60 protein-coding genes and 1 tRNA gene (1 of these 61 running past the window's edge) are annotated in these 54700 nt (G+C 70.0%); 23 read left to right on the top strand and 38 right to left on the bottom strand.

Annotated features, from left to right (window positions below; all coding sequences use genetic code 11):
- Positions 1 to 494: the 3' portion of a response regulator transcription factor gene (locus KIK05_RS37870; RefSeq protein WP_214415685.1), read on the top strand. It extends 154 nt beyond the left edge of the window; 494 of the gene's 648 nt are visible here — the last part of the coding sequence; its start codon lies off the left edge, out of view; its stop codon occupies positions 492 to 494.
- Positions 495 to 563: 69 nt separating this feature from the next.
- On the opposite strand, the gene KIK05_RS37865 is transcribed toward KIK05_RS37870, so the two are convergent.
- From KIK05_RS37865 to KIK05_RS37850, 4 genes are all read right to left on the bottom strand, one after another.
- Positions 564 to 1466, bottom strand: coding sequence for a M23 family metallopeptidase (locus KIK05_RS37865; protein WP_214415684.1), 903 nt, complete (start codon positions 1464 to 1466; stop codon positions 564 to 566).
- Between the two features lie 304 nt (positions 1467 to 1770).
- A complete protein-coding gene (locus KIK05_RS37860) occupies positions 1771 to 3309 on the bottom strand; it encodes a serine/threonine protein kinase (RefSeq protein WP_214415683.1) in 1539 nt (512 codons plus the stop codon).
- 231 nt (positions 3310 to 3540) lie between these two features.
- Positions 3541 to 4185, bottom strand: coding sequence for a TetR/AcrR family transcriptional regulator (locus KIK05_RS37855; RefSeq protein WP_214415682.1), 645 nt, complete (start codon positions 4183 to 4185; stop codon positions 3541 to 3543).
- 79 nt (positions 4186 to 4264) lie between these two features.
- Entirely contained in the window at positions 4265 to 4867 is a 603-nt protein-coding gene (locus tag KIK05_RS37850; protein ID WP_214415681.1) for a hypothetical protein, read from the bottom strand.
- On the opposite strand from KIK05_RS37850, the gene KIK05_RS37845 reads away from it, so the two are divergent.
- Positions 4852 to 5814, top strand: coding sequence for a DUF72 domain-containing protein (locus tag KIK05_RS37845; protein WP_504740205.1), 963 nt, complete (start codon positions 4852 to 4854; stop codon positions 5812 to 5814). The two genes, KIK05_RS37850 and KIK05_RS37845, sit on opposite strands and share 16 nt — an antisense overlap.
- On the opposite strand, the gene KIK05_RS37840 is transcribed toward KIK05_RS37845, so the two are convergent.
- A complete protein-coding gene (locus KIK05_RS37840; protein ID WP_214415679.1) occupies positions 5815 to 6171 on the bottom strand; it encodes a VOC family protein in 357 nt (118 codons plus the stop codon).
- A gap of 122 nt (positions 6172 to 6293) precedes the next feature.
- Here KIK05_RS37840 and KIK05_RS37835 point away from each other — a divergent pair, with 122 nt between their 5' ends.
- From KIK05_RS37835 to KIK05_RS37820, 4 genes are all read left to right on the top strand, one after another.
- Positions 6294 to 7097: a helix-turn-helix domain-containing protein gene (locus KIK05_RS37835; RefSeq protein WP_214415678.1), complete on the top strand. Its 804-nt coding sequence runs from the start codon at positions 6294 to 6296 to the stop codon at positions 7095 to 7097.
- An 11-nt stretch (positions 7098 to 7108) separates the two neighbouring features.
- The gene (locus tag KIK05_RS37830) at positions 7109 to 7723 is read left to right on the top strand and encodes a cadmium resistance transporter (RefSeq protein ID WP_214415677.1); all 615 of its coding nucleotides are present in this window, start codon (positions 7109 to 7111) and stop codon (positions 7721 to 7723) included.
- 34 nt (positions 7724 to 7757) lie between these two features.
- Positions 7758 to 8309: an AAA family ATPase gene (locus tag KIK05_RS37825; RefSeq protein ID WP_214415676.1), complete on the top strand. Its 552-nt coding sequence runs from the start codon at positions 7758 to 7760 to the stop codon at positions 8307 to 8309.
- Between the two features lie 129 nt (positions 8310 to 8438).
- Entirely contained in the window at positions 8439 to 9239 is an 801-nt protein-coding gene (locus KIK05_RS37820) for an inositol monophosphatase family protein (protein ID WP_214415675.1), read from the top strand.
- A gap of 105 nt (positions 9240 to 9344) precedes the next feature.
- Here KIK05_RS37820 and KIK05_RS37815 read toward each other — a convergent pair whose 3' ends face one another.
- Entirely contained in the window at positions 9345 to 9953 is a 609-nt protein-coding gene (locus KIK05_RS37815) for an ArsR/SmtB family transcription factor (protein ID WP_214415674.1), read from the bottom strand.
- A 169-nt stretch (positions 9954 to 10122) separates the two neighbouring features.
- Here KIK05_RS37815 and KIK05_RS37810 point away from each other — a divergent pair, with 169 nt between their 5' ends.
- Positions 10123 to 10539, top strand: a complete 417-nt coding sequence (locus KIK05_RS37810) for a hypothetical protein (protein ID WP_214415673.1) — start codon at positions 10123 to 10125, stop codon at positions 10537 to 10539.
- Between the two features lie 128 nt (positions 10540 to 10667).
- On the opposite strand, the gene KIK05_RS37805 is transcribed toward KIK05_RS37810, so the two are convergent.
- A complete protein-coding gene (locus KIK05_RS37805) occupies positions 10668 to 11078 on the bottom strand; it encodes a hypothetical protein (RefSeq protein WP_214415672.1) in 411 nt (136 codons plus the stop codon).
- Between the two features lie 508 nt (positions 11079 to 11586).
- On the opposite strand from KIK05_RS37805, the gene lpdA reads away from it, so the two are divergent.
- The 5 genes from lpdA to KIK05_RS37780 all read left to right on the top strand — a co-directional run bounded on the left by lpdA (position 11587) and on the right by KIK05_RS37780 (position 15434).
- Positions 11587 to 12987: a dihydrolipoyl dehydrogenase gene (lpdA, locus tag KIK05_RS37800; protein ID WP_214415671.1), complete on the top strand. Its 1401-nt coding sequence runs from the start codon at positions 11587 to 11589 to the stop codon at positions 12985 to 12987.
- Between the two features lie 216 nt (positions 12988 to 13203).
- Positions 13204 to 13704 (top strand): RICIN domain-containing protein, encoded by a 501-nt coding sequence (locus KIK05_RS37795; RefSeq protein ID WP_214415670.1) that lies wholly within the window; start codon positions 13204 to 13206, stop codon positions 13702 to 13704.
- Entirely contained in the window at positions 13692 to 14216 is a 525-nt protein-coding gene (locus tag KIK05_RS37790; RefSeq protein WP_214415669.1) for an RICIN domain-containing protein, read from the top strand. Before KIK05_RS37795 ends, KIK05_RS37790 begins: the two co-directional genes overlap by 13 nt.
- A 163-nt stretch (positions 14217 to 14379) precedes the next feature.
- Complete coding sequence (locus KIK05_RS37785) at positions 14380 to 14982, top strand: PadR family transcriptional regulator (RefSeq protein ID WP_214415668.1); 603 nt, start codon at positions 14380 to 14382, stop codon at positions 14980 to 14982.
- On the top strand, positions 14979 to 15434 hold the full coding sequence (locus tag KIK05_RS37780) for a hypothetical protein (RefSeq protein WP_214415667.1): 456 nt from the start codon (positions 14979 to 14981) through the stop codon (positions 15432 to 15434). Before KIK05_RS37785 ends, KIK05_RS37780 begins: the two co-directional genes overlap by 4 nt.
- Positions 15435 to 15438: 4 nt before the next feature.
- Here KIK05_RS37780 and KIK05_RS37775 read toward each other — a convergent pair whose 3' ends face one another.
- The 3 genes from KIK05_RS37775 to KIK05_RS37765 form a co-directional block, all read right to left on the bottom strand.
- A complete protein-coding gene (locus KIK05_RS37775) occupies positions 15439 to 16740 on the bottom strand; it encodes an AI-2E family transporter (RefSeq protein ID WP_214415666.1) in 1302 nt (433 codons plus the stop codon).
- Positions 16741 to 16834: 94 nt separating this feature from the next.
- Positions 16835 to 17908, bottom strand: coding sequence for an Rv3169 family protein (locus KIK05_RS37770; RefSeq protein WP_214415665.1), 1074 nt, complete (start codon positions 17906 to 17908; stop codon positions 16835 to 16837).
- Positions 17909 to 18050: 142 nt separating this feature from the next.
- A complete protein-coding gene (locus KIK05_RS37765) occupies positions 18051 to 18554 on the bottom strand; it encodes a DUF5324 family protein (protein ID WP_214415664.1) in 504 nt (167 codons plus the stop codon).
- 165 nt (positions 18555 to 18719) lie between these two features.
- Here KIK05_RS37765 and KIK05_RS37760 point away from each other — a divergent pair, with 165 nt between their 5' ends.
- On the top strand, positions 18720 to 19253 hold the full coding sequence (locus tag KIK05_RS37760) for a peptidylprolyl isomerase (RefSeq protein ID WP_214415663.1): 534 nt from the start codon (positions 18720 to 18722) through the stop codon (positions 19251 to 19253).
- Between the two features lie 213 nt (positions 19254 to 19466).
- Complete coding sequence (locus tag KIK05_RS37755; RefSeq protein WP_214415662.1) at positions 19467 to 20348, top strand: rhomboid family intramembrane serine protease; 882 nt, start codon at positions 19467 to 19469, stop codon at positions 20346 to 20348.
- A gap of 65 nt (positions 20349 to 20413) precedes the next feature.
- Here the strand turns inward: KIK05_RS37755 and KIK05_RS37750 are convergent, their stop codons facing one another.
- Positions 20414 to 20659 (bottom strand): cell division protein CrgA, encoded by a 246-nt coding sequence (locus KIK05_RS37750; protein WP_214415661.1) that lies wholly within the window; start codon positions 20657 to 20659, stop codon positions 20414 to 20416.
- A 354-nt stretch (positions 20660 to 21013) separates the two neighbouring features.
- Here KIK05_RS37750 and KIK05_RS37745 point away from each other — a divergent pair, with 354 nt between their 5' ends.
- Genes KIK05_RS37745 through KIK05_RS37735 form a run of 3 tightly spaced genes read left to right on the top strand, consistent with a single transcriptional unit; the run spans position 21014 to position 22397 of the window.
- Entirely contained in the window at positions 21014 to 21631 is a 618-nt protein-coding gene (locus tag KIK05_RS37745; RefSeq protein WP_214415660.1) for a class E sortase, read from the top strand.
- 38 nt (positions 21632 to 21669) lie between these two features.
- Positions 21670 to 21828 carry a hypothetical protein gene (locus KIK05_RS37740; protein WP_214415659.1) on the top strand — a complete coding sequence of 53 codons (159 nt, stop codon included), beginning with the start codon at positions 21670 to 21672 and terminating at the stop codon, positions 21826 to 21828.
- Positions 21825 to 22397, top strand: a complete 573-nt coding sequence (locus KIK05_RS37735; protein WP_214415658.1) for an anthranilate synthase component II — start codon at positions 21825 to 21827, stop codon at positions 22395 to 22397. The genes KIK05_RS37740 and KIK05_RS37735 overlap by 4 nt, the downstream gene beginning before the upstream one ends.
- A 163-nt stretch (positions 22398 to 22560) precedes the next feature.
- On the opposite strand, the gene pknB is transcribed toward KIK05_RS37735, so the two are convergent.
- The 7 genes from pknB to KIK05_RS37700 form a co-directional block, all read right to left on the bottom strand.
- A complete protein-coding gene (gene pknB, locus KIK05_RS37730; protein WP_214415657.1) occupies positions 22561 to 24429 on the bottom strand; it encodes a Stk1 family PASTA domain-containing Ser/Thr kinase in 1869 nt (622 codons plus the stop codon).
- Positions 24430 to 24511: 82 nt separating this feature from the next.
- Complete coding sequence (locus KIK05_RS37725) at positions 24512 to 25981, bottom strand: serine/threonine-protein kinase (RefSeq protein ID WP_308250283.1); 1470 nt, start codon at positions 25979 to 25981, stop codon at positions 24512 to 24514.
- Complete coding sequence (locus KIK05_RS37720) at positions 25978 to 27435, bottom strand: peptidoglycan D,D-transpeptidase FtsI family protein (protein ID WP_214415656.1); 1458 nt, start codon at positions 27433 to 27435, stop codon at positions 25978 to 25980. The genes KIK05_RS37725 and KIK05_RS37720 overlap by 4 nt, the downstream gene beginning before the upstream one ends.
- Positions 27432 to 28775 (bottom strand): FtsW/RodA/SpoVE family cell cycle protein, encoded by a 1344-nt coding sequence (locus tag KIK05_RS37715; protein ID WP_214415705.1) that lies wholly within the window; start codon positions 28773 to 28775, stop codon positions 27432 to 27434. The genes KIK05_RS37720 and KIK05_RS37715 overlap by 4 nt, the downstream gene beginning before the upstream one ends.
- A 33-nt stretch (positions 28776 to 28808) precedes the next feature.
- Positions 28809 to 30155: a Stp1/IreP family PP2C-type Ser/Thr phosphatase gene (locus tag KIK05_RS37710; RefSeq protein WP_214415655.1), complete on the bottom strand. Its 1347-nt coding sequence runs from the start codon at positions 30153 to 30155 to the stop codon at positions 28809 to 28811.
- Positions 30152 to 30619: an FHA domain-containing protein FhaB/FipA gene (locus KIK05_RS37705; protein WP_214415654.1), complete on the bottom strand. Its 468-nt coding sequence runs from the start codon at positions 30617 to 30619 to the stop codon at positions 30152 to 30154. Before KIK05_RS37705 ends, KIK05_RS37710 begins: the two co-directional genes overlap by 4 nt.
- A gap of 17 nt (positions 30620 to 30636) precedes the next feature.
- The gene (locus KIK05_RS37700) at positions 30637 to 31377 is read right to left on the bottom strand and encodes an FHA domain-containing protein (protein ID WP_214415653.1); all 741 of its coding nucleotides are present in this window, start codon (positions 31375 to 31377) and stop codon (positions 30637 to 30639) included.
- 93 nt (positions 31378 to 31470) lie between these two features.
- On the opposite strand from KIK05_RS37700, the gene KIK05_RS37695 reads away from it, so the two are divergent.
- Both KIK05_RS37695 and KIK05_RS37690 read left to right on the top strand, forming a co-directional pair.
- Positions 31471 to 31553, top strand: a tRNA-Leu gene (locus tag KIK05_RS37695).
- A gap of 674 nt (positions 31554 to 32227) precedes the next feature.
- Positions 32228 to 33373, top strand: coding sequence for an MFS transporter (locus tag KIK05_RS37690; RefSeq protein ID WP_214415652.1), 1146 nt, complete (start codon positions 32228 to 32230; stop codon positions 33371 to 33373).
- A 105-nt stretch (positions 33374 to 33478) separates the two neighbouring features.
- On the opposite strand, the gene KIK05_RS37685 is transcribed toward KIK05_RS37690, so the two are convergent.
- Both KIK05_RS37685 and KIK05_RS37680 read right to left on the bottom strand, forming a co-directional pair.
- Entirely contained in the window at positions 33479 to 34549 is a 1071-nt protein-coding gene (locus tag KIK05_RS37685; RefSeq protein WP_214415651.1) for a hemolysin family protein, read from the bottom strand.
- Positions 34546 to 35922, bottom strand: a complete 1377-nt coding sequence (locus KIK05_RS37680) for a hemolysin family protein (protein WP_214415650.1) — start codon at positions 35920 to 35922, stop codon at positions 34546 to 34548. Before KIK05_RS37680 ends, KIK05_RS37685 begins: the two co-directional genes overlap by 4 nt.
- Before the next feature lie 281 nt (positions 35923 to 36203).
- Here KIK05_RS37680 and KIK05_RS37675 point away from each other — a divergent pair, with 281 nt between their 5' ends.
- From KIK05_RS37675 to KIK05_RS37665, 3 genes are all read left to right on the top strand, one after another.
- Positions 36204 to 37595: an LCP family protein gene (locus KIK05_RS37675; protein ID WP_250564098.1), complete on the top strand. Its 1392-nt coding sequence runs from the start codon at positions 36204 to 36206 to the stop codon at positions 37593 to 37595.
- A 47-nt stretch (positions 37596 to 37642) separates the two neighbouring features.
- Positions 37643 to 38521, top strand: coding sequence for an Fpg/Nei family DNA glycosylase (locus KIK05_RS37670; protein WP_214415649.1), 879 nt, complete (start codon positions 37643 to 37645; stop codon positions 38519 to 38521).
- An 88-nt stretch (positions 38522 to 38609) separates the two neighbouring features.
- Positions 38610 to 38942, top strand: a complete 333-nt coding sequence (locus KIK05_RS37665) for a rhodanese-like domain-containing protein (RefSeq protein WP_214415648.1) — start codon at positions 38610 to 38612, stop codon at positions 38940 to 38942.
- Here KIK05_RS37665 and KIK05_RS37660 read toward each other — a convergent pair.
- From KIK05_RS37660 to KIK05_RS37575, 18 genes are all read right to left on the bottom strand, one after another.
- The gene (locus KIK05_RS37660; RefSeq protein WP_214415647.1) at positions 38939 to 39838 is read right to left on the bottom strand and encodes an aminoglycoside phosphotransferase family protein; all 900 of its coding nucleotides are present in this window, start codon (positions 39836 to 39838) and stop codon (positions 38939 to 38941) included. The genes KIK05_RS37665 and KIK05_RS37660 overlap by 4 nt on opposite strands.
- A 414-nt stretch (positions 39839 to 40252) precedes the next feature.
- On the bottom strand, positions 40253 to 41536 hold the full coding sequence (locus tag KIK05_RS37655; RefSeq protein ID WP_214415646.1) for a tyrosine-type recombinase/integrase: 1284 nt from the start codon (positions 41534 to 41536) through the stop codon (positions 40253 to 40255).
- A 158-nt stretch (positions 41537 to 41694) separates the two neighbouring features.
- Complete coding sequence (locus tag KIK05_RS37650; RefSeq protein WP_214415645.1) at positions 41695 to 43530, bottom strand: AICE element replication initiation protein; 1836 nt, start codon at positions 43528 to 43530, stop codon at positions 41695 to 41697.
- Entirely contained in the window at positions 43527 to 44420 is an 894-nt protein-coding gene (locus KIK05_RS37645) for a bifunctional DNA primase/polymerase (RefSeq protein WP_214415644.1), read from the bottom strand. The genes KIK05_RS37650 and KIK05_RS37645 overlap by 4 nt, the downstream gene beginning before the upstream one ends.
- A gap of 134 nt (positions 44421 to 44554) precedes the next feature.
- Entirely contained in the window at positions 44555 to 46000 is a 1446-nt protein-coding gene (locus KIK05_RS37640) for a hypothetical protein (RefSeq protein ID WP_214415643.1), read from the bottom strand.
- The gene (locus tag KIK05_RS37635) at positions 45997 to 46887 is read right to left on the bottom strand and encodes a hypothetical protein (protein WP_214415642.1); all 891 of its coding nucleotides are present in this window, start codon (positions 46885 to 46887) and stop codon (positions 45997 to 45999) included. Before KIK05_RS37635 ends, KIK05_RS37640 begins: the two co-directional genes overlap by 4 nt.
- A 17-nt stretch (positions 46888 to 46904) precedes the next feature.
- Positions 46905 to 47336, bottom strand: coding sequence for a hypothetical protein (locus KIK05_RS37630; RefSeq protein ID WP_214415641.1), 432 nt, complete (start codon positions 47334 to 47336; stop codon positions 46905 to 46907).
- A gap of 8 nt (positions 47337 to 47344) precedes the next feature.
- Positions 47345 to 47749 carry a hypothetical protein gene (locus KIK05_RS37625; protein ID WP_214415640.1) on the bottom strand — a complete coding sequence of 135 codons (405 nt, stop codon included), beginning with the start codon at positions 47747 to 47749 and terminating at the stop codon, positions 47345 to 47347.
- Positions 47750 to 47913: 164 nt separating this feature from the next.
- Positions 47914 to 49275: a hypothetical protein gene (locus tag KIK05_RS37620; RefSeq protein WP_214415639.1), complete on the bottom strand. Its 1362-nt coding sequence runs from the start codon at positions 49273 to 49275 to the stop codon at positions 47914 to 47916.
- Positions 49276 to 49402: 127 nt separating this feature from the next.
- Positions 49403 to 49657 carry a hypothetical protein gene (locus tag KIK05_RS37615; protein WP_214415638.1) on the bottom strand — a complete coding sequence of 85 codons (255 nt, stop codon included), beginning with the start codon at positions 49655 to 49657 and terminating at the stop codon, positions 49403 to 49405.
- Complete coding sequence (locus KIK05_RS37610; protein WP_214415637.1) at positions 49654 to 50115, bottom strand: hypothetical protein; 462 nt, start codon at positions 50113 to 50115, stop codon at positions 49654 to 49656. Before KIK05_RS37610 ends, KIK05_RS37615 begins: the two co-directional genes overlap by 4 nt.
- A 120-nt stretch (positions 50116 to 50235) precedes the next feature.
- Positions 50236 to 51336 (bottom strand): coiled-coil domain-containing protein, encoded by a 1101-nt coding sequence (locus KIK05_RS37605; protein WP_214415636.1) that lies wholly within the window; start codon positions 51334 to 51336, stop codon positions 50236 to 50238.
- Entirely contained in the window at positions 51333 to 51830 is a 498-nt protein-coding gene (locus KIK05_RS37600) for a hypothetical protein (protein WP_214415635.1), read from the bottom strand. Before KIK05_RS37600 ends, KIK05_RS37605 begins: the two co-directional genes overlap by 4 nt.
- A complete protein-coding gene (locus tag KIK05_RS37595) occupies positions 51830 to 52543 on the bottom strand; it encodes a hypothetical protein (RefSeq protein WP_214415634.1) in 714 nt (237 codons plus the stop codon). The genes KIK05_RS37600 and KIK05_RS37595 overlap by 1 nt, the downstream gene beginning before the upstream one ends.
- Positions 52540 to 53241 carry a hypothetical protein gene (locus KIK05_RS37590; RefSeq protein ID WP_214415633.1) on the bottom strand — a complete coding sequence of 234 codons (702 nt, stop codon included), beginning with the start codon at positions 53239 to 53241 and terminating at the stop codon, positions 52540 to 52542. The genes KIK05_RS37595 and KIK05_RS37590 overlap by 4 nt, the downstream gene beginning before the upstream one ends.
- On the bottom strand, positions 53238 to 53462 hold the full coding sequence (locus tag KIK05_RS37585; protein WP_214415632.1) for a helix-turn-helix domain-containing protein: 225 nt from the start codon (positions 53460 to 53462) through the stop codon (positions 53238 to 53240). The genes KIK05_RS37590 and KIK05_RS37585 overlap by 4 nt, the downstream gene beginning before the upstream one ends.
- Positions 53463 to 53619: 157 nt before the next feature.
- Positions 53620 to 53757, bottom strand: a complete 138-nt coding sequence (locus KIK05_RS37580) for a hypothetical protein (RefSeq protein ID WP_214415631.1) — start codon at positions 53755 to 53757, stop codon at positions 53620 to 53622.
- Positions 53758 to 53902: 145 nt separating this feature from the next.
- A complete protein-coding gene (locus KIK05_RS37575) occupies positions 53903 to 54064 on the bottom strand; it encodes a hypothetical protein (RefSeq protein ID WP_214415630.1) in 162 nt (53 codons plus the stop codon).
- A 259-nt stretch (positions 54065 to 54323) separates the two neighbouring features.
- On the opposite strand from KIK05_RS37575, the gene KIK05_RS37570 reads away from it, so the two are divergent.
- A complete protein-coding gene (locus tag KIK05_RS37570; RefSeq protein ID WP_214415629.1) occupies positions 54324 to 54692 on the top strand; it encodes a GntR family transcriptional regulator in 369 nt (122 codons plus the stop codon).
- The last annotated feature ends 8 nt before the right edge of the window (positions 54693 to 54700 follow it).

Genomic DNA, 54700 nt, shown 5'->3' with positions numbered 1-54700 from the left:
ACGTTCGCATGCCGCCGACCCAGGCGGACGAGGGCCTGCGGGCGGCTCTCGCCGCCCGTGGTGAAGTGCCCGGGCTGCCGGTCCTGATCCTTTCTCAGCACGTCGAACAGCTCTATGCCCGCGAACTCCTCGCCGACGGCACCGGTGGCATCGGCTACCTCCTCAAGGAGAGCGTCTTCGACGCCGATCAGTTCATCGATGCCCTGGAGCGTGTCGCCGGGGGCGGGACCGCCATGGATCCGGCCGTCATCGCCAAACTGCTGTCCAGCGGGTCCTCGACGCGACGGCTCGGACGGCTGACCGAACGCGAACACTCCGTGCTCAACCTCATGGCCGAAGGGCTGTCCAATCAGGCCATCGGTCAGCGGCTCTTCCTCAGCGAAAGCGCAATCAGCAAGTACACCACCTCTATTTTCGGCAAGCTCGGCATCACCGATGACGACAACAGCAACCGCCGCGTCCTCGCCGTCCTCACTTTCCTGAACAACCCCTGACGTGTGCGTGCTCGCCCGCGAACGGCGCCTGCCGGCTTCCGTCCGCGGGCGAGCGCGACAGGAGAGTGCTCAGCCGCAGTGCTCGAAGGGGCTGGTGTACGAGCTGCTGCCGACCGAGCCGCCCCACCTGACGCATTGCTTGGCCGCGTCACGCCTGACAGGGCCCGCGTAGTAGTCGTAGCTGCCCGAATCGGTCGTCCTGGTTTCGCCTTGCGGCTCCAGGAACGCCGACATCGACGTCGACGAGCCGAGGTTCGTCGTCTTCAGCGTCGCGACGCAGTTGTAGCCGTTGCCCGAGTTGTAGAGAAGGTAGGTGGTGCCACCGGTGAGAGCGGCCGAGTCGATGACCGAGTAGCCGCTGCCGCAGACCTCTTCAGGGGTGTAGGGGTTGCCGCCGCAGGTGTTGGTGCTCGTGATGGCCTTCTTCTGGCCCAAGGACACGGTCACGCCCTCCACGGTCGGGCTGGTGTCCACCGCACCGGTGGAGGTCCGCTGCTCGTAGTGCAGGTGCGGGGCGGTGGATCCGCCTGTCGAGCCGACGGTTCCGATCTGGGTGCCCTGGCTGACGCTCATCGAGCCGCCGGCCGCTTTGACCATGGTCGAGAGGTGGGCGTAGCGCGTCCTGGTGCCGTCACTGTGACGGACCTCCACCCACTTGCCGTAGCTCGTGCTTCCCGCGTCGTTGAAGTACGCGGTGCCCGCGGCGGTGGCGCGCACGGTCTCACCGTTGATGTCGTCGCCCCCGTAGTCCTGCCAGTCGATGGCGCCGGACGGGCTGTGGCCGGGGGACCAGTTGTTGGCGTAGAAGGTCTTCCCGCAGTTGAACGGGCTCTTGTGGGTGACGGCCAGGACGGAGCTGCCGCCCTGGGCCGAGGCGGACTGGGGAAGCAGTGCTCCCGCGAGAGCGACCAGCAGGACGGGGATCGCGGATCTGAGGGCATTCGGCCAGGTCGGGCTGCCAGTTGCGGGCATGGTCACCTCTCTGAACAGGTGCTGTGGGGGGTACGGCCCGGCTATTGATGTCGATGAGGCCCCGTGGCGAACCGGCCGGCGGCTTCGATGGGAGGGAAGGGGGCTCCGTCAGGGGCGTTCGACATCTCACCGCCTACGTCGACGGACGGGTCGATCATGAACATAACTCCGAAAGTTGTCTTCATCAATTGCTGATGACGTGAAATTTTGCGGCTTTCGGACTTCGGCGTCGGGACCGAATCCATGACGACCCGGCCCCGCGGACGCGGCATGCGGCGCCGGTCCCCGACGGCGGCGGGAACGTTCAGGACGACTTACAGGTGGTGCCTTCCGCCCGGACATTCGGGTAGTCGGGGTAAGCCCACTGGCAGACGCTTGTCATGCTGACCGGCTCCCCGCCGGGGCCGAAACACCAGTAGTTGCCCGGGCCGCCCGCGCTGCCGGCGTATCCCCGGTCCTGGCAGTAGCGGTTCACGTCGCTCAAGGACACGGTCCCGAGCACCTTCGGGCCTGAATGAGACTGCTTCGGTCCACTCGGTCGTGGCTGCTGTTGTTCGTCGGACGGCGGTGGCGTCCCTCTGTCCGAGGGCGATTTCTCTACGTTCGTGGGCGAGGGCGGCTTCCTGGTCGCCGACGGCTTCGTGGTCGTCGGGTTCGGCGCATGTTCCGAGGGACGCGGGTTGTGCCGTTCCGTGCCGGCCGTCGGATCCTTCCCCGGCCGGGCGGACGGTGACTCGGTCCGGCTCGCCTTCACGCCGGTGGGGCTGGACGATGCCGAGGTGCCGCCGTACGGCGGGCTGGACGATGCGGAGGCGCCGCCGGGAGGCGGGCTGGAACCGGGGACCCCTGATGCGTCGAAGTGCTCCTCTCCCGGACCGGAGGGGAGGGCGAAGTAGGCGATGCCCAGGGCCGCGATCAGGGCCAGGGCCACGGCGCCGACCAGGACGACGTGCCGGAGCCTGCCCTTCTCGGCCGGCGCCCGGCCTTCTCCATCTCCCCGATCGGCCCCGTCGCCGGGCTCGCCGCCGGTATGCCAGGCCGGACCGGGGAGGCCGCGTAAGCGATCGACGACCTCGGCGGCGGTGGGCCGCAGGGCCGGGTCCTTCTCCAGGCAGGCGCGGACGATGACGCCGAGCCGCCCGTCCAGCCCGTGCAGGTTCGGCTGGTCGTGGAGGATCGACCGGATGACCGCGGGTATCGTTTCGCCGCTGAAGGCCCTCTTCCCGGTGGCGGCGTAGACCATGGTCGCCCCCCAGGCGAACAGGTCGGCGGGAGGCCCGAGCTCGTCACCCGCGATCTGCTCGGGCGCCATGTACCCGGGGCTGCCCACGGCCTGGCTGGTGACGATCGACGTGCTGAGGTCGAGTGCCCGGGCGATCCCGAAGTCGATGACCACTGGGCCGTCCGGGCCGAGCAGGACGTTGCCCGGCTTGAAGTCCCGGTGGACCACGTCCGCCTGGTGGATCGCGGCCAGCGCCGTCGCGGTGTTCAGCGCCAGCCGTTCAAGAGCCGCCCCGTTGCGCGGGCCCGTGTCGCGCACCGACTCCTGCAGGGACGGCCCGTCCACGAATTCGCTGACTATGTAGGGTTGTTCGTTCACGAACCCGCTGTCGAGCACCTTCGCCGTACAGAACAGGGCCACCCGTTTGGCGATCTCGACCTCGCTGAGAAAGCGGGCCCGGGCTTTCATGTCCATGATCAGGTGCGGGTGGAGCAGCTTTATCGCCACTCGCTGCCCCGAAGCCGTGCAACCCACGTAAACCGTGCCCTGACCGCCGACTCCGAGGCGGCCCTCAAGACGGTACGGCCCCACCGCCTGTACATCCGAGGGCAGCAGAGCCATCCACTCGGGCACATCTCCTCCAGCGTCGAATGGGCGAGGTCCTGTCCACGGCCACCCTCTGCGCCCTGGCGGCGGCTCCGCGGCGAGTCGGCGAGTCGGCGGGAACCGGGATACCGGGGGTCAGCGCACAACAGCGGTTGACCAGTCATACCCCGCCTTTGACAGGTTCGCGGTCAGATAGCAGATAGACAGTATCGTCTTTCTGGAGCGGTTAACAGGCCGTCGGCCGACTCACCGGGGCCCGGTGCCCGCGCCGAAGGCGCCGGAGTTCCAGAGGGTTCGGACATGGGCGACCAGCTGGGGGGCCACGGCGCGCAGGCCTTCACGGTCGTTCTCCGCGACCGGGACCGTGACGAGAGCGCTGGTGGCGGCCACGAGCATGCGACAGGTCAGCCGGCCCTGGTCGTCGGTGACGCCCAGGGCGTCGGCGTAGAAGGAGGCCATGAACGCGTGCAGCTCGCGTCGGCGCGCGACGGCCTGCGGGCCCGCGGCGTACACCTCGACCAGGTAGATGCGGGTGTGCGGCCACTCCGCCTCGAGCGCTTCCAGGTACACGGTTATGGCCCGCTTGTAGCGTTCCATCGGATCGTCGCCGGTGCCGGAGGTCTTGATCGCCCCCGTGACCCGTTCGAAGAGCAGCTCGCACGCATCCTCGAAGGCGGCCATGAAGCAGTCGAGTTTGGAGTCGAACAACCGGTAGAAGCTCAGGCGGGAAACGCCGGCATGTTTGAGGACGTCCTCGACGGATGTCGCGACGTACCCTTTCTCCGCCATGACCTCGGCCATCGCCCGGCAGAGGCGCTCGCGCTGCAACCGCTCCACCTCTTCGGGCGGCAACGCGTTCCGCCCTCGGGGCAACCGGTGCGACCTCGACATTCACTCACTTTAGGACAGCCGGGCGGGTTCCGGCGGCGACCGCCGCCGGCCCGTCCCGTTGACTGGAACGGCTCCGCCGTCAGTTCCAGGTGGCGTGCTTGAGCACGCCCGAGAGCCCGTAGGTGTTCCATACGTCCACCACGAGGATCTTGGAGGTGGGCAGGAACCATTCCCGCTGGGTCCACTTCGACGTCGTACGGCCGCTGCCGTTCGTCACGCACCTGTTCGGCCAGGTCGTGTACTGCGCCTTGTGCCCGGAGCCGACCTGGCGCAGGCCGCGGAAGCTCGCCTTCTCGCCCGGGTACCAGCTGAGCTTGGAATTGAACGGGCAGGGCATCACGCCGCTGAAGGGATGGAACTGGTACTTGCCCGTGTAGGTGATCGAGCCGCCCCCGACGGGCACGTTCGTGTACGCCTTCGGACCGAAGATCCAGAACCCTTCGCAGTTCGGCGCGAAGGGCTCCGGCTTCTTGCAGGACGCTCCGGTCGCCACCACGAGACCGTCTCCGTGCCGGTACACCCGCCAGTCGGCGGGGATGTGGAAATTCATCCCACGGAAGGACAGGGTCCTGGCCCGCGAAGTGGACGAGTCCGAGGAAGCCGACGCGGCCGACGCCGAGACGGGAACGGCGAGCACGGCTCCGGCCGCCAGGACGGCGAGGACGGATGATCGCTTTTTCATGGCGAGGAGGCTACGTACCCCTGCTTGCAGTCCGCCGGCCGTTCACTTGCGGTGCCGGGCCGGCGCCGCACGCCGGTTTCGGTAGCGTCAGGGGCATGCGGCTTCATGTGGGATGTGCGATGTGGACGCACGCTTCGTGGCAGGGGCGGTTCGTGCCCGCGTCGCTTGCTCCCGGGGAGCGGCTGCGGGCGTACGCGAGCTGGTGTGACGCGGTCGAGGGGAACACCACGTTCTACGCGACGCCGGCGAGGAGCACGGTGGAGTCGTGGGCGCGGCAGACCGGGCCCGGTTTCCGCTTCGTGGTCAAGCTGCCCAAGACGATCACCCACGAACGCCGGCTCACCGGCGCCGACGAGGAGCTCCGGTCGTTCCTGGAGGTGATCGAGCCGCTCGGCCCGCGGGCGCACGCTCTGTGGGTCCAGTTGCCCGGGTCGTTCGGGCCGAACGACCTCGGCGCCCTGGCGGCCTTTCTCCGCAGGCTCCCCCCTTCGCACAGGTACGCCGTGGAGGTCCGCCACCGCGCGTTCTTCGAGGACGGGCGAGCCGAGCGGCTTCTCGAGAGGGTCCTCGCCGACGCCGGCGCCGAGTGGGTGCCGTTCGACACCACCGCGTTCTTCCAGAGCCCGCCGACCAGCGACGCCGAGCGCGACGCGTGGGCGAAGAAGCCGCGCGTGCCGCGCCGGTCGGCGGCGCTCACCGACCGTCCGATCGTTCGCTACCTGGGCCGGGACGACACCGAGCGCACGGTCGAGGGGTGGCGGCACTGGGTCGGCACGGTCGCCGAGTGGCTGCGCGAAGGCCGCTCGCCGACCGTGTTCGTCCACACCCCCGACAACGCCGACGCGCCGATGCTCGCCCGTCGCTTCCACGACGAGGTACGGGCGCGCGTGCCCGAGGTCGAGCCGCTGCCCGAGCCCGTCCCGGTCGAGCCGCTGACCCTCTTCTGATCAGCCGGCCGAGAGGCAGAACAGGTGCCCTTCGGGGTCGGCGAAGACCGTCCACTGCCCTTCGCCGGGCTGGAATTCCGGCCTGGTCGCCCCCAGGGCCAGCAACTCCTTCGTCGCCGTCTCCACGTCGGCGACCTTGAAGTCGATGTGGGCGTGCTTGGCCGCGTCGGGCCAGCCCGGACCCCGGTAGCCGTCGACCCGCTGGAAGGCGAGCTGGATGGGGCCTTCGCCGAGGTAGGCGTAGTCCTCGTCGCTGTGGGTGATCTCCCAGCCGGTGACCTTCTGGTAGAACTCGGCCAGCGCCTTGGGGGCGGCGCAGTCGATGATGAAAGCGGTCGGTTCCGCGAGGGCGGCCATTGGTGACTCCTTAATGTCGTGGCTTGCCGCCAGCATCCCGCCGCGGGCGCGATGGGTCTTGAAGATCCTTGCGGCACCCGGCCCGCGCGGTTCTGTCGTACCCGGTGGGTAGTGTCCGCGGCGTGTTGTCCGCCGTGCCCCTCGCCGTCCGGCCCGAGTTCACCGTGTCCGCGGTGACCTGCGCTGGTGAGCGCGCCCCGTGGTCCGCGCCCGACCTGCGAGCCGACCACCGCCTGGTGCTGGTGCGACGCGGCAGGTTCCGGCGGTGGGCCGACGGCGTGGCCGCCGACCTCGATCCGACGGTGGCCTATCTGGGGTCGCCGGGCGAGGAGGAACGGTTCGCGCATCCCGCGGGCGGCGACGTCTGCACCTCGCTGAGCCTGGCGCCCGGGCTCTGCGAAGGCCCGGCGGGCGGGGTGACGATCTACGTCGACGCGCGCGTCGACCTGGCCCATCGGCGGCTGCTGATGGCGGCCCGCGGCGGCGACGTCGACTACGCGCTCAGCGAGGAACTGCTGGGGCTCCTCGTCCTGGCCACCGGACGGACGGCCGGACGTCCTCGGCCCGCCGACCGGGCGCTCGTCGCGGCGGCGCGTGAGGCCGTCCAGGTGGATCACCCGGAGGCGGCGGCGCTCTTCTCGCTGGCCCGGCTGCTCGACGTCTCGCCCTACCGGCTGAGCCGCGTCTTCAGCCAGGAGATGGGCGTGTCGCTGACCCGCTACCGCAACCGGGTGCGGGTCGGACGGGTGATGCAGCGGCTAGAGGACGGCGAATCCGCCCTCGCCGTCCTGGCCGCCGACCTCGGTTTCGCCGACCAGGCCCACCTGACCCGTACCGTTCGCGACCATCTGGGACACACCCCCGCCGCGCTCCGCCGGCTGCTCGCCGCCGGTCGTCCGGCTGACGCCTCCCCGCGCGATCGGTAGGTTCGGCGGATATGGACGGGATCGCGGGAACCGTCGCGGCGGCGGCGGGCATGTTCGCCGGCACGAACGTCGACGACATGATCGTGCTCACCGTGCTCTTCCTGTCGGGACGCGCCACCGGGGAGCCGAAGGCGTGGCAGGTCTGGGCCGGTCAGTACGCGGGGATCGCCGCGCTGGTGGCGGTGTCGGTGGTGGCGGCCCTCGGCCTGACCGTCGTGCCCGACGACTGGATCGGCCTGCTGGGGCTGATCCCGTTCGCGCTCGGGGTGCGCGGCCTGGTCTCGGCCGTCAGGGCCCGCGGCCGGGGTGATGAGGATTCCTCGCCGGCCGTCGCCTCCGGCGTGCTCGCGGTCGCCGGGATCACGGTCGCCAACGGCGCGGACAACATCTCCGTCTACACGCCGGTCTTCCGCTCGATCGGCCCCGGGGCCACGGCCGTGACCGTCGCCGTGTTCGCCCTCGGGGTGGCGCTGTGGTGTCTCGCGGCGTCCTGGCTGGGTTCCCACAAGAGGGTCATCGAGATCGTCGAACGGTACGGCCGGTGGATCGTGCCCGTGGTCTTCATGGTGATCGGCGCGCTCATCGTCGTCGAGTCCGGCGTCATCGCCAAGATCGTCCAACTCTGACGACCGGTGCCGTCGGTCGCGAGATGATCCCTTCATGCACGAGTTCGCCGACCGCCCGAAAGCCGTGGTGCTGATCACGGGCATCTCCGCCGCGGGGAAGTCCACGGTCGCCCAGGCGCTCGCCGAGCGGCTGCGGCGCTCGGTCCACGTCCGGGGCGACCTGTTCCGCCGCATGATCGTGAACGGTGGCGTGGGCATGACGCCGGAGCTGGAGGACGAGGCGCTCCGGCAGTTGCGCCTGCGCTACAAGCTGGCCGCCTCGACGGCCGACGCCTACTTCGAGGCCGGTTTCACGGCTGTGGTGCAGGACGTCGTCATCGGTCCTGAGCTGAAGACGTTCGTCTCCTTTGTCCGCAGCAGGCCCCTGATCGTGGTCGTTCTCGCGCCGGACGCCGCGACGGTCGCCGGGCGCGATCTCGGGCGGTCGAAGACCGGCTACCGGGACTGGACCGTCGAACAGCTCGATCAGGGGATGCGCGAGGGGACGCCCCGCATCGGGCTGTGGCTCGACACCTCAGGCCAGACCCCCGCCGAGACCGTACAGGAGATCCTCGCCCGCGCCTGGGACGAGGGCGTGGTGGACTGACGGGCCGCGCGGTGCGAGGTCGGCCTTGCCGGGAGAACTCTACGATGGGATACCCGACAACCGCCCCAAAGAGGATCAAACGGGCACTGGTCCAGGTCCTCGCCGCCCCCGGGAGTGAAGCAGACCAGCATGACCGACGACTCCCGAGCACTTCTGCCCATCGCGTTGCAGGCCGTCGCCGTCGCCCGCGAACTGATCACCACACGCCTGCCCGGCGTCGTCACCGCCAAGGGCGACCGCGACATGGCCACCGAAGTCGACTACGCGGTCGAACGGGCGGTTCGCGATCACCTGGACCGGGAGACCCCGGCCGTCGGCTTCCTCGGTGAGGAGGAGGGCACGAGCCGGCAGGGCCGCGACGGCCTGCAGTGGGTGCTCGACCCCGTGGACGGCACGGTGAACTTCCTCCACGGCATGCCGCTGTGCGGGGTGTCGCTCGGCCTGGTACGCGGCGAGGTCCCCGTCCTCGGCGTCATCGACCTGCCGTTCCTCGGCTCGCTCTACGCGGCGGCCGAGGGCCACGGGGCCACGCTGAACGACGAGCCGATCAAGTGCAGCGGTGCCGGCGCCCTGGAGGACGCGGTCGTGGCCATCGGCGACTACGCCGTGGGCGACGGCGCCGGGGAGAAGAACCGCGACCGCCTGGCCATCACCGGCCTGCTCGCCGCGCGGGCGCAGCGGGTGCGCATGTTCGGTTCCGCGGCCATCGACCTGGTCTGGGTGGCCGAAGGGAAGATCGACGCCTGCGTCATGCTCGCCAACAAGCCCTGGGACACCGCCGCCGGGGTGGTGATCGCACGGGAGGCCGGTGCCCTCGTCGCCGACGCCGACGGCACGCCGCACACCACTGGATCGCAGGCGACCATAGCCGCCGCCCCCGGTGTCATGGACGACATCATGGCGCTCGTCGGCGAGGCGACGCGCCGGTGAAGATCGGCGGTCTGAGGGCGCGTCCCCACGCGGACACGCCCCGAGGGACGTCCTGAACGACGCCGGCCGTCCGGGCGCTGCCGGACGGCCGGGGCCGCGCCCTCGTCAGGCCTCCGCGCCCCCCGCGGGCGCGTCGGGCTTCACGCTGGGGTGGACGGCGACGACGATGCGATGGTCACGCCCGCCTTCGGCCTTCTCGTCGTGATACTTGCCGACCAGGGCCGTGACGGCGTTGGCGAGCTCCTCGGCGAAGGCCGCGCGGTCGGCGGCCGAGGCGAACCGGATCTCGCCGTCGATGGCGAAGGTCGCGACCCGCTTGCGGGCCTTGGCGGCTCCGGTGATCAGGGCGCCCACGTCGCGTACGAGCCGGGCGGCCACGGCGAGCAGCCAGCGGGCCGACAACTGGTCGGGTGAGCGGGACGGATCGGGTTGCACCTCGGCCAGGGCGACGGGTGAGATGACGTACGACGCGGCGGTGGCGCGCATCACCCGTTCGGTGACGTTGCCCTTGCGGCGCTCCTCCACCAGCTCGACCAGGCCGTACCGCTCCAGCGCCTTGAGGTGGTAGTTCACCTTCTGCCGTGGCAGGCCGACCTTGGCGGCCAGTGTGGTGGCCGAAGCGGGCTCGGCCAGCTCGGCCAGCAGCCGGGCCCGGATCGGGTCCAGCGAGACCTCGGCCGCCGCCGGGTCCTCGATCACCGCTACATCCAACATGCATTCACGATGACACCGACAGAATTAGTTGTCAAGACTCGTGAAATTGTCGGGTTAGGGGCGTCTCGGTCCATCCCCAGGGGGACCGGTGATCCGCCGGTGGGCTGACGACCGGCCGGCCGTCCGGGAGCCATGATCTGTGCCGTCGCCGGACAAGGAGGGGATTCCGATGCGGGAAGTCATCGCTTCACATGCCAGCCAGCCACGTCGGCAGGTCTCGCCAGGCCCGCTGTGGACCCTGCGGGTCCTGGTCAGCGCGCAGGCCGTGGGACTCGTCGTCGCCGCGTCCTTTGCGGGACAGGGGGTCAAGGGAGGCGAGGCCCTCGCCGAGACCCACGTCATGGTGGGAATGGTCGTCCACCTGATCGCGCTGTTCCAGATCGTCGCGGCGGTGCTGGTGTGGCGGCCGGGACGCGGCGCGGGCTGGCCCGCCGTCGCGAGCCTCGGCCTTTTCCTCGTCGGGCTCGGGCAGCACTTCACCTCCGAGGTGCTGGGCGCGCACGTCCCGACCGGGCTGACCCTTTTCGGGCTCGTCGTCGCGGTGCTGATCTGGGCCTGGTCACCGATTGCGAGTCGGCTGAAATAGCCGTAGAAATCGGAAGAGCCGTTCATCGGGGGTAAGCCGATGTTCTGGGGGGAGCGAGCCTGTTCCTTGGCGTCCTGGCCTTCGGAGGGGAAGGCCAGGACGCCAAGGAACATGACGTGCGGTGGGCACTACTTCGAATGCGTCGTGGTCGCCGTCACGGGCGCGGTGCTGGCGGTGGCCGTCGCTCCGGTGCCGTTGGTGTCCGGGAAGACGATGTTGAGATTCACGTCCTGCGCCTGACGGTTGGTGTTGGCGCTCGCGGCGGCGCTGCGGGACCAGTTGCGGGCCCAGCTGCGCGCCCAGCTGCGAGCCCAGCTCCGGGTCCAGTTGCGGGCCCAGGCGCGGCTGGGGTTCCGGTTCCAGTTCCGGTTCCAGTTCCGGTTCCAGTTCCGGTTCCAGTGGTGGTCATCGTCGTTGTCGCTCTTCCCGCCCATGATCGTCATGGTGCTCGTCGCCGCGGCGGCGCCGGCCGTGGTGGTGGCGGCCTCCAGGCCGATCAGGCCGCCGGAGAGTACGGCACCGATGACGAGTGTGCCCATGAATTTCCTGGCCTTGAGCATTGATATATCCCCCTTGGACGACATCGGGTTGCCTGTGGTGGCTTCACGGAGATTGCTGTGAAAGCTGGGCTGGCTCCGTGAGTCTTCCCAGTTGTCTTGCTTTCCGGTGGGGACGTCTGACAAACGACGGACTTCCGCTTTTGCTATCTGCTTAACCTCTTCTTGTGGGCTTCTACTCCATATTTCCGGACTTCACCGGACATTCCTAACTTGATCTTCCTATATGGCCGCGAGGCTCGGCGGTTTCCGCTGACCGGCCATCCCGCCTTGGCGCTTTTTAAGGGCAAAATCGCGAGACCAGGAGACATTTCCGTCTCTACGGTATTAAGCGGCCTTCCAGCGCTTTGTAGGGCGATGTCCCTTGAGTGCATTTCTGAGGGGGCTTGCTACCGACTGAGGCCAGGTCAGGCCCCCTTGCAGGCGGGCGGCCGTCGCGGCGCCCACCCTGATGCGGAGATGTGCCTCGGTACCGCATATGGTCCGGAGCATGACTGCTCATTATGACGTCGTGGTGGTCGGAGCCGGCCCGGGTGGGTACGTCGCCGCGGTCCGGGCCGCCCAGCTCGGGCTCACCACCGCCATCGTCGAGGAACGTTACTGGGGCGGCGTCTGCCTGAACGTCGGATGCATCCCCTCCAAGGCGCTGCTGCGCAACGCCGAGCTCGCCCACCTGTTCAACCACGAGGCCAAGACCTTCGGCATCAAGGTCGAGGGCAAGGTCACCTTCGACTACGCCGAGGCCTACAACCGCAGCCGCAAGGTGGCCGACGGCCGGGTCAAGGGCGTCCACTACCTGATGAAGAAGAACGGCATCACGGAGTACAACGGCCGGGGCACCTTCACCGGGCCGAACAGCCTGAAGGTGGACGGCGCCGACGGCGGCACGGAGACCGTGTCGTTCGACCACTGCATCATCGCGACCGGCGCGACCACCAAGCTACTGCCGGGCACCTCGCTCAGCGAGCGGGTGGTGACCTACGAGGAGCAGATCCTCAGCGACACCCTGCCGGAGAGCATCATCATCGCCGGCGCGGGCGCCATCGGCGTCGAGTTCGCCTACGTGATGCACAACTACGGGGTCAAGGTCACGATCGTCGAGTTCCTCGACCGGATCGTCCCCCTGGAGGACGTGGAGGTCTCCGCCGAGCTGGCCAAGCGCTACAAGCGGCTCGGCATCGAGGTGCTCACCTCCACCAAGGTGGAGGGCATCGACGACTCCGGTGACAAGGTGCGCGTGACCGTCTCGCAGAACGGGCAGCAGCGGACGCTGGAGGCCGACAAGGTGCTCCAGGCGATCGGCTTCCAGCCCCGGGTCGAGGGGTACGGGCTGGAGAACACCGGAGTACGGCTGACCGAGCGCGGCGCGATCGACGTCGACGGCCGGTGCCGTACCAGCGTGCCGCACATCTTCGCCATCGGGGACGTCACCGCCAAGCTCATGCTCGCGCACGCCGCCGAGTCGATGGGCATCGTGGCCGCCGAGACCATCGGGGACGCCGAGACGATGGAGCTCGACTACGTGATGATCCCGCGTGCCACCTACTGCCAGCCGCAGATCGCGAGCTTCGGCTTCACCGAGGCGCAGGCGCGCGAGAAGGGCTTCGACGTGAAGGTGGCGAAGTTCCCCTTCACCGCCAACGGCAAGGCGCACGGCCTGGGCGACGCCAACGGGTTCGTCAAGATCCTCAGCGACGCGAAGTACGGCGAGCTGCTCGGCGCGCACCTGATCGGCCCCGAGGTCACCGAGCTGCTGCCCGAGCTGACGCTCGCCCAGCAGTGGGACCTGACGGTCAACGAGGTGGCGCGCAACGTGCACGCGCACCCGACCCTCGGCGAGGCCGTGAAGGAGGCCATCCACGGGCTCGCGGGTCACATGATCAACATGTGATCGTTCTTCGGCCGGTGTGGGGTGCCCAGTTCGAAGAAGGTCCCCAGGACCGCGAGGTTCTGGGTACCCGTCACACCGTCGCTCCGCCTCGGTCTCTTCGCCGTCGTGTCTAGCCGCCGGAATCCGTGATCGTGCGTGTAACGTCGATCACGGAGAGTAGTCGGCGGTTCCCTCCCCTCGCCGCCCGGCAGCGCGACGAAGAGGAGACCAGGCACCATGCGACGGAACTTGACCAGAACCGCCCAATTGCTCGTCGTGGCGACCGGCTGTGCGGCGATGGTCGCCGGGTCCACCGCGGCGTCCGCGGACGCCCGGGCGGCCGGTCCGATCCACAACCACGCGAGCTGGCGCTGCCTGGACGCCGACCTCAACACCATCGCCAACAACGGCACCAAGGTGCAGCTGTGGAACTGCAACGGCTGGAACAACCAGAAGTGGACCTACGACGTCAGGACCCACACCATCCGCAGCCAGTACAACGGCCGCTGCCTGGACGCCGACCTCAACACCATCGGCAACAACGGGACGAAGGTCCAGCTCTGGGACTGCAACGGCTGGAGCAACCAGAAGTGGATCTATGACGCGATAAGCCACACGGTCTACAGCATGTACAACGGCCGCTGCCTGGACGCCGACCTCAACACCATCGGCTCCAACGGCACGAAGGTCCAGCTCTGGGACTGCAACGGCTGGGCGAACCAGAAGTGGACGATCTGACCGGCCCGAGGGCGCCCCGGACGCTCGCGGCGGCGTCCGGGTGCGGGCTGGCGCTCCTCGCGGGGACGGTGATCGTGTGCGCGACGGGCGCCTGGGCCGAGCAGGGGGCCGGGCCGGCGCCGATCCGCAGCCGCGCCGACGGTCGCTGCCTGGACGCCGACCTCGGCCACATCGGCTCCAACGGCACCCGCATCCAGCTGTGGGCGTGCAACGGCTGGGCGAACCAGGCGTGGACCTACGACCCGGTGGCCCACACCATCCGCAGCCTGGTGAACGGCCGCTGCCTGGACGCCGACGAGGGGAACCTCCACAGGAACGGCACGCGCGTCCAACTGTGGGACTGCAACGGGCACGCCAACCAGCAGTGGGTGTACGACCAGCGGACCCGCGCCATCTCCAACCTCGCCGCCCACCGCTGCCTGGACGCCGACCTGAAAGGCGTCGGCTCCAACGGCGCCCGGATCCACCTGTGGGACTGCAACCGCTGGAACAACCAGAAGTGGAGGCTGTGACCGCCACGGCTCTGCGCCCCTCCCGCCGCCACTCGTAGGCCGGCCCGGCATGCGACCCCTGGATGACTCCCGTCATCCGGGGGTCCTGTGCTGTCTGGACATGCATATGGCCATAGTGCAGAATGCAATAAGGATTTCCGCACTGAACCGACGGGGGTGGCCGATGCCGCGAGGGCGGGCCGGGCGCGATCTGGTGGGGCTCACCGTGCTGGCGCTGCTCTTCGTACGGCCCAGCCATCCGTACGAGCTGCACCGATTGATCGTCGAGACGCACAAGGACTACATCACGGGCCTGCCCCGGAGCCTGTATCACGCGGTGGACCGGCTGACCAAGGAAGAGCTGATCAGCCCGGTCGAGACGACGCGGGAGGGCCGCCGGCCCGAACGCACGGTGTACGAGCTCACGGCGGAGGGTGCGGCGGAGCTCCGGAGCAGGGTACGGCGGTTGCTGGAGGAGCCCGATCATGACGTCACCGCCTTCCTGGCGGCGATCTCGCTGATGGGCTGCCTGCCGCCCGAGGAGGTCGGCCGGTGCCTGCGGACCCGGGCCGCCACCCTCGAAGGCCAGATCGTCTCCTGCGACGCCCACCTGAGCGGCCTGGCGGAGACGGGACTGCCCGCGCTGCTCACGCTCGAGGTGGAGTGCGCGCGCTCCCTGAGAGCGGCCGAGCTCGACTGGGTGCGCGGGGTCATCGCCCGCCTGGGATCGGGTGAGTTGACGTGGTCCGATGCCACCCGGACCGGGCTCCTGGAGGAGGGACGATGACCGCACCTACCGACGCGTCCTTGTTGTACGAGGTCACCGGCGTGATCGAGGCGCCCGTCGAGCGGGTCGCCGAGCTGCTGCTCGCCGTACGGCCCGGCCCGATCGGGCCCGACAACCTGTGGCTGCTGCACGGCCGCCACGGCGGCACGCTCTCCGGCGGGCCGGAGCGCTTCACGGTGCAGCTGACAGGGCATGCCATGACCGTCGAGGTGGGCGCCCGCAGCCTCGCGATGCAGGGCGGCTGGTGGTACCGCGGCGAGTTCCACATCCAGCCGCACCCCGACGGCACCCGCCTGGTCCATCGCGTCCTCAACGTGGCCAAGGAGGCGCACTGGGCCGTGGCGGGGGCCAACCGCTTCTTCATCGGGTACAGGGCGAACCTGGTGAAGCGGAACGGCGAGATGCTCGCCACGATCGGCGAGCGTCTCGGGTGCGCGGCGCGACCCGAATGAAGGGTCAGAGCCGTTCCTGGCGGGGGAAGACGACTTCCCTGGTCAGCAGGAGCGCCGCGGCGGCCAGGGGGATGCCGAGGAGCGCCCCGACGATGCCGAGCAGCGCCCCGCCGAGGAGCGCGCCGATGATCGTGGCGATGGGCGGCACGTCCACCGACGACTTGAAGACCCGCGGCGAGATCACGTAGTTCTCGATCTGCTGGTAGACCACGAAGAAGACCACGCAGGCGATGCCGACCTGCACCGAGCTGAGGAAGCCGACGCCCGAGGCGACCGCGGCGCCGACGACGGCGCCGACCATCGGGATGAGGTCGGTGACCGCCACGAAGATCGCCAGCGCCAGGGCGTAGGGCACCTTCAGCAGGGCGAGGAAGATGAACGTCACCACGCCCGCGATCAGCGAGATGATCAGGTTGCCGGCGACGTAGCCGCCGATCTGCTTGATGATCTCGTCGCTCAGCAGCCGCACCCGGGTGCGCCGGGAGCGCGGCACGAGCCGGTAGCCCGTCTCCTTGATCGAGTTGAGCGAGCCGAGGAAGTACAGGGTCAGCACCAAGATGGTGAGCCCGCTGAAGAGCGCGCTGATCACGACGCTCGCCACGCCGAGCAGGCCGCCGAACATCTGGCTGGCCAGCCCGCCGCTGGTCACGTACTGCTGGAGCTTCTCCAGCACCTGGTAGCGCTGGTCCACCGTGCGGATGAAGGGGTGGTTCTGCAGCTGCTGCAGGTACTCCGGCAGATGCTGGACGAACCCCGTCGTCTGGTCGGTGAGCGGCGGCACGATCGCCAGCCCGAAGCCCACGAAGAACGCGATGACCGCCAGGAAGACGATCGTGATCGCCAGCCGGCGGGACAGGTTCCGCCGTTGCAGCGCCTCGACGGCGGGGTTCAGCCCGACGGCCAGGAAGAGCGAGACGACGATCAGGAGCAGCGCGGAGCCCGCGCTGGCGATCGCCTGGACCATCAGCCAGGCCGTCAGCACGCCCAGGGCGGCCGTCAGCCCGAACAGGAAGGGATTGTTGCGCAGCGGGCGCCCTGGCCGCCCGAAGGGCTGTTCGTGGTCCTTGGGATCGACCTTGCGCGTCCCGGTGGGGACGTCGCCGTCCCCCGGGTCCGGCGCCTCGCCGTCCTGGAGCCACGCCACCGTGCTGCGGTCGCCGGGGGACGGCTCGGCCCCCGGCCGCGTGGCCGTGCCCGCCGAGGAGCCCTCGGCGCCCGCCCCGCCTCCGGCGTCGTCGCCGGTGGCGGGGAACGGGGGAAAGACGCTGGAGATCTCTGCTCGCTCGGAACCACCGGACTCGGACACGCGTCCCTACTGCCCGCACGGAGAGGGCCTAGTCGCGCCGTCTGACGCATAAATCGCCACAAAGGGGGATTCGTCGGGCGGCCCATGGGAGGGGTCAGCCGGCGAAGGAGGGGTGCGGGCCGAGAGCCCAGTATTCGTACAGGCCGTAACCGACATGGCCGTCGTACTCGAAACGCCCGACGGCGTCCACCATCCCCCACATCTTCCCCGCGTCCCCCGGCAGCGTGTAGGTGACGCCCTGCACCACCGGGCCAGGCCCCTGGTACATGCCGTGCTTCCAGTCCGGCTCCAGGCCGTACCCCGTGCCGACCATCAGGTGCACCGGCAGCAGGGGCGTACAGCGCACGTCGAAAGGCTTGCCGCCCGGCGGCGAGAAGCCGATCACGGCCGAGGACACCTCGCGGGTCCCCGCCACGTACTCCGGCCGGTACTCGGGCCTGCCGAGGTATTCCTGCTCGCCCGACGGCCACACGCGTACGGCCTCCTCCAGCACGCGGCGGCCCTCGTGGTCCTCCTGCACGATGCACAGGATGGCGTGGTCGTCGAAGCCCATCGGCGTGTAGAGCCAGTAGAAGGTGGAAGGGTTCTTGGCCTGGATGCCGGGCGGCTCCGGCTCGCCCACCGGGCGGATCCCCCAGGAGCGGTCGCGCGTCCCCCGCCAGCGGTCGGGGGTGACCTCGACGCGCTCGTCGCCGACGGTGATGTGCCCGCTCCACCGTCCCGTCTGGGCCAGCCGCATCGAGTCGAAGACGACCCGCTCCTGCCAGCGGACGAAGTGCCGGGGCTCCAGGGTGGCCGGGATCTCGCCCTCCCAGGTGAGGTCGAACGACAGGCCGTGCTCGTCGGCGGCGAGGCTCACCCGCAGCCGCCTGAGCCCCTCGATCACCTCCACGCGGAACGGGCCCACGCTGGTGTCCATCCGGTCCAGGCCCAGCTCGCGGGACGCGCGGACGACGCGGTGCAGGTCGCGGTACCGGACGCAGGCGAACGCGTCGGTGACGCCGAGGTTGGGGTACTGGCCGAGACCGACGATCAGCATGAGCTCGTCGGATCCCGCGTGGCAGTTGAAGTAGTACCGGTCGTAGAAGTTGCGGTCGGAGGTGGCGACGTGGCGCATCACCTCGGGGGCCTGGTGGATCGGGTAGTCATCGAGCGGCGACAGCGACATCGGTGCTCCACGGGTCGGCGGCGTGGAACACGTTCTAACAAGCGCTTGGCCGACCGTCAACGGGCCCACACGGACCGTCCGGGACCGTGAACGCGACGCGCCCCCCGGGAAAACCCGGGGGGCGCGTCCCCAACAGCACAGATCAGTACATCCTGCGTGTGGTGTCGCCGGTCGTCATACCGCTCTCATCGACCCGGGCCGTTTCGTCCACCCTCTGTCCGGACCACCTGCTGGCGTCCGCACCGGTGTCCTTCATCGTCTCGGCCCACTGCCGGGCGTTGTTGCGGTACATCATGACGCCCGCGGCGCAGGCCGCGATCCCGCACATCAGCGCGATCATCGACCAGCGGCCACGACCCCGGCCACGCCGCCTGAGTGAAGGCGAGGGGTCGATCTTGTCCGCGGCCTGGGAGAGGAACGCGCTCACCTTCGGCGCGATCTGCTCCTCCACGGAGTGAGCGGCGCGGTCGAGCCGGGGTGCGGCCCATATGCGCGCGTCCTCGATACGGTGAGCGGCGACCTCGCGGGCACTGCTCGCCATCGGACGGACCTGCTCCGCCCTCCGCATGGCCTGGGCCTTCATGCGGCCCATCCGCGTCGTGGGTATGACCGACCTGACGCGGCTCTTCTTCAGTGTCAGGGACACGATAACCTCCCCTGTCCTTGGGGCCCCGCAGGAGCACCTTCCCGCTCGAAAGCGGCTCAATCCTGACGAGGCGTGGGAGGATGCCGGGTAGGCCAATGCGCCATCGCCAGCAAAACATCGCAAATGAGGCCCTGAAACGGGCATATCGAAGGGGGCAGTCCGATCGTGGCTGAGAATCTCATCGCCAAGCTCCGCACCACTCTCGGAGACATCAAGGTCCGCCTTTTCCCCGACCACGCGCCGAAGACCGTCCGCAACTTCGTGGAGCTCGCCGAGGGCACCCGCGAGTGGACCCACCCCGAGACCGGTGAGAAGACCAACGACAAGCTGTACGACGGCACGATCTTCCACCGTGTCATCGAGAACTTCATGATCCAGGGCGGTGACCCGCTGGGTAAGGGCATCGGCGGCCCGGGCTACAACTTCGACGACGAGATCCACCCGGAACTGCAGTTCAACCGTCCCTACCTGCTGGCCATGGCCAACGCCGGCAAGCGCTTCGGCCGCGGGACCAACGGCTCCCAGTTCTTCATCACCGTGGTGCCCACGCCGCACCTCAACGGCAAGCACACCATCTTCGGTGAGGTGATCGAGGGCGCCGACGTGGTGGACGCCATCTCCAAGACGCCCACCCGCCAGGACCGCCCGCTGACCGACGTGGTCATCCAGGAAGTGACGATCGAGCGCGTCCCCGCCTGATCGCCGCCGAGCGCAGCGAGGCCATTGAGCGGAGTCAGCGAGGCCATTGGGCAGTGAGCGGCGTGCCGTCACCGGGTGGTGGCGGCACGGACGCCCGGCCTGGGGGGCCGGGTGGAAAACGGCACGTGTTTCGGGTGGCGCCGGGAGCCCGGAGCGGTGAATAGGGTGGCAGTCTGTGGATTAAGCGCACAGGCGAAGGGGCCTCGACAGGCGATGACCACTCAGCCAGACCACCCGCAGCCGTCCGACCGGCCCTCCGGGCCGCCGCAGCCGTCCGACCACGGCTCGGTGCCCACGTGCTACCGGCACCCCGACCGCGAGACCTACGTGCGCTGCCAGCGCTGCGACCGGCCGATCTGCCCCGACTGCATGCGGGCGGCCGCGGTCGGCCACCAGTGCGTCGAGTGCGTGCACGAGGGCAACAGGACGGTCCGGCGCGCCGAGGCGCCCCTCGGCGGCAGGAGCGTCGCCACGCCCGTCGTCACCTGGACGCTGCTGGCGATCAACGTGCTGGCCTACCTCGGTGAGCTGCTGAACACCGACACCGTCCTCAACCAATTCGCGATGTCGTCCTACCACGTCGCCGCCGGCGAGTGGTGGCGCCTGGTCACCGGGGCGTTCCTGCACGCGCCGCCGCCGTCCTACTGGCACATCCTGTTCAACATGTGGGCGCTGTACGCCATCGGCCCGCAGTTGGAGAGGATCCTCGGCTCGGCGCGGTTCGCGGCGCTGTACCTCCTGGCGGCACTGGGCAGCTCGGTGGCGGTCTACCTCTTCGGCAGCGTCGCCGTCGGAGCGTCCGGGGCGATCTACGGCCTGTTCGGCGCGATGTTCGTGATCGCCCGCCGCATGGGGTACGACGTGCGCGGTGTGCTCTGGCTGATCGGGATCAACGTCGTGCTGACCTTCGTGATCCCCGGCATCAGCTGGCAGGGACACCTGGGCGGCCTCGTCACGGGAGTGGTCGTCACGGGGCTGTTCGCCTACGCGCCCGGCGCGGGCAGGAACCGCACGGCGTTCCAGTTCGGAACGGCTCTGGCGGTGCTCGTCGCCTTCGTGCTCGTCGTGATGCTCGTGACGCCGCTCGGAGGCTAGAACCGCAGGCCGGAGGCGTGCTTCCCCAGGTTGTGGATAAAACCTGTGGAAAACACCCCTCCGGCTCAGCGCCAGCGAGTGGACAGGATCACGCCGAAGATGATGAAGACGAACCCGACGAGCAGGTTCCACTGGTTGAGCGTGGAGATGCCCGGCGCCGACGGCACGATGTAGTACACCGCGATCCACAGGATGCCGATGATCCACGAAACGACCATGACCGGTGCCAGCCAGCGGGGGCTCACCTTGACTTGCTGCGACTTCTGCGGCGGAGTGTAGACCGCCTTCTTGCGGGTGCGGGACTTGGGCACGGCAGCTCTCCTGGTGGGGACCCGCGAGGTGTCGCGGGCTCTGGCAGCCAGCGTAATGGCTGGTGTACGAAGACCGGTGTAAGCCTAGTCGGCGCGGGCGTCGAACGGCGATTCCAGACGTAACTGTCGTCCAGCCCGGACGAACCCGGGCCGCGCCCCGCCGGGCAAAGTTGGAGCCAAGGGCCGCTCGTCGCCGGGACGCCGCGTGGGGGCGTCGATACGCTGACCAGGCAGGGCGCGGTACGCGCGCCGACCATTCGACCCTTCGACCCGGACTCTCGCGACCATGCCGCCTGCTGCCGACCCATCCACCCGGCCGACGGGCCCCGCGCGCCGCTGCGGCGCCGCCGCGCCGTGAGGACGCTGCTGCGGGCCGGTGGCGAGCTCAGCGTCACGGCGGGCCTGGTCACGCTCCTGTTCTGCGCCTACCTGCTGTGGGGGACCAGCTCCTACACCGAGTGGAGCCAGCAGATCCTCAAGCAGGAGCTGCTGGAGAAATCCCGGCCGGCCAAGCTCGGCAAGATCGACCTGGGTGACGCGCTCGCGCTGATCCGGATCCCCCGCCTCGGCCGCCGCTACGAATACGCCATCCTCGAAGGCGTCACCCCCGACGACCTGCGCAAGGGGCCTGGGCACTACCCCGGGACCGCGATGCCCGGCAAGGTGGGCAACTTCGTGCTGTCCGGGCACCGCACGACGTACGCCGCGCCGTTCAACCGCATCGGCGAGTTGCGGCGCGGCGACGACATCATCATCGACGCACCCGAGGCCCGCTACACCTACCGGGTCTCCGGCAAGCAGGTCGTGTACCCCACCGACGTGGACGTCATCGCCCCCGTGCCCGGCCACCCCGGCACCCACCCCACGCGGGCCATGATCACCCTGACCACGTGTCACCCCGAATACTCCGCCCGGCAGCGGCTCATCGTCTACGGCGTCCTGAAGGGCACGCGGGAGCGCCGGACGAGCTGAGCGGCCCTCCCGCGGCCCACGGAAGCGAGGAAGACCGGATGTACGGATGGATCTGGCGCGTCATCCCCGGCCCCACCTGGGTCAAGGTGGTCACGATGCTGCTGCTGGCCGGTCTCGCGGGGGTCGTACTCTGGTATGTCGTGTTCCCTTCGCTCGAACCGCACGTGCCTCTTGATCGGGTGACGGTAGGCCAATGACCCGCGTCCTCGTCGTGGACAACCATGACAGTTTCGTCCACACGATCGTCCAATACCTCCGCCAGCTGGGCGCCGAGTGCGACGTCCTGCCGCGCGACCACGTGCGCGTGGAGGACGCCGAGGCGTACGACGGCGTGGTCATCAGTCCCGGGCCCGGTACGCCCGAGGCGGCCGGGGTGAGCGTCCCCCTGGTGGAGTTCTGCGCGGGGCACGACGTGCCGCTGCTCGGGGTCTGCCTCGGTCACCAGGCCATCGCCGTGGCCTACGGAGGCGTGGTGGCCCGCGCGCCCGAACTGATGCACGGCCGTACCAGTCAGATCAGCCACGACGGCAAGGGCGTCTTCACCGGCCTTCCCTCGCCGGTCACCATGACCCGCTACCACTCGCTCGCCGTCGTCCCCGAGACCGTGCCCGACGTACTGGAGATCACCGCTGTCACCGAGAGCGGGGTCATCATGGGGCTGCGGCACAGGTCGGCCCGGGTCGAGGGAGTGCAGTTCCACCCCGAGTCGGTGCTCTCCGACCACGGTCACAAACTTCTCGCCAACTGGCTCGCCCAAATCGTGTAACGCCGAGCGTCTCTGTGACGACTACCGGATGAGGGTCTCCGCCGTCGCCCCCGAGCGGCGGAGACCCTCTCCTCACGTCCGGGGCCGGCGCCGTCGTACGGTGGGCGACTCGGTGAAAACGCCGGAAGGCCCCTCCCAGAGCGGGAGAGGCCTTCCGGGGCCGTCAGTTGCTGAAGTCGTCCGGCGGGGGCTCGCTGAACGGGTCGTCCGTCGTCGGCGTGTCCGTCGGCTCGTCGGTCGGCGGCGACTGCTGGTCGGTCGGCTGGTCGGTCGGCACGGTCTCCTGCGGCGGGCCCGAGGACACCACCAGGAAGATCGTCGAACCGGACGTCAGCTTGGCGCCGCCCTGCGGCGACTGGCTGATGACGCTGCCCTCGGGCTTGTCCGCGCTCGGCTGCTTGCTGACCTTGACCTTGAATCCGGCGCCCGTCAGCGTCGCCTTCGCGTCCTTCTCGCTCTGGCCGACGACGTCGGGAACCTCGATCTGCTGCTTCGGCACGTAGAGCGTGACCAGGCTGCCCTCGTCGACCTTCTCACCGGCGGTCGGCTTGGTCTGGAAGACCTTGCCCTGCTCCCGCTGGGACACCACGCTCTTGACCTGTGCCTTGAGCCCCGCCTTCTCCAGTGCGCTCGTCGCCTCTTCGAGGGTGGAGCCGACCACGTCCGGAACCGTCTTCTTCTCGACGCCCTTGGACACGAGGAGCTGGACGGTGCTGGCCTTGGCCACCTCCTCGCCCGAAGCGGGCTGGGTGCTGATGACCGTGCCCTTCTCGGCGTCGGAGTCGTACTGCTCGGTGATCTGGACCTTCAGCCCGAGATCCTGGAGCCGCTGCTGGGCCGCCTCAGCCGTCTGCCCCTTGAGCAGGGGGATCTGGACCTTGCTCGCGGTGTCCTGGTTGCCGGGGGAGCTCAGGAACTTGTAACCGACGCCGATGAAGGCGCCGATGATCAGCAGGGGGATGAGGATCCAGGCCGCGGTCTTCAGGGCGGTGTTCCCGCTGTTGGCCCGGCGGCGCTCCATGCGGCCGCCGCCACCGCCGGGGGCACTTCCCACCTGCGTCGGCGCGTACTCGTACGGGGGTACGGCCGTCGTCCGCTGCGTGGCCGGGCCGCCGGGCGCGTTGAGCGTGCGGGTCTGCTGCCCGGTGTAGCCGTTCTGGTTGAGCGCCATCGTCTGCGCGGCGTCGACCGGCATGCCCGACAGCGCCCGCTGGATGTCGGCCCGCATCTCGGCGGCGCTCTGGTAGCGGTGCGCCGGGTCCTTCGCCATGGCCTTCAGGACGATGGCGTCGGCCCACTTGGGGATTTCGGGGTCGATCTGCGAGGGCGGGATCGGGTCCTCGCGGACGTGCTGGTAGGCGATGGCCACAGGGGAGTCGCCGGTGAACGGCGGGTGGCCGGTGAGCAGCTCGTACAGCACGCAGCCGGTGGAGTAGATGTCGCTGCGCGCGTCGACGCGCTCGCCCCTCGCCTGCTCGGGCGAGAGGTACTGCGCCGTGCCGATCACCTGGGCGGTCTGCGTCATGGTGGCCGCGGAGTCGGCCATGGCCCGGGCGATGCCGAAGTCCATCACCTTGACGTCGCCCGCGAGCGTGATCATCACGTTGGCGGGCTTGATGTCACGGTGGACGATGCCGCCGCGGTGGCTGTAGTCGAGGGCACGCAGGATGCCGTCGACCAGCTCCAACGCACGCTCGGGCATCAGGCGGCGGTCGGACCGCAGCACGTCACGGAGGGTGCGCCCGTCGACGAACTCCATGACGATGTACGGCACCGGCGTGCCTTCGGTCGTGTCCTCTCCGGTGTCGTACACCGCGACCACCGACGGGTGGTTCAAGGACGCGGCCGACTGGGCTTCCCTGCGGAAACGGGCCTGGAAGGTATGATCTCTCGCCAGGTCGGCTCGCAGCGTCTTGATCGCGACGACGCGGTCCAGCCGGATGTCCCGGGCACGATAGACCTCGGCCATGCCGCCGCGCCCGACGACTCCGTCGAGCTCATAGCGACCACCGAGTAGCCGAGGCTGAGTCATTTCCTGCACTGTCCCTTGCCGTTCATCTTGGGTACCCGCCCGCGGTGCGGCTGCCGGTGTCCATCATCGACCCCTCGCCACATTACGTCTCCCCATTCGGGGGGATTGTGGTGCTTGTGGATGCACTGGGGCTTGGTGTGTCACTCGGCGCGGGGGTCGGTGTGGGCGTCGGAGTAGGGGTCGGGGAAGGTGACGGAGTTGGCTTCGGCGTCCGTCGCCGGGTGGGTGTCGCCGACCTGCTTACCGTAGCCGACCGTGACACCGTCGGCTTGACAGGCGTCACCGGTCTTGGTCGAGATGATGTCCGGGTCGGCTCCGGCGATGAGACCGGCCGCGTGGAAGCCGGCTCGGAGCCGGCCGGGGTGACCGGCTGTGTGGTGGGCCCGTTGTCGAGACCCAGCTCGGGCAGCCCGCCCGCCGCGAGCGCTCCGAAGCCCACCGCCGCCGCGCATCCCGCCGCCGCGAAGATGCCGACGGCCGTACGGCGCCCGCGACGCCGCTTGCCCGCCGGGTGCGCCTGACGCGCCGTCGGAGCGGGCGGGCGCCCCACTCGCGTCGGCGTGGGCGGTGAGAGCGGCTCAGAGGCCTCGTACAGGCCCTCGTAGGGGGTGGCCTGTCGTCCGGTCGTCTCCCGGGTGGTGAAGCCGGAGGAGTCGGCCTGCCGTTGCGTCGCCTCCCGGATCGCGTACCCGGAGGGGTCGGTCAGCATGCTGAGGTTCGTATCGGCCGACGCGGCGAGCGAGTCACGCAGCACCATGGCGCGGTCGGCGAGCTCCTGCGCGGTGGCGGGACGGTGCTCGGGGCTCTTGGCGAGCATGGCGACGACCAGGTCGCGCACCGGCTTCGGCACGCTCTCGGGCAGCGGGGGTGTCTGCTCGTTGAGGTGGAGGAGGGCGATCGCCACCTGGTTGCCCGCCGTGAACGGCGGCCGGCCCGCGAGGCACTCGTAGGCCACCACACCGAGAGAGTAGATGTCGGTGGAAGGCGTCAGCGGGCTGCCGGAGGCCTGCTCGGGGCTGACGTACTGGGCGGTGCCGAGCACGGTGCCCGTCATGGTCATCCGCGCGCCCTCGAGGGCGCGGGCGATGCCGAAATCGGTGATCTTGATGTGCCCGGTCTCGGTGACCAGCAGGTTCCCGGGCTTGATGTCGCGGTGGATGATCCCGGACCGGTGCGCGGTGTGCAGCGCCCGGGCCGTCTGCCCGACGACGTCGAGCGTCACCTCCGGGCTCAACATGGTGTTGCGGGCCAGGATCGCCGACAGCGGCTCGCCCGGCACCAACTCCATCACCAGGAAGGCGATGTCCTCCTGCTCGCCGTAGTCGAAGACCTGGGCGATACCGGGGTCGGCCAGCCCGGCGGTGATGCGCGCCTCGTTGCGGAAGCGCTGCCGGAACTCCGGGTCCGCGGCGACGTGCTGGCGCAGCAGCTTGACCGCGACGTCGCGGCCCAGCAGCTCGTCGGAGGCACGCCACACCTCTCCCATGCCGCCGGTCGCGATGCGCCCGGTCAGCCGGTAGCGGTTGCTCAGCACCCGGTTGGCGAAGGTCACTTCCCGAGCACCGCCTGCATCACGTCGTGCGCGATCGGCGCGGCGACCGCGCCGCCGGTGGCGTCGTTGCCGGCGCTGCCGGACTCGACGAACACCGCGACGGCGACCTTCGGCTCCTCGCCGTCGCCGGCGGGGGCGAAGGAGATGAACCAGGCGTGGGAGGGAGCGTTCTTGCTGGTCTCGGCCGTACCGGTCTTGCCGGCCACGGTGGTGCCCTGCAGCGCGGCGGCCTTGCCGGTGCCGTTCTGGACGACGCTGATCATCATCTGGCGCAGCTTGTCGGCGACGTCGGGGCTGACGGCCTCGTCGAGCTCCTGCGGCCGCGCGCTGTCGATCTCGTCGCCGTCGGGGCCGACGACCTTGTTGACGAGGTAGGGCTTCATGACCTTGCCCTTGTTGGCGACGCCGGCGGCCACCATCGCCATCTGGAGCGGGGTCATCTGGTTGCTGCGCTGCCCGATCGCGGTCTGCGCCAGTGCCGCCTTGTCCTCGTTGGGGCCGATGTCGCTCTTGACGACCGACAGCGGGATCGCCATCTCGTTGCCGATGCCGAACTTCGCCGCCTGCTGCTGGAGCTTGTCGTACCCCATCTCCAGCGCCATGGAGCCGAACGCGGTGTTGCAGGAGATGGTGAGCGCGTCGATCAGGCTCGCCCGGCCGCCGCACGACTCGCCGTGGTAGTTGCGCAGGCCGATCGTGGTGCCCGGCAGCGGCAGGACGTTCGGCGCGTCCACCGTGGTGTTGACGTCGCGCGACTCGTCCTCACTGAGGTACGCCGCCGAGGTGATCACCTTGAAGGTCGAGCCGGGGGCGTAGGTGGTCTGGATCGCGCGGTTCAGCAGGGGCTTGTTGTCGTCCTTGTCGAGCTTGTTGTACGCCGCGGCGGCCTTGGACTTGTCGGGCATCGCCATGGTGTTGGGGTCGTAGCTCGGCAGGGACACCATGGTGAGGATCGCCCCGGTGCGCGGGTCGAGCGCCACCACCGCGCCACGCTTGCCGCTCTTCTGCATGTCCTCGTAGGCGACCTTCTGAGCCTCCGGCACGAGCGTCAGGTCGATGGCCGCGCCCCGAGCCGGCTTGTTGGTGATCATGTCGACCGTGCGGCGCACGAACAGGTCGGCGTGGGAACCGTCGAGGTAGCTGTTCTCGGCCGCCTCGATGCCCCTCGCGCTCTCGGGCGCGAAGAACCCGATGACCGGCGCGTAGACCGGGCCGTCGACGTACTTGCGACGGAAGCGGAAGTCGCCGCCGACGTCGACCGACTTGGCCAGCGTCTGCCCCCCGGCGGTGATCATGCCGCGTTCGACCTGGTAACGGTCGAAGAAGGTGCGCCGGTTGAGAGGGTTCTCGCGTAGCCCGTCCGCCTTGACGGCCTGCAGGTAGTTGATGTTGATCATCAACAGCCCGAACATGAGCAGGCAGGCTACCGAGGCTCGCTTGAGCGTGCCGTTCATCGCTGGAACACCTGCGTCAATCCTTCGTCCTGGATGGCTTGCGGCGGCGGCCGTCGGGCCGCATCTGACATGCGTACCAGAAGGGCGATAAGGATCCAGTTTGCCAGGAGGGCCGAACCGCCCTGGGACATGAACGGCGTGACCAGACCCGTCAGGGGAATGAGGTTCGTCACTCCGCCGACGATGATGAACACCTGCCAGGCGAGGATGAACGAGAGGCCGCCCGCCAGGAGCTTGCTGAAGGGGTCGCGAGCGGCGAGGGCCGTACGCAGGCCGCGCTCGACGATCAGGGCGTACACCATGAGGATGGCCATCAGGCCGGTCAGCCCGAGCTCCTCGCCCGTGGCGGGGAAGATGAAGTCGGAGAACGACAGCGGGATCATGGCGGGGTGCCCCTGTCCGAGGCCCGTGCCGAGGATGCCGCCCGAGCCCATGCCGAACAGCCCCTCCATCAACTGCGCGCTGCCGCCCACCTTGAAGAAGAGCTCGGGGTCGCTCGGGTGGAGCCACACTTCGAAGCGGTCGCCGACGTGGCTGAAGATCTTGCCCGCGACGAACGCGCCGCCGACGAACAGCAGCACGCCGATGATGACCCAGGACGTGCGCTGCGTGGCGATGTAGAGCATCGCGATGAAGGTGCCGAACAGAAGCAGGGAGGTGCCGAGGTCCTTCTCGAGCACCAGCACACCGACGCTCACGATCCAGGTGATGAGCACCGGGCCGAGGTCGCGGGCGCGGGGCAGGTCGATGAAGAGCAGGCGGCGTCCGGCCAGTGCCAGCACGTCGCGCTTGGCGACGAGGTAACCGGCGAAGAAGACGACCAGCGCCAGCTTGGCGAACTCACCCGGCTGGATCGAGAAGGAGCCGAGGGCGATCCAGATGCGGGCGCCGTTGATGTTCTTGCCCAGGAAGGGCACCAGAGGGAGGATCAGGAGCGCGAGGCCGACGAAGCCGGCGGTGTACGTCATGCGCTGCAGCGCGCGGTGGTCGCGCAGCACGATGAGCGTCACGGAGAACATGACGATGCCGAGCGCCGTCCACATGAGTTGGGTGGCGGCGGAGGCGATCTTGGTGTCCTGCTCGATCCGGTAGATCATCACCAGGCCGATGCCGTTGACCAGCGTCACCAGCGGGAGAATCAGGGGGTCGGCCCAGGGGGCGAACTTCGCCAGCACGAAGTAGGCGGCGAGCATCAGGCCGCCGAGCCCGAGGCCGTAGGTCAGCATGCCCGCGGGCACCTGGCCGTTGATGCCGAGACCGACATTGGCGTAGGCCACCATGACGATCGCGACGGCGAAGGCGAGCATGATGAGCTGCGCCCCCCGTCGTTTTGCGGTCATGGGGACGGCCGCGACGTCGTCAGCACTCACTTACTAAGACCTCGTGGGACTGGAGGAAGCCGAAGGCTGGGTGGACTTGGGAGGCTTTGTGGGGCTCTTCGTGGAGGTCGAAGAAACCGAAGGTTCGTCGTCGGTGGTCTTCTGGTCGCCGCCGGATTTCGCCTTCAAGTCGTTGATCTTCTTCTGCCCTGCCTCGAGATCGGCCACGGAGATGCCCTGCCGCACCTGGCCTCGCTCCGGCTCGGGAATGGACGAGACCGAAAGACCGGTGCTCTGCACGACGGAATTCAGTTGGATCGGTCCGATGGAGGTGTCGACCCCGCGAAACAACACTAGCTCGTCACCTTTTGCGCCGACGTAGTACTGATCCTGGGTCCACCTGTACCCGAAATAGACGCCGCCTCCCACCACCACCCCCAACAGGCCCAGCACGACCACCGCCGTGGGCCACAGGCGTCGTCTGACACGCCGCGGGGCGGCCACGGCGTTCAACGCCGGGCCGCCCGCGGGATTGTCGAGGTCGTCGTCCACGAGCACAGGCTGGGGGGCGGTGATGGTGGACGCGCGCCCCGCCGGTGTGTCGGGAGGTTGTGATCGGAGCCGGTTGGAGCCGGCCGCTCCCACGACCGCGGCGTCACCGGCCACGACCTGGCCTTCCTCGATCTCGACGACGTCGGCCACGATGCAGGTGATGTTGTCGGGGCCGCCGCCTCTGTTGGCGAGGTCGATCAGCTGGCGGACCACCGACTCCGGCTCGTCGACCGTGGTGAGCGTGTGGTGCAGCGTCTCGGCGCTGACCACGCTCGAAAGGCCGTCGGAGCACAGCAGGTAGCGGTCGTTGATCTGCGCCTCACGCAGCGACAGGTCGGGATCGACCTCGCCGCTGCCGTCGAGCGCCCGGAGCAGGATCGAACGCTGGGGGTGGCTCGCGGCCTCCTCCTGCGTGATCCGCCCGTCGTCGACCAGCGACTGCACCAGGGTGTGGTCGTGGGTGATCTGGTACAGCTCACCGTTGCGGAGCAGATAGGCGCGGGAGTCACCGACGTGGACCAGGGCGACGCGGGTGCCTGACCAGAGCATGGCCGTGAGAGTGGTGCCCATGCCCTTGAGGCTGGGATCACGACCCACCATCTCGTGCAGCCTGCGATTGGCGTCGCGCACCGCGGCCTCGATGGCGCCGAGCAGGTCACCCCCGAACGCGTCCCGGTCGAGGGACGACATGGCGGTGATGGCGACCGAACTGGCCACCTCACCGTGAGCGTGCCCGCCCATGCCGTCTGCGACGGCGAGCAGGCGCGGGCTCGCGTACGCCGAGTCCTCGTTCCCTTCGCGGAGGAGGCCGACGTCCGAGCGGGCGGCGTAGCGGAGTGCGATTGTCATTTGCGCAATTCGATGACGGTTTTACCGATGCGGATCGGCTGGCCGAGGTGCACCGGAGTCGGGCGGGTCACTTTTGAGCGGTCAAGATACGTGCCGTTGGTCGAGCCGAGGTCTTCCACGATCCACTGACCGTCCTGCGGGAACAGCCGGGCGTGCCGGCTCGAAGCGTAATCGTCGCTGAGAACCAGCGTGGCGTCATTCGCCCGACCGATAGTGATTGGCGTCTCCGTGAGGTTGATGATGGTTCCTTGCAGGGGACCACCGGTAACGACCAGTTGTCTCGGCTCCCCCTTCTTCGGCTTCGCGGGCTGACGTGCGGGTTTGATGGGCTTGCGCACGGTCGCCGGAGCGGTCGCGCGGGACCCGAACAAGTCTGTCCGGATCACACCCACCGCGGCAATCACAAAGAACCACAGCACCGCGAGGAACGCGAGCCGGATCAGCAGCAGAGTGAGCTCGGACATGGACCGTCTGTCTACCCTTAATCTCGCCGGAACACCAGAGTTGTACGCCCCAACGTCACACGTGTGCCGTCTTGGAGCTCAATACGGCGAACCGGCTGGCCGTTGACGAAAGTGCCGTTCGTTGAACCGAGATCGACGAGGGCGACGAGCGGCCCCTCGACCCTGAGCTCGGCGTGGTGCCTGGAGACTCCGGGATCGACCAGCCGCAGATCGCAGTCGGTGCCCCGCCCGAGGAGCGTCACCGGGGTCGTCAGCTCGAAGGAGCGCTGACCCTGCGGGTCGTCCTGGGTCGACACCAGCAGGCGTGGCCGGCCGTTGAAAGCACTCGGCCTGCCCGCCGGAAGGTCGCTCACAGGCTGCCGGATCTCGTCCTGCTCGACCGTCGCGCCCCGGATGACCCCCGAGCGGATGCGGAACAGGCCGACCGCGAGGTCGTCGGCGGTCTCGAAGCGAACCCGGACGGGTCCCACGAAGGAATACCCCTGCTCCTTGGCGTACTCCCTGGCGAGGTTGGCGAGCTCGTGGCTGATGCTGTCGGCGTACACCTCCAGCCGCTCGCTGTCGGTCGTGGACAGCTCCACCACGAAGTCGTTCGGCACGAGAGTGCGACCCTGCGCCACGATCGCGGCGCGTTCGTCCATCTCCCGCTGTACCGCGCTGGCGACCTCGACCGGCTGAAGGTCAGATTTGAACGCCCGCGCAAAGGCCCCCTCAACCAAGCCTTCGAGCCTTCGCTCGAAGCGCTGAAGGACTCCCACCGGGTACCTCCCTTCCTCCATCGTCTAGGAGGATCGTATCCGGGTTCGTAGGCATGCACGGATCCGTGCTAGCCTTTCCAAGCACTCAACGAAGGGCGAGTGGCGGAACGGCAGACGCGCACGGTTCAGGTCCGTGTGCCCGAAAGGGTGTGAGGGTTCAAATCCCTCCTCGCCCACGGCGGCCTCTGGTGGTCGAAGCTCCGGCTTCTTCCCCAGAGGCTTTCGTGTTTTCCCAGGGGGACGACCCCCTGGAACCCCCGCGAGGGCCCCGGCTGGTCGAAGCTCCGGCTTCTTCCCCAGAGGCTTTCGTGTTTTCCCAGGGGGACGACCCCCTGGAACCCCCGCGAGGGCCCCGGCTGGTCGAAGCTCCGGCTTCTTCCCCGGGGCTTTCGTGTTTTCCCCGGTCGTGCCGGCGCCGCCGTACGGTGGCCGGGGTGGCGGACGTTCGTGAACTTGGCACCAGCGTTCCTCCAAGGGTCTTCGTGCCCAGGTGGATGCCCGGCGGAGCCCACCCGATCTTCTTTGCCGAAGCTTTACCGCGAGGCGCCGAGACTTTGCCTCCCGGCGCACGCCTCGCGCCTGCTACCCGGCGTGTCGCTCCGGACACCTTCGGGAACGGGGATCTTTCGGACGGACGCGCCGGCGCAGTCCGGACCGCCGGCCCGCCCGTCCGTACCCGATATCTACGAGGACCGGCTTTCAGATCGCTTTCGGGGAGCTTGCACCGCTTTCGTGGCTGTCCACTCTGTGCGCCGCTCCCGTCGCAGGCCCTCACCTGGTACGACAATCCAATGTCTCATTATTCAGGACGTATCGTCTTGTGGAGCGAGATTGCCCTTAAGGTGCCCTCATGAGGACACCGAATCGCTGGATGATGCTGAGCCTGGGCATGGCCGCCCAGGCGGCCGGCTGCGTGTTCATGTACGGCCTGCCGTTCCTCCTCCCCCTGCTGCGGCAGGAACTGCGTCTCACGCTCGCCCAGGCGGGTCTGATCGTGGGCGCCCCCAGCGCGGGGATGCTGTTCACGTTGATCGCCTGGGGCTGGCTGGCCGACCGGTACGGCGAGCGGCTGGCGATGACCCTCGGCCTGGTCCTCGCGACGGTGTTCCTCGGCTGCGCGGCCTTCACCACGACTCCGGTCCCGCTGGCCCTGTTGCTCGCCCTGGCGGGGGCGTCGGGCGCCTCGGCCAACGCGGCGAGCGGCCGCGTCGTACTGGGGTGGTTCCCCGCCGAGCGCCGCGGCGTCGCCATGGGATGGCGGCAGACCGCCCAGCCCATCGGCGTGGCCGTGGCGGGGGCGGTGCTCCCGCCTCTGGGGAGCCTGCGCGGCGCCCTGCTGGCCATGGCGGCCATTTGCCTGGTCACCGGCATCGCGGTGGCCGCCCTGGTCGTCGACCCGCCGAGGGGGACGGCCCGGTCCGGTGAGCGCACGGGGTCTCCCTATCGCTCCGCCGGGCTGTGGCGGGTGCACGCGGCGAGCATGCTGCTGGTGGTCCCGCAGTTCGCGACCGCCGCGTTCGCCCTCACCTACCTGGTCGCCGAACGCCACTGGGACCCGGCCGCCGCCGGCAGGCTCGTCGCCGTGGCCCAGTTCGCGGGGGCGGCGGGCCGCCTGTTCTGTGGCCGCTGGTCCGACCGGGCGGGCAGCCGGGTACGGCCGATGCGGCAACTGGCACTCGTCAACGCCGGCGTGATGGTCCTGCTGGCGCTCGCCGTCCAGTTCGGTACCACGGCCGGGACCTTGCTGCTGATCGCCGCCCTCGTGGTCTCCATGAGCGGCAACGGCCTGGCCTTCACCGCCGTCTCGGAGATGGCCGGACCGGCCTGGGCGGGCCGGGCCCTGGGCGGGCAGAACACCGTCCAGAACCTGGCGGCGGCCGCCACCCCCGGCGTGCTCGGGGCGATGATCGGCCAGATCGGCTTCGGCGCGGCGTTCGGGCTGGCCGGCGCGCTCGCCCTCGCGGCCGCCTTCGCCACACCCCCGGACCCCGCCTGAACCGCCCCAGAGGCCGCCTGACGCTCTCCGAGCCTCTGGTGATCATGATTACCCCGTAAGAGCCGAACGGCGCCCAGGGAGTCGTTGGGCGCCGTCAGAGGGGGATCACGCGCTCTGGGCGGCCGTCCGCCTGCGCTCCTGGACGGGAGCGGGCGCGGTACGGGTGTTGAGCAGCTCGCCGACGAGGTCGGTCAGGGTGACCAGCCCGACGACCCGCCCGCCGTCGCCGGTGACCAGCCCGAGGTGGGCGTGGGCGTCCTGCAGGCGTGCCACGGCCTCGGGCAGCGTGGTCGACGCCTCCAGGCGCGGGACGGGACTCATCAGCTCCTGAGGAGAGCTGCCGGGACGGATGAGCGTGTCGCGCACGTGCAGCACGCCGAGGACGTCCTCGGGGGAGCCGGCGGTGACCAGCAGGCGCAGGTGGCCGCTGGCCGCGGCGGCCCGCCGGACGACCTCGTCGGACGCGCCGGCGGGTACGGACGAGGCCTCGGCGATGGGCACCATCAGGCGCTCGATCGGCTGCGACTGCACCCGAAGCGCCCTGGTCAGCAGGTCGTGCTCGGTCCTGTCCAGCAGGCCCATGCGGGCCGACTCGCCGACCAGCATCGCCAGCTGCGGCGGGGTCCGCGTGGTGGCGAGCTCGTCCCTCGGCCGGACGCCGAACGCGCGCAGCAGGCCGTTGGACAGCCCGTTGAGGGTCGCCAGCACGGGCCGGGCGACCCACGTGAAGCCACGGAAGGGCAGCGCCAGTCCCATCGCGGCCCGCTCGGGGTGGGTGAGGGCCCACGACTTGGGCGCCATCTCCCCCGCCACCATGTGCAGGAACGTGATGATCGTCAGTGCGATGACGTACGCGACGGCGACCCGCATCGATTCGGGGAGGCCGACCAGCCCGAAGACCGGCTCGAGGAGGTGCTCGATGGTCGGCTCGGTGACCATGGCGAGGCCCAGAGAGCACAGCGTGATGCCGAGCTGGGCTCCGGCCAGCATCAGCGACAGCTCGCGTCCGTTGCGCAGCGCGGCGCGGCCGGCCGTCCTGACCAGGCGCCCGCCGCCCGCCGCGGCCTCCTCCAGGCGGTGCCGCCTGGAGGACACGACGGCGAACTCGGCGGCGACGAAGAGCCCGTTGCCGATCAGCAGGACGACGCCCAGGAGAAGCGCGGTGAGGGTGTTCACCGGGCCTCACCCCCCACCATGGCCGCGTCCGCCGGGACTCCGGCCGTTCGCGGCGCGAGCCGTACCCGCTCGGGAACCCGGCGCTGCACGGCGAGGACCGTGAGCAGGACCTCCCGCTCGGCGGGGTCCTCGTCCTCCAGGAGGTGCATCTCCGGCACGAGCGCCACGACGATCTCGTCCCCGGGCTCGGCGAGGCGTCCGAGGCGGGCCATGATCAGGCCGGCGACCGTGTCGTAGTCGTCGCTCTCGGGCAGCTGCAGGCCGGTCGCGCGCTCCACCTCGTCGAGCCGCAGGGTGCCCGACACCTCCCAGATGTCGTCGCCCAGGGAGGCGGCGTCGGCGGGGTCGGGGTCGTTCTCGTCCATCAGCTCGCCGACCAGTTCTTCGGCGAGGTCCTCCATCGTCACGACGCCGGCGAGGCCGCCGTACTCGTCGATGACGCAGACCAGCTCGACCCCCGCCGTGCGCATGCGTTCCAGCAGCGTGGGCAGCGGCAGCGACGTCGGCACCAGCAGGGGGGTGGCGGCGATGCGATCGAGGGGCTCCTCGTGCGACGCCGCGCGCACCAGTTCGCGCAGCCCGGCCACGCCGACGACGTCGCCGTCCTCGCCGAGCACCGGGTAGCGCGAGTGCCCGGCCGACCGGAGCGCCTCCAGCAGGTCGGAGGCCGGACGGCCGGCGCGCAGCGACACCACGCGGGGCCGGGGGACCATGACGTCCTCGGCCGTGCGGTCGCCGAACTCCAGGGCCCGTTCGAGCAGGTCGGACAGGCGTTCGGACAGGTCGCCCGCGGCCTCCGACTCGGCGATGATGCGCGAGAGCTCCTCGGGGGTGGCGCCGTGCTCGACCTCCTCGACCGGCTCGACGCCGACCAGGCGCAGCAGCCGGGTGGCCGAGGCGTCGAACAGCCGGATGACGGGCCCGGCGACGGCCAGGTAGGCCAGCGTCGACCGCGCGAGCCACTTGGCGACGGGCTCGGGGCGGGCGATGCCGAAGTTCTTGGGCACGAGTTCGCCCAGGACCATCTGGACGATCGTGGCGATCACCAGGCCGAGCACGACGGCGATGCCGGGGGCCGCCTCGGCCGGCACGTTCACGGCGGTGAGGCCCGAGGCGATCAGCGGGGCGAGCGCGGGTTCGGTGATGAAACCGACCAGGAGCGTGGTGACGGTGATGCCGAGCTGAGCGCCCGAGAGCATGAACGAGAGCCTGCCGGTGACCCGGAGGGCCCGCTCGGCGGCGGCGTCACCCGCGGCGGCCTGCGCCCGGAGGGCGGACCGGTCGGCGGCGACGAAGGCGAACTCCTGCGCGACGAAGTAGCCGGTCGCGAGGGTGAGAAGAAGTACGGCCGGCAGACCGAGAATCATGGTCATCGGTCTGTCGTTCCCGGTTCAATTGAGCCCGTGCCACGGCACGGGCAGGTACTCCAAGGGTCCGGAGCGGACACGACTGTCCTTTCGCTAGCGGTCGTCCACAACCGTAACGATCGAGACCTGCTCGATGTTTCCTGGGGCACAAAATTGGTGACTTACTGTGACTCTGCGTACTTTTACCAGAGAAAACCTTGGTGAGGTAGCTGCTCGGTCACGTGCGACGACGTAGCTTCGAACCAAGGCCGGCTCCAGCCATAGGACGGGGAAACAAGGTGGGCGATTTGCCGGGAGACGCGGCGCGAGGGTCCGACGACACCGCGACCCGCGAAGGGCCGACCCGGGCCCTGCGACGTCCGGCGGCGGCCGGAGAGGAAGGCGCCTACCCCCCGGCGCCCCAGGGGGACGAGGGGGCGTACGCGGCGGGCCAGCCGGCCCACCCGCTCCCGCAGCCGTCCGGCGGCCGTGCGGGCGGCGGCGAGGACGCCGAGAAGACCGTCCAGCGGGCCGTGCCGGCGACCGGGGAGCCCGAGGCGTCCCACGGCGAGGGTGCGGGCGACTCCGGGCGGGGGGCGACCTCCCGCGTCTACGGCAAGCCGCGCTCGGGCCAGTCGCCCGTCCGCCCCCTCTCCGGCAGGCGGCGGCCGGACGACCCCGGAGAGCGGTCCGGCGGCGACGACGGCGGCCGGCCCTCGGGCGGCGGTGGCGGCTCCGGAGGCCGGGGGCCGCGGCGTACGGGCCGCCTGGTGCTCCGGATCCTGGTGATCCTCCTTGTCGCGCTGCTCGTCCTCGGCGTCGTCGGCTTCTTCTGGATCAACTCCCGCCTCGCCGCCGTCGACTCGCTGACCGACTACCCCGGCCGTCCGGAGGCCACCCCGGGCGAAGACTGGCTGCTGGTCGGCTCCGACAGCCGGGCGGGCCTTTCGGCCGCGCAGCGCAAGAAGCTCGCGACCGGCCGGGCGGTGGGCAAGCGCACCGACACGATGATGCTGCTGCACGTCCCGGGCAGCGGCCGGCCGACCCTCGTCAGCCTCCCCCGCGACTCCTACGTGCCGATCGACGGGCACGGGAGCGACAAGCTCAACGCCGCGTACGCCTACGGCGGGCCGAAACTGCTGACCAAGACCGTCGAGAAGGTCACCGGCATCCGCGTCGACCACTACATGGAGATCGGGTTCAGCGGCTTCGTCGGCATCGTCGACGCCATCGGCGGCGTCAACATCTGCGTCAAGCAGGACATCAAGGACCACAAGGCCGGCATCAACCTCAAGAAGGGCTGCCAGGACATGAACGGCGGCACCGCCCTGGGGTACGTCCGCACGCGGGCCACCGGCGCTCTGCCCGACTTCGACCGCACCCAGCGCCAGCGCCAGTTCTTCTCGGCGGTGGTGAAGAAGGCGGCGAGCCCCGGCATTCTGATCAACCCGTTCCGCTCGGTCCCGCTGGCGGCGGCGGCCACGGATTCGGTCGAGGTCGACGGGGGCACCGGGGCGTTCGACCTGCTGTCGCTCGCGCGGGCGATGAGCGGCGACCCGATCGCCACGGCCGTTCCCGTGGGCTCGCTGCCCACGATCAACGGCGCCTCGGTCGTCAAGTGGGACACCGCGCGCGCCCAACGGCTCTTCCAGGCCCTGGCGCAGGACAAGCCCGTGCCGCAGGACGTCCTCACCAAGTAGCCGTCCACGGAGGATTGAGGCCGGTGACTTGCGGTTAGTGTGAGGGCATGCCCGAGCTTCCCGAGGTGGAGTCGCTGGCCGAGTTCCTGCGCGAACGCGCCGTCGGCCGGCATGTCGCCGCCGTGGAGGTCGTCGCCTTCCAGGCGCTGAAGACCGTCGACCCGCCGGTGACCTCGCTGGCGGGCCTGATGGTCACGGCGGTGGCCAGGCACGGCAAGTTCCTCGACCTCGACTGCGACGGGGTGCACTTCGTCACGCACCTGGCCCGGGGCGGCTGGCTGCGCTGGCGGGACGACCTGTCGGGCGCCAAGCCCGTGCGTCCCGGCAAGGGCCCCCTCGCGGTCCGGGTGCGGCTGGCGGCGGGCGACGACGACCGTGAGCCGGGGTTCGAGCTGACCGAGGCGGGCACGCAGAAACGGCTGGCCGTCTACGTCGTACGCGACCCCGCCGAGGTGCCGGGCATCGCCGGCCTCGGCCCCGACCCTCTCGACCCGGCGTTCACCGTCGAGGTGCTCAAGGGGATCGTGGACGGCAGCCGCACCCAGATCAAGGGGCTCCTGCGCGACCAGAAGGTCATCGCCGGCATCGGTAACGCTTACTCCGACGAGGTGCTGCACGCGGCCCGCATGTCCCCCTTCAAGATCGCCGGCTCGCTCACCAACGAGCAGGTGGCGGAGCTGCACGAAGCGATCGTCGGCACGCTCCGGGAGGCCGTCGAGCGCTCGCGCGGCATGGCGGCCAAAGACCTCAAGAGCGAGAAGAAGTCGGGCCTGCGCGTGCACGGCCGCACCGGGGAGCCGTGCGAGGTGTGCGGCGACACGATCAGGGAGGTGTCGTTCGCCGACTCCTCCCTGCAGTACTGCCCGACCTGCCAGACCGGCGGCAAGCCGCTGGCCGACCGCAGGCTCTCCCGCCTGCTGAAGTGACGGCGGGGCCGCTGCCAGCGGGTGAACACGCTCGGTCAGTGAAGGCAACCGTCGGTTAGTGGGGCGAAGCGCCGGCGGAACGGCGACAATGGGAGGCATGACCGTCCCAGAGATCGAAGCCGGGGCCGTGCCCGACGACGTGTTCCTGCTCGACGTGCGAGAGCCCGACGAGTGGCACGCGGGGCACGCGCCCACGGCCGTCCATATTCCGCTCGGCTCCCTGCAGCAGAGGGTCGACGAGATCCCCGCCGACGTCCCGGTGTACGTCGTGTGCCGCGTGGGTGGCAGGTCCGCCAACGCCACGGCCTGGCTCAACCACATCGGCCGCCAGGCCATCAACGTCGAAGGCGGCATGCGCTCCTGGGCCACCGCCGGCCGACCGATGGTGGCCGAACACGGGGGGCAGCCCTTCGTCGCCTAGCCGATGAGAGCCTGCGTGATCTGGCGGCTGGTCTGCGCGGCGACGCGGGGGTTGACGGAGGCGTAGGAGGTGTAGGCGTTCAGGCCGGTCGCCAGGGCCCAGCCGCGGCCCCGGGTCCAGGTGGCGTCGTCCACGCCGAGCGTCGCCCGGAAGGCGGCTCGGCTCCCGGCCGACATCAGGGTGAAGGCGATGGTCAGGTCGCGGGCCGGGTCGCCGATCCCGAGCTCCCCGAAGTCGATGACCGCGCTGAGCCGGCCGTCGACGGTCAGCAGGTTGCCGGTGTGGAAGTCGCCGTGGAACCAGACCGGTGGACGATCCCATGCCGGGGCGGCGAGTGCCGCGTCCCACAGCTCGGTCATCGCCGTGGCGTCGAACACGCCGGCGACCTGCGCTATGGCGGCCCGCGTCGCGTGGTCCCGGTCGGCCAGCGGCCGGCCGGTGAGGTCCTCGGGGATGTTCCCGGGTGAGAGGTCCTCGGGCGTGAACCGCTGAAGCGCGAGCAGGAACTCCGCCAGTTCGACGGCTGCGCCGGAGGAGTCGGCCAGTGCCTCGACGGTCGCCACCTCGCCGTCCAGCCACCGCGAGACCGCCCACGGCCATGGGTAGCCGGAGGCGGGCTCGCCCACCCCCACCGGTACCGGGATGGCCAGGGGGAGGTGGGGGGCGAGCCTCGGCAGCCACTCGAACTCCTTCTCGGCCTGCCTGATGGCCTCGCCGTGGCGGGGCAGCCGGACGGACAGCTCCTCACCCAGCCGATAGATCACGTGGTCTGACCCGGCCGGGTCGACCAGTTCCAGGGGCAGCCCGGCCCACTGCGGGAACTGCGCGTCGACCAGGCGCCGCACCAGCGCGGCATCGATCTCGGGGCGGGTGTCCGTGGTTGTCTCGGTTGCCAAGAACGACTCCGGCTGTCGGCTCGCTCGGTACGGCGGGCGGTCCGGGCCATCAAACGCGAGTTGCTCTCGCCTGTCGACCGTATTTCTGCGCGGCTCGCCTCCACGAACCCGGCTGTACTCCGGCCGGCGGAAGAGAAAGACGGCCGTGATCCGTCTCACTGTGGCCAGATGTCCGCTGATGGGGCAATATGAGGGCGCCAACTACATAAGCCAACGCGGGAGCTCGGGGCGCCGGGCTGAGAGGGCAGCACAGCCGCTGCCGACCGCCTGAACCTGTCCGGATGGTGTCGCCACCGCGTTCCTCGTCGGATACCGCGAGGTCAGCGCCCATCCGAGAACCGCAGGAGTGCCCATCTCAGGGGCCGTACAGCTACGAAGTACAGCAGTAGGGGGCCGAACGGCCCCCTTTTCGCTTCACTCCTGGCCGTCGTTCCGCGGTTGGTCCAGGACGCTGCCGAGCCTCCTGAGCGCCTCACAGGTGGCCTCGTCGGTGGCGTCCGTGTAGACCTCCATCGTCATCTTGATGTTGCTGTGGCGAAGAATGCGCATGGCCACCCTGGGATGGACGTCGAGAGCGGCAAGGAGGGTCGCGCAGGTCCCCCGCGTGGTGTGGACGGTGATGCGGCGAACGCCCGCTCTCTCGATCGCGGTATCGAACCTGCGGTTGAAGCCGCCGGCTGGCTCGATGGGAGAACCGGCCGGGCCCGTGAAAACGAGCCCGGTGTCCCGCCAGTTCGAGTTGTCTCGCCGGTCCCGCTCCTGTTGCTCCTTCCGCAGCTGGAGCGCGGCCGTGCAGATGGCCGGCAGCGGTAGCGGAGCCTCGGAGCTATCGGTCTTGACCTGCCTACGGAGCAGCTGCTGCCGGACCCGTTGAAGCTGTTCACCGACGTAGATCTCTCCGGCTTCGAGGTCGACGTATTTCCAGTCGAGCCCGAGCACCTCCCCTTTGCGGAGGCCGAGGACGAGGATGAGCACGTAAGCGGCGTACAGCGGGTCTTCGTTGTCTCGCGCGCTCTCCAGGAATCGGCGTGCTTCTTCTACGCTCCACGGCTTGACTTTCCGCTTGCGAGGTGTCGAAAGCCGTACAGAGGTGGCAACGTTCTTCGAGATGATCTCCTCGCTGACCGCATTGGACAGGATGGCGCGCAGAATCTTCAGCGCCTTCTGGACGGTGCTCTCCTTGAGGACCTGTCTGCAGCACTGCCCTACTGCGCAGCAATGCCGCCGCCTCTTAGGGTTCCAGTGCTTCTCCGGGCGACGGGCGTCCTTACCCTGGGCACAGCACTGGCAGGTCTGGCGAAGTGTGTTCACCCACTTCCGGACCTCACCCACGCTCAGTTTGTCGAGTCGCTTCTTGCCGAGGTACGGCAGGATGTAGAGCCGCGTGAAGGTCTCGTAGGTCACGATTGCCAGGGGCGCATAGTCGGGCTCTACGACGACCGATTCCAGCCAGTAGGCAATGCGCTTTTCCAGGGTCGGTATCTTCGTGGACACTCTTCCCTGTTGGGCTTCGTGGTGAAGCTTCACGTACTTGTTGTGAACGTCGTCGCGAGTCTTGCCGTACACCCACTTCTTTTTGCGCTCGCCACTGGGAGTAGTAACCCAGACGTACGCGGCGTAGCCATTGCGGTAAGGGAAGATCGACCCCTCGCCGTTGGCACGCGTACGCGTTCTCTGCTTTTTGCGATTCTCGGTCATGGTGCTGGTCTCCTCGGTGGGATGCGGTTTCGGCGCTGCTTTGGTCGGTGAGGCCGGAGCCGCTTGGAAGGTGTGTCAGGACAGCCGCGCTTCGGCGGAGATCCGAACGTCGCGGTAGGGCTGGCCGGTATGGCGGGGAATGAGGCCGCTCTGCTTCATCAGGGATCGCACAGCGGGTTGGGGTGGCGCGTCTGGCCGGGGGTGAGGATGGTCATCGCTGTGCCGCAGCCTGCACACGTACCGACGGGCGCGGCATCAGAGAGAGGGCGCATTTCAGCGTCCATAGCGTCCCCAGCGTCCATGTGGCTGTGTTTGGCCTGGTCGTGGACCGGGTCGGGGGTGGACGCTGGCGGTGATCCAGCGTCCACCGCAGCGTCCATAGCGTCCATCGGACGGTCGGGGGTGGACGCTGTGGACACTGGGATGGACGCTGAGTGGACGCTGGGCGAGGTCGTAGCGTCCATGTCGTTTCCGCTGGTCGCCGTGCCTGTGTCCTGGGTGGTGGACGCTGTGGACGCTGGAATGCGCCTACTCTCTGATGCCGTCAGCTTGTAGAGGCGCTGCCGCTTGGGTGCCGGGCCACGCTGGGTGTCGTCAACGTCGATGCCGATCGCCCGCAGGGCCGGGGCGAGTCGTTTGAGTTGCCCGCCGGCGCGAGTGCTGTCCTTGGGCCACTTCTTGGGCAGCTTCTCCGGCGTGGTCACCCGGTCCAGCAGTTCCTGCGCGGTGAGAGTGAGGCCTTCGGGGCCGGCCTTGTCGACCAGCTCGACGACGGCCTGGGCGAAGGGTTCGCCGTCCAGGACGTCGGCGACGGCATTGCGGGCGCTGGCCCGGTAGGACTCCAGGGTGTGCCAGTCGTTGACGTGGTCGACGGCGGCCAGGACGCGGGCGAAGTCGGCCATGCGAGGCCTCTCGGTCAACGTCACATCCGGCAGGGCTTTGAGCACGGCGGCGAGCAGGTCGAACAGGGAGGCGAGGATCGCGGCGTGGGCGTCGGCGAACGCGGCGTCCAGCTCGGCCTCTTCCCGACGCTTGGCATCGGGGATCAGCGACAGTTCGATGGTGAGCAGCCGCTCGGCCAGGTCGCCGGCCAGCGCTCCGGCGTCGATGGTGGTCATGGCCAGCACCCGGCGAAACTCCAAGACCACGACGTCGTCGTCGGAGTACAGCGCCCGGTCGATCATCCCGTCCCCGGTCACGGCACGGCACAGGGCGTCGGAGAGCCAGTCGGCGATGACCGAGACGTTGTCCAGGCACAATCCCCAGGAGTTGAACGCCTGCACGCCCCAGGACTTCAGATCACGCGGGGCGGTGCGTTTGGGGGCGCCGGAGGGGTCGATGATGCCGATGACCATCTGGGCGGCCTTGGACTTGCCGGTGCCCTGCTCACCGCGGAAGGTCAAAATCGGGTGTGGCAGGTCGGGAAGGAACGCCGCGGCCAGCCACGCGGCCAGCAACTGGAATCCGTCGTCGCTGGTGTTGAGCAGGCCGCGCAGCTTGGCCAGGCCGTCCCCGTCGCGCACCGGGTCGGGCAGGGGCTTCATGGCGCCGGAGCGGCGAAACAGCACCGGGGAGCGGGGCAGGCGTTCCCAGCCGTGCGGGCCGATGAGGACGCATCGCCCGTCGGAGGTGCCCAGGTCGACCACGATGCCGTCCTGGTGGCGGGCGACTCGCAGGTGCGGCATGCGCGGGTCGGCGTTGGCGGCGATTCCTTCCAGCACGGTCATGGCGTCGGCCAGGGCGGATTGGGAGGGGACGTTGCCGGCGTTCTCGTCGGTGAAGATCCGGGCGAGCTGGGAGCGCAGGCCGGCCTTTCCACGCAGGGGCAGGGCGAGGTTGGGGCCGTTCTTGGCCACGGCGTAGGGGCGGCCGTCTTCGCTCATGAACAGCTCGAACCGCTCCCGTGCGATCTTCACCAGGACCGAGGCCTGCGAGGGGCCCTTGTCGGTCTTGCTGACTCCAGTGGCGGCCACGATGTCTTCGGCTTGGCTCACCGGCATCCCCTGGCGGCGGTGTTGCGGGCGCTGGTCAACGTGGCCTCGGTCTCGGCCTGGCCCAGGCCGATCTGGCGGGCGGCTTCGGCCAGCGCGGCCCTGCCGCTGTCGGCGGGGAACAGCCCGCGGTCGGCGTGCTCGTACATCCGGACGGCGGCCCAGAACAGCCGGCTGTTGCGGTCGACGCCTTCGGTGGCGTCCAGCACGGTCTGGACCAGGGCGGTCAGCAGCTTGTACGGCCGGCCACCCTGCACGCCGCCCCGGCTCGTGGCCGTGCCGGGAGTGAGGTCGCGGGGCGGGGCGGGCGTGGTCTGGAGCGCGGTGACGAGCCAGGCCGGGGCGGGCAGGATCGGCGCGGCCGGGTCGAGGACCTCGTACAGCACGCCGGACTCGTGCAGAGAGCCGGGGCCGACGACGTAGCCGCCGTGTCCTTTGGCCCCGCGCACGTCGATGCCTCGCCCGGCCAGCGCCCCGGTGCCGTTGCCGAGCTCGATCCCGTCGGGTTGCTGGTAGTAGCGGTGGCAGCCCTTGGCGGTGGTGACGGTGAAGGTCTCCTCCAGTTCCTGGCCGATGCCGGCGGCGTAGTCGGCCAGGGCGCCGGGCCGGTCCTCGTCGACCACTAGCAGTCCGGAGGCCTTGCAGGCGATGCCGATGTTGCGCGGCTCGCCGGCGAATGCGGCCCGCAGCAGCGCCGGGTTGTCGGTGGCTTGGCGCCCCCACTTGCCGCAGGGGTGCTTGCCCCGTTTGCCGTCACAGGGCCGCTCAGGGTGGTGCGCGCCCGCGCAGGTGGCCAGGGACGGGTGGTCGACGGGGAACATATGGAAGCGGTGGGTCTGCCACAGCCACCGCACCCATTCCAGGGCATGGCTGGTCAGATCAGCAGTAGGCAAGGGTGTTCTCCTCGATGTGAGCAACTACGGCCATCGGCACGGGTCCTACAGACCGGCGGGGCCTTTGCCCTGTGTGGAGCTGCTGCTCCGGGTGCTCGCCCGACCTGGTCGCGGTCGGGCGAGCACCCGCAACATCAGCGCGCCAAGGCGTATAGGCCGCGCCCGGTGCGGACGACGTCGCCGCTGTCGGCGAGCACGACCAGCTCGTTGCGGACCGAGCCGATCCGGACCTCGCGGCCGCCGTCGGCCAGGACGGCGGCGAGGATCTCCTCGGCGGTCATCGCCTCGCCGTCGGCGGCCAGGGCGGCGAGGATGCGGTCCCCCAGGCGGGCCGCGCTGCGGCGAGGCTGCCCACCGCCAGCGGCCGGGATCGTCTTGTTCTGCTGCTCTTGCTCGTCCTGCAGGGCGCGGCACAGTGCGGCCATGGCAACGGGGTCGTGGCGGGCGGCGTAGGCCTCACCGGCAGCGGCGTGGGAGGCCTTCTCCAGGCGGGCGGGCTCGCCTGGCCCGTACAAGGCGAGGATCTCGGGGTCCAGGCCGGGTGTGGGGGCGATGGACCCGATGCGGAAGTGGCGCATCATCGAGGTCGGGTGCGGGCTGGACAGCAGATAGCCGGTGCCCTGGGTGCCGGGGGCGTCGTCTTCGTCGTCGAGGTCGACATCGAACTGGGAGCGCAGGACGCGCGGGGCGATCGTCTTAGGGATCGGAGTGAGCTGTTCACCGGCGGGCAACAGCCCGTCGGAGACGAGTTGCCGCATCATCGACGAGCTCCAGCGCAGGAGCGTGACCTCGCCCTCCTTGAGCATGGCCCGCAGCGTGTCGGAGCCGCCCAGCTCTTCCAGGTGGCTCGCCTGGGCGTCCAGCTCTTCACCGACGCCGACCGAGCGGCCGGTTCGTCCCAGCTCCTTGACCAGGTAGGTCGCCTCGTCGCGGTACGGGGCGCCCTTCTCCAGCAGGCGATTGGCTTCATCGATCCGCACTGAGATCAGCGGGTCCGGGTCGCCGATCATGAAGGCGTTTCGGCCCAGGGCGTGGTATCGGCGCTGCCGCTCCTGGGCGACGGCTACGGCCGAGCGCAGCATGAGGATGGTCTCCTCCTGCGTGGTGGCGGGCCAGTCGACGTTGTCCTGAGCTTCGGGCGCGGACTGGCCACCCTTGAGATCGGCGTACCAGGACACGATGCCGTTGCGCTTCTCGCACGCGAGCGTGTACTGGACGATGCGGCTTTTGCCCGCGCCGGTGGTGCCGAAGACCAGGGCACGCTGTGCGGACCCAGTCGAGGGGTCGAACAGCCTTCTCCGAGCGGGGCGGCCGTTGTGGTAGCGGCCGACCACGATCCGGCCGTGCCGGTCCATGAGCATGTCAGCCAGGGTGGGCGGCGGCATGTCGGCGAGCGGGTTGGAGGGGTAGATCGTGACGATCGCGCGGCGGGAGCCGTCGGTCTCGACCGCGATCCGGGTCGGGTCGTCGATGTCCAGCGCCGAGCACAGCGCGGCCAGGTCGTAGCGGAGGACCTGGCCCTGGGGGACCTCCACCATCAGCTCGACGATCTCGTCTGCGGCAGCGATGACGGTGCTCATGGGGTGGTCTCCTCTGCTACGAGGGTCGGGATCGGCGCGGTGGGAGTGGCGCTGGGTCGGCCAACCCGGACGCTGGTGAGCACGGCGCCGGGCATCGCGACCGGGGCGATTCGCTGCGCCCAGACCGTCGTGGGGTCGCTGTCCTGCTCGGGGGTGCCGATGGTCAGGCGTCGTACCGAGGCGCCCCGGCCGGGCACCGGGCCGATCGTGATGTCCTCTTCGGGGATGTCCATGAGCGCCGACAGGTGTTTGACCGACACCTCCGGGACCGGGCGGCCCGCGATAGCCGAGCGGATCACGGCGCGCATCGAGGCCTCGCCGGTCCGCTCGATGTCCTCCAGCACGGTGCCGGGAGCGGCGCCGCCGTCGACGGCGACGTGCTGTGCCCACCAGCGGGCGGCGGGGTGGCCGTCGGTCACCTCTACGGGGGCCGGGGCGGTCGCCGGCGCGGGCGGAGGGGGCGCGGACATCATGCGGCGGGCGATGCGGGCCGGGCGCAGCAGCCATGTCCCGGTGGTCCAGACGGTGAGCGCCAGGGCCTCGCCCCAGTGGATGCCCGCCACGATCCGCTCGGCGACCAGCAGGGCCGCGAGGCTGGTACCGGGCATCAGGTACAGCACGGTCGCGGTGGCCTTCTGGTGGCCGTCGGGCTTCCACAGTCGCAAGCTCGCCAGTCCGGCGGCCGACAGCGTCGCGGTGGCCAGCAGCGACGCGCCGGTGACGTCGGGCGTGAACAGTCCGACGGCGGCAGCGGCGGCGCCGGCGACGGTGGTCACGCGGCCGGTGCAGCTGCGCAGGGTGTCCAGGCGGCGGCGCGCCCGGTCCACGGCGGGCCAGGCGGGGAGCTCGACGTCGAGTGCGGGCAGGTGCGGCGGGGGCGGGGTCACGGGCGTCTCCTTCCTGGTCAGCGGTTGCTGTAGAACTGGGCGTCGGCCATCGGGACAGGCATGTTGGTGGCGGCGTCGGCGACGGTGCCGTAGTCGGCCTGGTGGGCAGCGGCGGCCTGGCCGAACAGGCTGGCGAGGTCCTCGGTCGCGGCGGCCATGGCCTCCGCCTCGGCCAGTACCGACCGCATGACGGTGGCGGCCTGGTGGTGCTCGCTGACGGTGTCGACGTCGACCTGCAGGCCCGCCATCTGGTCGGCCAGCCGGTCGACCGAAGCGGAGCAGCCCTCGACGTAGCGGTAGGTGGAGCGAACCCGCTCCGACAGGCCGCGCAGCCGGATCCCGGCGGCGGCGAGCTGGACGATGACGATGCCGTAGGACACCACCGTCTCCAGCACCCCACCGGTGGCCGCGACCACCTCGCCCGTCTGGCTTGTCTCCAGTTCTCCCATGGCTCCTCCTACTCGTTGTGGTAGTCGCGCTCGGCGGGGCGGATGTGGCCGGCGTCGCGGACCGCATCGGCCAGCGGCCGGTGACGGATCTCGGCGTTGCTCCCTGCGACGGAGATCGCCTCGGCGGCCACGGGCAGCTTCTCGGCGATGGCCTCGGCCTTGGCCTTGACCGAGGCGGCCTGCTCCATGAGGGCCACCACCATGCCCTCCAGCACACCCGGCACTTTCAGCTCGACGACCTTGGCGTGCAGGGCCTCCAGCTTGTTCAGCAGCCGGTCGCAGCCCTCGGCGGCCGAGACGGCTTCGGCGACCCCCTCGACGATCTCCTTAGCCATGTCGGCGTCGGCGTCGATGACGTCGTAGATCGTCAGCTCCGCGTCGGCGTACTGGGTGGTCTTGACGGGGGTGGTCACTGATGGGGCTCCTTCCTGCCGGTGTGGGGTCGATGTCGACGACGAGGGCGTGGCGGCGGCCGGTGTCTCGGGGACTGCGGGGAGCGCGGGCCGCGGGGCCATCAGCTCCGGGGCCTCGGCCGGGCGCTGGCGCGGCTGGCCGGGCTGGTCGACCCGCTCGACGGTCACCCGCACGTCCGGTCACCGGCCGGCGGCGGCCGCATGTCCTCAAACCGGGGAGGTGGCGGAGGCGGATCCCCCTCCCACTCCCGCTCCCAGGTCCCGGCCTTCCAGTTCCGGCCCGCCCGACGGCCGCGGCCGCGGCCGCGGCTGCGGCGGGAGCGGGAGGAGTCGTTGTCGGCGGTCTCGGCGAACGTCTCGGGCGCCTCGGTGGCCTCGGTGACCGTGGGGTCGGACGGCCTCGACCGCCGACGGCGGGCTCGCCAGCGCTTCCACCAGCTGGTGCCGCTCTTGCGGTGCAGCCTGCGGAACCGGAACCTGCCGCGCCGCTTGGACCCCGAGGACTCCTTGCCGCCGGTCTCGCCCGTGGGGCCGGGCGTCAAGCGCTTCGGCTCCTTGGCGCTGTCCTTGCCGGAGTCGCCGTGCTTGCGGCGCCGGTGCTGCTGCTGGTCGGTCCAGGTCGTCTTGCCGTCCCGGCCGGCCTTGGGGACCGCGCCCGGAGTGCCCTTGTCGGAGCCGCGCTTGTGGTGCTTCTCGCCGGGCGTCTTGCCGCCCGGCCTGGCCCTGCCGGGGATCCAGCGGGTGCGCCGCCCGGCGTCGTCGGCTCCGTCCTTGGCGCGCTTGCGCTTGTCCCGGTCCGGGCGGGTCGTCTTCCCGTCCCGGGCGGCCTTGGGAGCCTTGGGAGCCTTGGGAGCCTTGGAGTCCGGACCGCCGAACAGTCCCGGCCGCCCCTTGCGGGAGTCGCTGTGCGGGCCGTGGGCGGCCTTTCCGGGGCCGCCTGATCTTCCGGCCCCGCCGGGGCCCGTCCGGTGCGCAGAGGAGCCGTGGGCGGCCCCGGGGGAGCGGGAGCCCTTGGAGCCGGTGCTCCCGTACGAGCCGCTCGCGTGCCGGGCGCCGGCCGCCGCCTTGCCGACCGCCTTGTCGGCGTGGGCGCGAGCCTGGTCGGCGAGCGCCTGGCGGTGCCGGGCCCGGTGCCACATGCCTTGCGCGGCCGCCACGCCCATGGCCGTCACCACCGCCAGCGCGACCCCGGCCACATCCCGCGCGGTCGGGTTGTCGGGGTCGGCCGGCGAGGGCGCCACGAAGGAGCCAACGGCGCCGTCCTCGAAGGCCTCGCCGTCGGCGGCGGGCTCCAGCTCGGGCATCGGCGTGCCCGGCACGGTCAGGTGCAGCGGCGGGGCCATCTGGTCGACCTGCGGCAGGCGGGGCCAGGAGCCGACCGGGACCGGTCCGCCGTCCCGCCCGTCGGCGGGGCCGGTCGGGGCGTCCGGCTCGACGTCGGGCCCGGGGGCGTCCAGGGAGCCCGGCAGGACCACGCGGGGGAACGTCAGGACTTCGGCGTCGGGGCGGTCGTCGTCGCGGCTCACGGTCGCCTCCTTTCTGGTGGTTGACAATCAGTGACCAGATCGGGGACACTCGCGCGTCGCGCGTACGCGCGTCGCGCATAATGCGCGCGCGACCCCCAGATCCGGCGGATGAAGATGAACATGAACATCACGCTCCGTGACGCCTGATCTCGGCGCGCTCCTGCCGCTCGGCCCACGCCGCGAGCAGCTCGGCCAGCTCGTGCATCGCCTTCGGGTTGGCGCCGTGCTTTTGCGCCCGGCGGGCCGCCGCCCTGGCCCGGTCGAAACAGACCTGGGCCAAAGCGGCGTCCGACTCGGCGGCGGCGAGCCGCTCGTTCCAGAACCGGGCGAGATTGGCCAGCCGGCGTTTGGCCTCGGGGGGCATCGACGTCACGGTGCTCACGCCGACCGCCCCCGGCGGATCAGGTCCAGAAAGTCCCCCTCCAGCGGAGGCGCCTGGTCCGGCTGCCGGGTCGCCCTGGCCGGGGCCGGGCGGGCGGCGGGGCCCCCGCGCGGAAGCGCGGGAGCCTGCTTGGCCTGGGCGGCGGCCTCGCGGCGGGCGGGGATCTCGTGGCGGCTGCGCCGGTAGCGGGCCTCCAGGCGGAAGGTCAGCGTCGCCGCCTTCTCCAGGTGCTCCTGGATCTCGGCGAACGGGCTGCGCACCCAGCGGTGCCGCCACCACGCCTCGAACGAGCCGTAGCCGTCGGGCGGGTTGGCCTTCCACATGGCCTCGGCGTCCCGCCGGATCCTGGCCACGAAATCGGCCTGATCCGACAGCACCCGGCGTAGCTGGGCGGCGAACGCCTCCACCATCTCGGGGCGGTCCAGCATGTCGCCGGACCACTCGGGAGTGGAGCTCATCAGGGGATCTCCTTCCAGATCAGTCGAGCGGCGGGAACTGGTCGAGGTTGGGCAGGGCCTTGTGACCGACCTCGTCGACCCGCCGCCTGATGACCGGGCGGTGCCGGACGCCAGCCCGGCTCATACCGGCACCTCCTGGCCCTGGTCCTCGGCCTGCTCGGTGCCGACCTTCGTGGCCCAGGCCGCCTCGTTGCGGACCTTGGAGACCCAGCCGATCGACCAGCCGGTCTTGTCGGCCAGCTCGCGCACGCTCGCACCGGGGGTGTTCAGCACGAGGCTGCGAGCGTCGGCCTCCGACAGCCGCAGGGTGTTCACCGAGGAGGTCTTGCCGGTGTTCGCACGAGCGTTCAGGGCCCGGCGTTCGCGACGTTCAAGAGCCGCCGCCTCAGCCCGTTCAAGGGCCTGCCGCTGCTGCTGTTCACGCGCCTGGCGTTCACGCTCGGCGCGCTCGCGCTGCTGGTGTTCACGACGCTCGCGCTCAGCCCGCTCGGCCTGTTCACGGGCCGCCCGCGCCTGGCGCTGCCGCTCCTGCCGTTCCTCTTCCTCGCGACGGAGAGCGATCTCGGCTTCCCGCTGCTCGCGGGCCATCCGCGCCTCGTGCTCCAGCCGCTGCTGCTCCAGCATGGCGGCGTGTTCACGGGCCTCGCGCTCCAGGCGCTCGGCCCGCTCCTGCTGGCGTTCACGCTCGGCACGCTCGGCCTGTTCACGCTCCCGCTGGGCCTGTTCCCGGGCCTCCCGTTCGGCCCGTTCGTGAACACGCCGCCGCTCGGCCTCCTCGCGCTGTTCACGGTCGATCCGATCCAGCGCCCTTGCGATGGCCCGACGGTAGGCCAGCCCCGCCTCGGCAGTCACGATCAGCAGCAGCGGGGCGACCGCGTGAACAGCGACCCCGCCAAGGTCTCCCTGCGACGCGCTGAGGCCGATGTTCAGCGCCACCGTGAACAGCCCGGTCAGCCAGCGCAGCACGACCGGCCAGGCCCCGCCGCTGCCCCCGAGCCGCGACACAGTGGAGTCGAGCCGGATCACGATGACCACGGCCGCATCCACCACGATCGGCAGAATCGGGGCCGTCCAGTCCCACTCATCCGGAGTGACCGTTTGAACGAGTGGCGTCACGGTCAGGACGGAGAACAACACCGCGCCCGCGGTGATGGCCCACGTGCCGATGGTCAACGTCTTCTCGGCCGCCGCGATCTGCTTGCTCGACAGGGGCCCCATCAACGGCCGGCCTCCGTCCTGCGCCAGAACCAGCGGCGGCGCCGGGGCTGCTGCTCGCGGACCGCGTCGGCCAGCTCCCGCACGGCGGCGGCGATGTCGGCGGTCTCGGCAAGTTCGGTGCAGACCTCGGTGTGGACGTCGGCGATCGCGCCTGCGACGTCGACCAGGGCCCCGGCCAGCGGCACGGTCGCCTCGCCGATCGCGCCGGTCAGCTCGCGGATCGCGGCGGTGATGTCCCGCAGGTCCTGGCGTATGGCCGCCACCTCGGCCAGCGTGGCGATGTGCTCCAGCTCGGCCTGCGCGCGGCTCTGGGCCAGCTCCTGGCAGATCGCCAGCAGCGCGTGCCCGGCCCCGGCCTGCGCATCCCGGAGCGCCACGCCGCGATAGTCGTAGCTCCCGCGGTAGGGGACCAGGAAGTCGCCGGCGTTCGTCGCCTCGGCCAGCAGACCCATCGCCCGCACCGCGTGCGACTGAGGAGTGGTCACCATCTCGCTCATCAGGCCACCGCCTCGGCGGCCTCGTCGCCGCGCTCGGCGGACGGCTCGTCGATGATGTCAAACCAGGCGTCCAGGGGGCGCTCCGGGGCAGTGGCCGGGCGGTGCTCGGCGTTCAGCCTGACCGGCATGACCAGTCCGAGGAACGTCGTGCCGAGCGTGGCCACGACCGCGCCGTGCTCCCCCGACAGCCGAAAGAGCATGGGCTGCTCCGGCTCCAGCGGCTTGACGGCCTGGAAGCGGGCGAGCTGGTCTGGGTTGAGCGCGATGTTCCCCGTGGGCGTCGACTGGGGCGCCAGGACCTTCCCCAGCACCATCCGCCACGGCATGTCCGACCGGACGCCGGGGAAGCGGTGGTTGCCGGTGCTGGTGGAGATGCGCAGCGTGTTCTCCCCCACGATCAGGCTCGCCTGCTCGTCGCCGAGGGACTCCAGGGCACACTCGACGTCTTCGGCGAGGACCGCGAACGAGGTGGCGAAATCGTCGAAGACGGAGCTGGCCGGGGTGCGGACGATGCCCATGGAGAACCGGTCGGAGCAGATCAGACGGATCTCGCCACCGCTGACCTCGATGTGGATCTGCGTGAGCGCGGGGATCACGTAGTCGTCGGGGTCGATCTCGGCGGCGTGTGCGGTGACGGCGCGGAAGAGGTTCTTGATGTGGCTGCCGCTGGCGTGGAGCAGGGCGGCGGGGCAGGTGACCACGGCGGTGCTCATCGGGTACCTCCCATCCGGACCGTGATCTGGGTCAGCAGGTAGCCCGTGGTCTCCTCCTCGCCGTCGAGGGTGATGTACAGCTCCTGCGGCGCGTCGTCGGCGACGCCGGTCGGGTACCACGCGAAGTCCACCCCGACGCCGGGGTGACGTCTACGCTCCTCACGCTCGGCCTGCTCCATCAGCGGCCGGCTGTCCAGATGGACGGCGATGAGGTCGGTCTCCACCCGAATTCCGAACCCGCCGCTCGGGTGTGCCTCGGCCAGGCGACAGCGGGAGACCAGCGCATAGGCAGCTACCTCGGCCAGCTCGACCACATCGTCGTCCTGGCCGTCCTCCCCGTAGGTGTCCGGATCGGCCCTGTACCAGCGCACGTAGGCGTCGGCCTGCTCGCGGGTGCCGTGGATGACGAAGGTGTGGCCGTGCGGGCCGGGGATGCGGTGCACAGTGGCCGGCTCGTCCGGGGCGGCGGCGCGGGCGCGTTCGAGCAGGGACGCGAAGGAGATCAGGGTCGGCTGGTCCATCAGGTGTTCGGCCCAGTCGGCCATCTGCTGGTCGTGCGCGCCCAGGGGCAGGCCGCGCAGAGCGTGCCGCCAGATCGCCCGCGCCGAGGCGATCGAGTCCAAGCCGGGCAGCCGGATGCCCCAAGGGGCGGCCTCCAGCGGGCCGGCGGGGACGGTGATGTTCGTCGTGTTGCTCACTGGTCGTCCTCCTGGGCCTCGCGCTCCAGCAGTGCGACGTAGTCGCGGATCGCGGTAGCGGGGATGAGCCGGGCGCGGCCCTCGCGGACCGAGCGCAGCCGGCCGGAGCGGATCAGCTCGTAGATGGCGGTGCGGCCCAGCCGCAGGACCTTCATCGCGTCGGGGATTCGGTACAGCTGAATCTCGTCGGGGACGTTGGTAACGACGAACGCGGTCGTCATGATGGGTGGTACCTCCGTTGGTGGGGGTGGCGGCCCCGACGCTGCTTTGGTCGGTGAGGTCGGGGCCGCTCTTCTTGGTGGGGCAGGAGCTGACGCTCCGGGCACCCGCCCGACCATCTGGCCGGGCGAGCACTCGCAACCTCGCTCCTTGCCGCGGTTACCGTCGCGGCGGTTTGGCGGGGGTCCGGATCGGCCCCGGCGCCGGGGGCTTGGGCGACGTCGGCGGCTTGGACTGCTGCGTCTCCGACAGCGCGATCAGGTCCTGGGCGTAGCCCTGCGCCTCCTGGCGTGTCACCGCTTGCCGCCCTTGTGGTCGTGCTTGATGGGGGAGGAGCTGACAGCCCCGCAAGTGCAGGTGTGCAGCGGGCGTGTCCGGCCGGAGTCTGCGCCCGCCGGCCACTGCTGCCCTCGCTCGGACTGCTTGGTCTCCCGACGGCCGCTCACCGGGACACCTGCCCCGACTGCTGGCCGGCCTTGGCCTGCTTGTCGTACTCGTCGCGGACATTCCGGCTCGGGTCGGTGCCCGGCCACCCCGAGGGCTTCTCACCGTTGGGCCAGCCCGCGTGCAGGGGGATGTGGTGAACAGTCGTCTGTCGTGCCATCCTGAGATCTCCTTGTTTGAAGACTCGGGGCGACGTCTTGGCGGATGGGCGCCCCGAGTCGAGGACAGGGATGATTGATTCCAGGCCCTGGCGGGTGTACCTGCCGGGGCCTTTCTTGTGTTCGCCAGCGTCCACCGGCGTACGTCAGCATCATGCGCCTAGTGCACATAGTGCGTCAAGTGTCTTGGCTCGAAGTCCCTCGAAGCATGTTGTGTACTAGGTGCATCAACTGCCGTATGAGCTTTGAGGGAGCGCACGTATGACGGCCATGTCGGGGACTCCCGCTTACGTACAAGTGGCAGCTGACCTGCGGTCACAGATTGAGGGAGGAGCCTTGCCAGAAGGTGCCCAGCTTCCCTCGATGACCCAGCTGCGCGAGCGATACGGCGTTTCCAGCACGGTGGTTCGGGATGCTCTCAACGAATTGCGCAGAGAGGGACTGGTCGTCGGCCAGCAAGGCAAGGGAGTGTTCGTTCGCGGTCGAGACACCGCCTCGACCGCACCGGCCGTCGAAGTTCTTGCGCGACGCCTGGACGAGCTTGGGGAAGCCGTGCGAGGTCTTGAACGACGGTTGGCTGTCCTCGAAGACCGGGAGGCGGTGCAGGACCGAAGTCGGTCAAACGGGTGAGGGTTCGT

Source organism: Sphaerisporangium fuscum, assembly GCF_018531465.1.
Classification (GTDB): Bacteria; Actinomycetota; Actinomycetes; order Streptosporangiales; family Streptosporangiaceae; genus Sphaerisporangium; species Sphaerisporangium fuscum.
Note: the sequence above shows the minus strand (reverse complement) of the source record. Positions and strands in the feature narration are given on the sequence as shown.

Excerpts from the sequence above, each read along its gene's own strand:
- KIK05_RS37670 (WP_214415649.1), top strand. The coding sequence starts at position 37,643 with ATGCCCGAGCTTCCCGAGGTGGAGTCGCTGGCCGAGTTCCTGCGCGAA.
- KIK05_RS37855 (WP_214415682.1), bottom strand. The coding sequence starts at position 4,185 with ATGTCGAGGTCGCACCGGTTGCCCCGAGGGCGGAACGCGTTGCCGCCC.
- KIK05_RS37715 (WP_214415705.1), bottom strand. The coding sequence starts at position 28,775 with ATGACCGCAAAACGACGGGGGGCGCAGCTCATCATGCTCGCCTTCGCC.
- KIK05_RS37705 (WP_214415654.1), bottom strand. The coding sequence starts at position 30,619 with ATGTCCGAGCTCACTCTGCTGCTGATCCGGCTCGCGTTCCTCGCGGTG.
- KIK05_RS37830 (WP_214415677.1), top strand. The coding sequence starts at position 7,109 with ATGGACGGGATCGCGGGAACCGTCGCGGCGGCGGCGGGCATGTTCGCC.
- KIK05_RS37680 (WP_214415650.1), bottom strand. The coding sequence starts at position 35,922 with ATGACCATGATTCTCGGTCTGCCGGCCGTACTTCTTCTCACCCTCGCG.
- KIK05_RS37805 (WP_214415672.1), bottom strand. The coding sequence starts at position 11,078 with ATGGGCACACTCGTCATCGGTGCCGTACTCTCCGGCGGCCTGATCGGC.
- KIK05_RS37865 (WP_214415684.1), bottom strand. The coding sequence starts at position 1,466 with ATGCCCGCAACTGGCAGCCCGACCTGGCCGAATGCCCTCAGATCCGCG.
- KIK05_RS37575 (WP_214415630.1), bottom strand. The coding sequence starts at position 54,064 with ATGGCACGACAGACGACTGTTCACCACATCCCCCTGCACGCGGGCTGG.
- KIK05_RS37770 (WP_214415665.1), bottom strand. The coding sequence starts at position 17,908 with ATGTCGCTGTCGCCGCTCGATGACTACCCGATCCACCAGGCCCCCGAG.
- KIK05_RS37735 (WP_214415658.1), top strand. The coding sequence starts at position 21,825 with ATGACCCGCGTCCTCGTCGTGGACAACCATGACAGTTTCGTCCACACG.
- lpdA (WP_214415671.1), top strand. The coding sequence starts at position 11,587 with ATGACTGCTCATTATGACGTCGTGGTGGTCGGAGCCGGCCCGGGTGGG.
- KIK05_RS37755 (WP_214415662.1), top strand. The coding sequence starts at position 19,467 with ATGACCACTCAGCCAGACCACCCGCAGCCGTCCGACCGGCCCTCCGGG.
- KIK05_RS37740 (WP_214415659.1), top strand. The coding sequence starts at position 21,670 with ATGTACGGATGGATCTGGCGCGTCATCCCCGGCCCCACCTGGGTCAAG.
- KIK05_RS37610 (WP_214415637.1), bottom strand. The coding sequence starts at position 50,115 with ATGAGCTCCACTCCCGAGTGGTCCGGCGACATGCTGGACCGCCCCGAG.
- pknB (WP_214415657.1), bottom strand. The coding sequence starts at position 24,429 with ATGACTCAGCCTCGGCTACTCGGTGGTCGCTATGAGCTCGACGGAGTC.
- KIK05_RS37850 (WP_214415681.1), bottom strand. The coding sequence starts at position 4,867 with ATGAAAAAGCGATCATCCGTCCTCGCCGTCCTGGCGGCCGGAGCCGTG.
- KIK05_RS37655 (WP_214415646.1), bottom strand. The coding sequence starts at position 41,536 with ATGACCGAGAATCGCAAAAAGCAGAGAACGCGTACGCGTGCCAACGGC.
- KIK05_RS37785 (WP_214415668.1), top strand. The coding sequence starts at position 14,380 with ATGCCGCGAGGGCGGGCCGGGCGCGATCTGGTGGGGCTCACCGTGCTG.
- KIK05_RS37595 (WP_214415634.1), bottom strand. The coding sequence starts at position 52,543 with ATGAGCACCGCCGTGGTCACCTGCCCCGCCGCCCTGCTCCACGCCAGC.
- KIK05_RS37795 (WP_214415670.1), top strand. The coding sequence starts at position 13,204 with ATGCGACGGAACTTGACCAGAACCGCCCAATTGCTCGTCGTGGCGACC.
- KIK05_RS37825 (WP_214415676.1), top strand. The coding sequence starts at position 7,758 with ATGCACGAGTTCGCCGACCGCCCGAAAGCCGTGGTGCTGATCACGGGC.
- KIK05_RS37690 (WP_214415652.1), top strand. The coding sequence starts at position 32,228 with ATGAGGACACCGAATCGCTGGATGATGCTGAGCCTGGGCATGGCCGCC.
- KIK05_RS37810 (WP_214415673.1), top strand. The coding sequence starts at position 10,123 with ATGCGGGAAGTCATCGCTTCACATGCCAGCCAGCCACGTCGGCAGGTC.
- KIK05_RS37600 (WP_214415635.1), bottom strand. The coding sequence starts at position 51,830 with ATGAGCGAGATGGTGACCACTCCTCAGTCGCACGCGGTGCGGGCGATG.
- KIK05_RS37630 (WP_214415641.1), bottom strand. The coding sequence starts at position 47,336 with ATGGGAGAACTGGAGACAAGCCAGACGGGCGAGGTGGTCGCGGCCACC.
- KIK05_RS37845 (WP_504740205.1), top strand. The coding sequence starts at position 4,852 with ATGATCGCTTTTTCATGGCGAGGAGGCTACGTACCCCTGCTTGCAGTC.
- KIK05_RS37570 (WP_214415629.1), top strand. The coding sequence starts at position 54,324 with ATGACGGCCATGTCGGGGACTCCCGCTTACGTACAAGTGGCAGCTGAC.
- KIK05_RS37665 (WP_214415648.1), top strand. The coding sequence starts at position 38,610 with ATGGGAGGCATGACCGTCCCAGAGATCGAAGCCGGGGCCGTGCCCGAC.
- KIK05_RS37585 (WP_214415632.1), bottom strand. The coding sequence starts at position 53,462 with ATGACGACCGCGTTCGTCGTTACCAACGTCCCCGACGAGATTCAGCTG.
- KIK05_RS37815 (WP_214415674.1), bottom strand. The coding sequence starts at position 9,953 with ATGTTGGATGTAGCGGTGATCGAGGACCCGGCGGCGGCCGAGGTCTCG.
- KIK05_RS37710 (WP_214415655.1), bottom strand. The coding sequence starts at position 30,155 with ATGACAATCGCACTCCGCTACGCCGCCCGCTCGGACGTCGGCCTCCTC.
- KIK05_RS37840 (WP_214415679.1), bottom strand. The coding sequence starts at position 6,171 with ATGGCCGCCCTCGCGGAACCGACCGCTTTCATCATCGACTGCGCCGCC.
- KIK05_RS37720 (WP_214415656.1), bottom strand. The coding sequence starts at position 27,435 with ATGAACGGCACGCTCAAGCGAGCCTCGGTAGCCTGCCTGCTCATGTTC.
- KIK05_RS37780 (WP_214415667.1), top strand. The coding sequence starts at position 14,979 with ATGACCGCACCTACCGACGCGTCCTTGTTGTACGAGGTCACCGGCGTG.
- KIK05_RS37820 (WP_214415675.1), top strand. The coding sequence starts at position 8,439 with ATGACCGACGACTCCCGAGCACTTCTGCCCATCGCGTTGCAGGCCGTC.
- KIK05_RS37860 (WP_214415683.1), bottom strand. The coding sequence starts at position 3,309 with ATGGCTCTGCTGCCCTCGGATGTACAGGCGGTGGGGCCGTACCGTCTT.
- KIK05_RS37640 (WP_214415643.1), bottom strand. The coding sequence starts at position 46,000 with ATGAGCACCGTCATCGCTGCCGCAGACGAGATCGTCGAGCTGATGGTG.